The organism is Rahnella sp. NRRL B-41462 (genome assembly GCF_003263525.1).
Taxonomy (GTDB): domain Bacteria; phylum Pseudomonadota; class Gammaproteobacteria; order Enterobacterales; family Enterobacteriaceae; genus Rahnella; species Rahnella aceris.
This window is the reverse complement of sequence record NZ_JYDF01000016.1, coordinates 57672-98946: the sequence shown is the minus strand read 5'-3', so window position 1 is coordinate 98946 and position 41275 is coordinate 57672. Positions and strand designations below refer to the sequence as shown.

General features: G+C 51.9%; 38 protein-coding genes and 1 riboswitch (1 of these 39 running past the window's edge). Of the genes, 19 read left to right on the top strand and 19 right to left on the bottom strand.

Going from position 1 to position 41275, the window contains the following annotated elements:
• Positions 1 to 64: 64 nt before the first annotated feature.
• A complete protein-coding gene (gene plsY, locus UC14_RS05985; protein ID WP_013573948.1) occupies positions 65 to 694 on the bottom strand; it encodes a glycerol-3-phosphate 1-O-acyltransferase PlsY in 630 nt (209 codons plus the stop codon).
• 107 nt (positions 695 to 801) lie between these two features.
• On the opposite strand from plsY, the gene folB reads away from it, so the two are divergent.
• Both folB and bacA read left to right on the top strand, forming a co-directional pair.
• On the top strand, positions 802 to 1158 hold the full coding sequence (folB, locus tag UC14_RS05980) for a bifunctional dihydroneopterin aldolase/7,8-dihydroneopterin epimerase (protein ID WP_013573949.1): 357 nt from the start codon (positions 802 to 804) through the stop codon (positions 1156 to 1158).
• A gap of 186 nt (positions 1159 to 1344) precedes the next feature.
• Positions 1345 to 2169: an undecaprenyl-diphosphate phosphatase gene (gene bacA / locus UC14_RS05975; protein WP_037034331.1), complete on the top strand. Its 825-nt coding sequence runs from the start codon at positions 1345 to 1347 to the stop codon at positions 2167 to 2169.
• 78 nt (positions 2170 to 2247) lie between these two features.
• Here the strand turns inward: bacA and UC14_RS05970 are convergent, their stop codons facing one another.
• Entirely contained in the window at positions 2248 to 3483 is a 1236-nt protein-coding gene (locus UC14_RS05970; RefSeq protein ID WP_013573951.1) for a multifunctional CCA addition/repair protein, read from the bottom strand.
• Positions 3484 to 3613: 130 nt separating this feature from the next.
• Complete coding sequence (locus UC14_RS05965) at positions 3614 to 4234, bottom strand: TIGR04211 family SH3 domain-containing protein (RefSeq protein ID WP_013573952.1); 621 nt, start codon at positions 4232 to 4234, stop codon at positions 3614 to 3616.
• A gap of 280 nt (positions 4235 to 4514) precedes the next feature.
• On the opposite strand from UC14_RS05965, the gene UC14_RS05960 reads away from it, so the two are divergent.
• The 4 genes from UC14_RS05960 to yjeH all read left to right on the top strand — a co-directional run bounded on the left by UC14_RS05960 (position 4515) and on the right by yjeH (position 11586).
• Positions 4515 to 5822: an inorganic triphosphatase gene (locus tag UC14_RS05960; protein WP_013573953.1), complete on the top strand. Its 1308-nt coding sequence runs from the start codon at positions 4515 to 4517 to the stop codon at positions 5820 to 5822.
• Between the two features lie 57 nt (positions 5823 to 5879).
• Positions 5880 to 8717 (top strand): bifunctional [glutamate--ammonia ligase]-adenylyl-L-tyrosine phosphorylase/[glutamate--ammonia-ligase] adenylyltransferase, encoded by a 2838-nt coding sequence (gene glnE / locus UC14_RS05955; protein ID WP_112197377.1) that lies wholly within the window; start codon positions 5880 to 5882, stop codon positions 8715 to 8717.
• A gap of 87 nt (positions 8718 to 8804) precedes the next feature.
• A complete protein-coding gene (hldE, locus tag UC14_RS05950) occupies positions 8805 to 10232 on the top strand; it encodes a bifunctional D-glycero-beta-D-manno-heptose-7-phosphate kinase/D-glycero-beta-D-manno-heptose 1-phosphate adenylyltransferase HldE (RefSeq protein WP_013573955.1) in 1428 nt (475 codons plus the stop codon).
• Positions 10233 to 10335: 103 nt separating this feature from the next.
• Complete coding sequence (yjeH, locus tag UC14_RS05945) at positions 10336 to 11586, top strand: L-methionine/branched-chain amino acid transporter (RefSeq protein WP_112197376.1); 1251 nt, start codon at positions 10336 to 10338, stop codon at positions 11584 to 11586.
• Positions 11587 to 11651: 65 nt separating this feature from the next.
• Here the strand turns inward: yjeH and UC14_RS05940 are convergent, their stop codons facing one another.
• A complete protein-coding gene (locus tag UC14_RS05940) occupies positions 11652 to 11924 on the bottom strand; it encodes an accessory factor UbiK family protein (RefSeq protein ID WP_112197375.1) in 273 nt (90 codons plus the stop codon).
• Positions 11925 to 12056: 132 nt separating this feature from the next.
• A riboswitch (FMN riboswitch) is annotated at positions 12057 to 12232 on the top strand.
• Between the two features lie 133 nt (positions 12233 to 12365).
• Between UC14_RS05940 and ribB the strand changes: the two genes are divergently transcribed.
• Entirely contained in the window at positions 12366 to 13019 is a 654-nt protein-coding gene (gene ribB / locus UC14_RS05935; RefSeq protein WP_112152109.1) for a 3,4-dihydroxy-2-butanone-4-phosphate synthase, read from the top strand.
• Here the strand turns inward: ribB and UC14_RS05930 are convergent.
• Positions 13016 to 13267, bottom strand: coding sequence for an ABC transporter ATP-binding protein (locus UC14_RS05930; RefSeq protein ID WP_112152110.1), 252 nt, complete (start codon positions 13265 to 13267; stop codon positions 13016 to 13018). The genes ribB and UC14_RS05930 overlap by 4 nt on opposite strands.
• 1 nt (position 13268) lies before the next feature.
• Between UC14_RS05930 and ygiD the strand changes: the two genes are divergently transcribed.
• On the top strand, positions 13269 to 14057 hold the full coding sequence (gene ygiD, locus UC14_RS05925) for a 4,5-DOPA dioxygenase extradiol (RefSeq protein WP_112152111.1): 789 nt from the start codon (positions 13269 to 13271) through the stop codon (positions 14055 to 14057).
• A gap of 52 nt (positions 14058 to 14109) precedes the next feature.
• Here the strand turns inward: ygiD and UC14_RS05920 are convergent, their stop codons facing one another.
• The 3 genes from UC14_RS05920 to tolC all read right to left on the bottom strand — a co-directional run bounded on the left by UC14_RS05920 (position 14110) and on the right by tolC (position 17637).
• Positions 14110 to 15270, bottom strand: coding sequence for a glutathionylspermidine synthase family protein (locus UC14_RS05920; protein ID WP_013573961.1), 1161 nt, complete (start codon positions 15268 to 15270; stop codon positions 14110 to 14112).
• A 9-nt stretch (positions 15271 to 15279) separates the two neighbouring features.
• On the bottom strand, positions 15280 to 15951 hold the full coding sequence (locus tag UC14_RS05915; RefSeq protein WP_013573962.1) for a DUF1190 family protein: 672 nt from the start codon (positions 15949 to 15951) through the stop codon (positions 15280 to 15282).
• A 186-nt stretch (positions 15952 to 16137) separates the two neighbouring features.
• Positions 16138 to 17637 (bottom strand): outer membrane channel protein TolC, encoded by a 1500-nt coding sequence (gene tolC, locus UC14_RS05910; RefSeq protein WP_269147796.1) that lies wholly within the window; start codon positions 17635 to 17637, stop codon positions 16138 to 16140.
• 224 nt (positions 17638 to 17861) lie between these two features.
• Between tolC and nudF the strand changes: the two genes are divergently transcribed.
• The 5 genes from nudF to parE all read left to right on the top strand — a co-directional run bounded on the left by nudF (position 17862) and on the right by parE (position 22367).
• Positions 17862 to 18494 carry an ADP-ribose diphosphatase gene (gene nudF, locus UC14_RS05905; protein WP_112197374.1) on the top strand — a complete coding sequence of 211 codons (633 nt, stop codon included), beginning with the start codon at positions 17862 to 17864 and terminating at the stop codon, positions 18492 to 18494.
• Positions 18494 to 18919 (top strand): DUF1249 family protein, encoded by a 426-nt coding sequence (locus tag UC14_RS05900; RefSeq protein ID WP_112197373.1) that lies wholly within the window; start codon positions 18494 to 18496, stop codon positions 18917 to 18919. The genes nudF and UC14_RS05900 overlap by 1 nt, the downstream gene beginning before the upstream one ends.
• A gap of 27 nt (positions 18920 to 18946) precedes the next feature.
• Positions 18947 to 19777, top strand: a complete 831-nt coding sequence (cpdA, locus tag UC14_RS05895) for a 3',5'-cyclic-AMP phosphodiesterase (protein ID WP_013573966.1) — start codon at positions 18947 to 18949, stop codon at positions 19775 to 19777.
• Positions 19774 to 20355 (top strand): esterase YqiA, encoded by a 582-nt coding sequence (yqiA, locus tag UC14_RS05890; RefSeq protein WP_013573967.1) that lies wholly within the window; start codon positions 19774 to 19776, stop codon positions 20353 to 20355. The genes cpdA and yqiA overlap by 4 nt, the downstream gene beginning before the upstream one ends.
• 116 nt (positions 20356 to 20471) lie before the next feature.
• Positions 20472 to 22367, top strand: coding sequence for a DNA topoisomerase IV subunit B (gene parE / locus UC14_RS05885; protein ID WP_013573968.1), 1896 nt, complete (start codon positions 20472 to 20474; stop codon positions 22365 to 22367).
• An 83-nt stretch (positions 22368 to 22450) separates the two neighbouring features.
• Here parE and UC14_RS05880 read toward each other — a convergent pair whose 3' ends face one another.
• Complete coding sequence (locus UC14_RS05880; RefSeq protein WP_013573969.1) at positions 22451 to 22756, bottom strand: putative quinol monooxygenase; 306 nt, start codon at positions 22754 to 22756, stop codon at positions 22451 to 22453.
• Between the two features lie 30 nt (positions 22757 to 22786).
• Positions 22787 to 23374, bottom strand: a complete 588-nt coding sequence (locus UC14_RS05875) for an NAD(P)H-dependent oxidoreductase (protein WP_013573970.1) — start codon at positions 23372 to 23374, stop codon at positions 22787 to 22789.
• A gap of 332 nt (positions 23375 to 23706) precedes the next feature.
• Here UC14_RS05875 and parC point away from each other — a divergent pair, with 332 nt between their 5' ends.
• The 3 genes from parC to ftsP all read left to right on the top strand — a co-directional run bounded on the left by parC (position 23707) and on the right by ftsP (position 28485).
• Positions 23707 to 25980 (top strand): DNA topoisomerase IV subunit A, encoded by a 2274-nt coding sequence (gene parC, locus UC14_RS05870; protein ID WP_112197372.1) that lies wholly within the window; start codon positions 23707 to 23709, stop codon positions 25978 to 25980.
• Between the two features lie 217 nt (positions 25981 to 26197).
• Complete coding sequence (locus UC14_RS05865) at positions 26198 to 26935, top strand: 1-acylglycerol-3-phosphate O-acyltransferase (RefSeq protein WP_112197371.1); 738 nt, start codon at positions 26198 to 26200, stop codon at positions 26933 to 26935.
• Positions 26936 to 27069: 134 nt separating this feature from the next.
• Positions 27070 to 28485 (top strand): cell division protein FtsP, encoded by a 1416-nt coding sequence (gene ftsP / locus UC14_RS05860; RefSeq protein WP_013573973.1) that lies wholly within the window; start codon positions 27070 to 27072, stop codon positions 28483 to 28485.
• Between the two features lie 66 nt (positions 28486 to 28551).
• Here ftsP and dkgA read toward each other — a convergent pair whose 3' ends face one another.
• The gene (dkgA, locus tag UC14_RS05855) at positions 28552 to 29376 is read right to left on the bottom strand and encodes a 2,5-didehydrogluconate reductase DkgA (protein WP_013573974.1); all 825 of its coding nucleotides are present in this window, start codon (positions 29374 to 29376) and stop codon (positions 28552 to 28554) included.
• Between the two features lie 126 nt (positions 29377 to 29502).
• On the bottom strand, positions 29503 to 30543 hold the full coding sequence (locus UC14_RS05850) for an NAD(P)-dependent alcohol dehydrogenase (RefSeq protein WP_112197370.1): 1041 nt from the start codon (positions 30541 to 30543) through the stop codon (positions 29503 to 29505).
• Between the two features lie 305 nt (positions 30544 to 30848).
• On the opposite strand from UC14_RS05850, the gene UC14_RS05845 reads away from it, so the two are divergent.
• Positions 30849 to 31784, top strand: a complete 936-nt coding sequence (locus UC14_RS05845) for an AraC family transcriptional regulator (RefSeq protein ID WP_013573976.1) — start codon at positions 30849 to 30851, stop codon at positions 31782 to 31784.
• Positions 31785 to 31793: 9 nt separating this feature from the next.
• Here UC14_RS05845 and UC14_RS05840 read toward each other — a convergent pair whose 3' ends face one another.
• From UC14_RS05840 to UC14_RS05820, 5 genes are all read right to left on the bottom strand, one after another.
• Positions 31794 to 32453 carry a DedA family protein gene (locus UC14_RS05840; protein WP_013573977.1) on the bottom strand — a complete coding sequence of 220 codons (660 nt, stop codon included), beginning with the start codon at positions 32451 to 32453 and terminating at the stop codon, positions 31794 to 31796.
• A 216-nt stretch (positions 32454 to 32669) separates the two neighbouring features.
• A complete protein-coding gene (metC, locus tag UC14_RS05835; protein ID WP_112197369.1) occupies positions 32670 to 33863 on the bottom strand; it encodes a cystathionine beta-lyase in 1194 nt (397 codons plus the stop codon).
• 179 nt (positions 33864 to 34042) lie between these two features.
• Positions 34043 to 35335, bottom strand: a complete 1293-nt coding sequence (locus UC14_RS05830; RefSeq protein WP_013573979.1) for a TRAP transporter large permease — start codon at positions 35333 to 35335, stop codon at positions 34043 to 34045.
• Positions 35336 to 35347: 12 nt separating this feature from the next.
• Positions 35348 to 35860, bottom strand: a complete 513-nt coding sequence (locus UC14_RS05825) for a TRAP transporter small permease (protein WP_013573980.1) — start codon at positions 35858 to 35860, stop codon at positions 35348 to 35350.
• 56 nt (positions 35861 to 35916) lie between these two features.
• Complete coding sequence (locus tag UC14_RS05820; protein WP_013573981.1) at positions 35917 to 36894, bottom strand: TRAP transporter substrate-binding protein; 978 nt, start codon at positions 36892 to 36894, stop codon at positions 35917 to 35919.
• Between the two features lie 522 nt (positions 36895 to 37416).
• On the opposite strand from UC14_RS05820, the gene exbB reads away from it, so the two are divergent.
• Both exbB and exbD read left to right on the top strand, forming a co-directional pair.
• Positions 37417 to 38337: a tol-pal system-associated acyl-CoA thioesterase gene (gene exbB, locus UC14_RS05815; RefSeq protein WP_191996295.1), complete on the top strand. Its 921-nt coding sequence runs from the start codon at positions 37417 to 37419 to the stop codon at positions 38335 to 38337.
• 9 nt (positions 38338 to 38346) lie between these two features.
• Complete coding sequence (gene exbD / locus UC14_RS05810; RefSeq protein ID WP_013573983.1) at positions 38347 to 38781, top strand: TonB system transport protein ExbD; 435 nt, start codon at positions 38347 to 38349, stop codon at positions 38779 to 38781.
• 221 nt (positions 38782 to 39002) lie between these two features.
• Here the strand turns inward: exbD and UC14_RS05805 are convergent, their stop codons facing one another.
• Positions 39003 to 40829 carry a hypothetical protein gene (locus UC14_RS05805; RefSeq protein WP_112197368.1) on the bottom strand — a complete coding sequence of 609 codons (1827 nt, stop codon included), beginning with the start codon at positions 40827 to 40829 and terminating at the stop codon, positions 39003 to 39005.
• Positions 40826 to 41275, bottom strand: partial view of an AAA family ATPase gene (locus UC14_RS05800; protein ID WP_112197367.1) — the 3' portion only. 2067 nt of this gene lie beyond the right edge of the window; 450 of the gene's 2517 nt are visible here — the last part of the coding sequence; the start codon falls outside the window, past its right edge; its stop codon occupies positions 40826 to 40828. The genes UC14_RS05805 and UC14_RS05800 overlap by 4 nt, the downstream gene beginning before the upstream one ends.

The following is a 41275-nucleotide window of genomic DNA, read 5'->3' as shown; positions in this document are numbered from 1 at the left end:
CTTAAGTGACCGGCATTACCCGCCTGAGGTCGTTTTTTTATGTCTGCAATCTGCATTTTACTGACTATTCGGTCTTATCTTCTTTCGCCGCTTTACGTTTTTTCTTCAGCCTATCCCAGATTTTTCCTTCCTGACCACGCCACAGGCGCTGAATATTGTCGTGATGACGCAACAGGATCAGACAGGAAAGCATGGCGACCGGGAAGGTGAACTCCGGTTTGAACCACCAGACATAAAATGGCGCAATCAGTGCGCTGACGATCGCACCCAGTGACGAATAGCCGCTCAGCAGCACGGTCAGCAGCCATGTGCCGGTCATCAGGCCGGTCAGGTCCCAGCCGATGGGGGCGATAGCACCAAACGCCGTGGCAACACCTTTGCCGCCTTTAAAGCGGAAAAAGACCGGATAGATATGGCCAAGACATGCCGCGATGGCCGTCAGGCCAAGATACATAGGCGGAATGTTCAGACGGTATGCCAGCCAGACCGGCAGCATGCCTTTGAGGACATCGAAAATCAGAACAGCGGCAGCGGCCAGACGGCCACCCAGGCGTAAAACGTTGGTGGCGCCGGGATTGCCTGAGCCCGCTGTGCGCGGATCGGGTAAACGGGCTACCCGGCAGACCAGAATAGCACTGGAAATCGAGCCGCAGAGGTAGGCGAAAATAATCATTCCAAGCGCGGTAGCACTCATAAAGCCGTTCCGTCTAATAAGGGTCGTTTTAATCGCAACATCCATGGATAATACGCATTTTCTGCTGGAAGTGGTATCCGGCTGGGCCAAAAACAGAGAATCACGTGATGGATATCGTATTTATTGAGCAACTAAATGTAATCACTACCATTGGCGCTTACGAATGGGAACAGACCATTAAACAGAAACTGGTATTCGATATCGAAATGGCCTGGGATAACCAAAAGTCCGCCGCCACTGACGATGTGAATGACTGTTTAAGCTATGCTGATGTCAGTGATGCGGTGATCGGGCATGTTTCTTCACAAAATTTTGCGCTGGTTGAACGCGTAGCGGAAGAGGTGGCGACATTGCTGCTGAGCCGGTTTAATTCTCCGTGGGTTCGGATTAAGCTCAGCAAACCGGGCGCTGTTGCTCAGGCAGCGAATGTCGGCGTGATTATCGAGCGTGGAAAGCGTTTTTAAATCCTGTTATGGATACAATTTAGAAAACGCTTGTCTATTGAATGTCATAAAGAAGCGTTAAAAGGAAAGTCCGGGTTGCCGGGTTTTCTTTACTGAAGCGGCTCAGCATGATGCCGCTTTTTTATTGTGTGTATTGTAAGCATATTTCCCATCAGCGGATCTTTTAAAGGGTAGGGTGCGATAATGATCGTCGAAAGTCATTCTTTGCTTGTTGCGGCTATTTTGGGGGTGGTTGAAGGACTCACCGAGTTTTTGCCTGTTTCTTCTACCGGTCATTTGATTATTGTCGGCAATCTTCTTGGCTTTACCGGAGATACCTCAAAATCATTTGAAGTGGTTATCCAGTTAGGTTCAATTCTGGCCGTGGTCGTGATGTTCTGGCGTCGTTTGTTCAACATGATAGGTTTGCATTTTGGTAAACCGCCGGTTCATGAAGGCTCGGGTTCTCGTCGTTTAAATTTATTGCATATTATTTTGGGGATGATTCCGGCAACGGTACTGGGGCTGCTTCTGCACTCTCAAATCAAAGCGTTGTTCGAGCCAAAATATGTCATGTATGCACTGGTGGTCGGCGGTATTTTGCTGATTGCTGCCGAGTTGCTGAAACCTAAAAAACCGCGTGCCGAGGGGCTGGATGACATCACCTACGTGCAGGCGTTTATGATTGGTGTTTTTCAGTGTCTGGCGCTCTGGCCCGGGTTCTCCCGCTCAGGGGCAACCATCAGTGGGGGGATGTTAATGGGGATCAGCCGTTTTGCGGCATCTGAGTTCTCTTTCCTGCTGGCGGTGCCGATGATGATGGGCGCGACGGCCCTGGATTTGTACAAGAGCTACAGCTTCCTGAATATGGCGGATTTACCGATGTTTGCCACAGGGTTTGTCTCTGCGTTCATTGTTGCGTTGATCGCAATTAAAACCTTCCTGGCGGTGATTAAACGTATTTCGTTTATCCCGTTTGCGATTTACCGTTTCTTCGTGGCAATTGCCGTGTATTTTGTGTTTATCGCCTGATTTTTGCTTCCCTGAGGCAATAAAAAGCCCCGCACGGTGAATCACCGGCGGGGCTTTTCTTATGAATAAAGCCAGCGTTTAAATCGCCACGTCCTGAGTTTGTTTCCAGTCGGCGAGCGCCTGAGTACGGCGTTTCTTCAGTTCATCACGGATAGCCATACCCTGGAAACCCGCATCCAGCACCTCTTTATTTGAAACGCTGCTGGCGACTGCAAAGGCTTCACGCAGGTAATCGCCTTGCGGATAGGGATTATTTTCAAATGTCGTACGCCCGCGCGCATCGGCTTCACTGGTCATGATCATCTGCTCAAGACGCTGCGGTTTACGCCAGACATCAATGGTATCGAACAGTTTTAACAAGGTTTCCGGACGCAGTTTATTGACGGTGTGGATCAGGTCATGGAACTCCGCGACCAGTTTCGCTAAATCACGAATGTGCGTCGGCACTTTCAGCCGCTGGCAGAGTTCCTCCACCAGTTTCACGCCCGCCGGGCCATGACCGTGATGGGCAGGCCAGAATTGCGGCGGCGTCAGAGCCTTACCCAAATCATGGCAAAGCGCCGAAAAACGCACATCGACGTCAGGCGTCAGGGTGCTGGCGATTTTCAGCGTCATCAGCGTATGTATGCCGGTATCAATTTCCGGATGCCATTTCGCCGGTGCAGGCACGCCAAATAATGCATCGATTTCAGGAAACAGCACTTTCAGGGCGCCACAATCGCGCAGCACCTGGAAATAGACCTGCGGATCCTGCGTTTGTAACGCTTTCTCGGTTTCTTTCCATACACGTTCAGGTGTGAGGGCTTCCAGCTCACCGCTTTCCGCCATCTGTTGCATCAGCGCCTGCGTTTCCGGGGCGACCGTGAAATCTAAATGCGCGAAGCGTGCAGCAAAGCGGGCAACGCGCAGAACCCGCAGCGGATCTTCGCCGAAAGCATCGGAAACGTGGCGCAAAAGGCGTTGTTCGATATCACGCTGACCGTGATAGGGATCGAAAAGTTCGCCATCGTTGCTTTTGGCGATGGCATTAATGGTCAGATCCCGACGCATCAGATCTTGTTCCAGCGTGACATCCGGTGCGGCATAACAGGTAAAGCCGTTATAACCGGAGCCAGATTTCCGCTCAGTACGGGCCAGCGCATATTCATCGTGAGTGACCGGATGCAGGAAGACCGGAAAATCTTTACCGACCTGCTGATAGCCATTTTCGAGCATATATTCAGGCGTCGCGCCCACTACCACCCAATCGTGTTCAGACACAGGCAGGTTTAATAAACTGTCTCGGACTGCGCCGCCGACCAGGTAAATCTCCACGCGATAACTCCTGAAATTAGCCAAAGGACTCTGTCTTCATCATAGCAAAGTTGCGCTGAAGATTTCCTGACTGATGGAAACACGAAAAGGCACCGAAGTGCCTTAGGGAAACGATCAGGATGCTGAGCTGTCAGCTCATCCAGCGATCTTTTTTCCTGCGACGTGGGATGAGATGTGGCAACAGCAGACCCAGCACCAGACCGACACCCGCGACACCGCCGCCATACATAAACCATTGTAAGATAATGGTTCTTTGTTTGTCGTCGAGCTGCACATTGACCGCGTCAACCTTCTTCTTCGCCACGATCAGCTGATTTTTCAAATCCTGATTTTCTTTCTTCAGGCCGTTGATGATGCCGTCACTGGAAGAGACTTTGGCCTGCATTTCTGCCGTGCGCTGGTTCCAGCTGGAATCAATATTGGTCAGCTTGTCGGTCAGCGTTTTCACCTGTTGTTCCAGATCCGGAACGCGGGTACGCAAGCTCGGCACATTGCTTAACTGATCAAGCGGGATCCAGGCGGTTTTACCTTTTGAATCAACAATCTCACCGTATTTCGTACTGTCGTTGACACTGCGCAGGGTGACTTCTTCACCGGCATTCAGGGTGCCAACGATGCGATACTGATTACCTGGACCACTGTGGATATAGGTAATCAAATCGTCGGAGATATAGCGCTTCTCATCAGCGTGAGCGCCCCATGTCATGCTTAAACCAAGCAAAGCGAAACCAATTAGGCGTAATTTCTGCATTATTTCATCGTTTCTTTGTGAATTTAGGGAACGTGAAGTGTGGATCCGTTTTATCAGGATACGTCTTCTGGCAACCGCCACTGTCCGGCCATTGCACTCATATAAGTACTAAAAGTTGGAGACCGATAGTAAGGGCAACAGTGTGACGACGCAATGTATAAACCGGAATGAGAACTATCTTACAATCCCGCAACATGCGGCTTGCGCGCTGTGCTTATGATAGAATTGGCAGCGACGCGTTAATCCCTTTTGGCAGCAAAGAATCGGTGTGAAGACTCATATGACCGTAGAAATAGAATTAAAATTTATCGCCACCCCGGCCGCAATCGCCGAATTACCTTCGCAACTCGCTGGTTTTAACAGCGAGCACACCGCGCCTTCGAAACTGACCAACATCTATTTTGAGACTGCGGAAAACTATTTACGTTCGCATGACATGGGTCTGCGGATCCGTGGTTTTGACGATCAGTATGAAATGACCATCAAAACCGGTGGCAAAGTGGTGGGGGGGTTACATCAGCGCCCTGAATACAACGTTGAGCTGAAAAAGCCGGTGTTGAAACTCAGCGCGTTCCCGAAAGATATCTGGCCGGAAGGGTGCAAACCCGCTGCATTGCAGAAAGAACTCGCTCCGCTCTTCCGCACGGATTTCACCCGCGAGAAGTGGGTGATCACTTACGGCGAAAGCGAGATCGAACTTGGGTTAGATCAGGGCGAAGTGGTGGCTGGCGAATTAAACGAACCACTGGCTGAAATTGAACTTGAGCTGAAAAAAGGTAACACCGCCGATTTACTGGCGCTGGCGGCTGAAATTGGCGCGCACGGCGGCTTGCGGCAGGGTGGTTTCAGCAAGGCGGCTCGTGGTTATCATCTTGCAAAGGGCAATCCTGCCCGTGACATCAAACCGCTGCCGGTGTTTAAAGCGAAACCGAAAGCTACGGTTGAGCAGGCTATGTCTGCGATGTTCGAACTGGCGCTGGATCACTGGCAATATCATGAAGAATTGTGGGTTCGCGGCGACAAAACTGCGCGCCTGACTGTGTTGCAGGCCGTGGAAACTGTGCGCCAGGTTCTGGTGCTGTTCGGCGGACTTGTGCCGCGTAAAGCCTCTTCTGAGCTGCGTACCTTACTTACTGATCTGGTGCCGGTTCTGGAACAGAAATCGGCGGATGCACAGGAAATCTGTTACAGCGCGACATATCTGAAATGCAAGTTAGTGCTTACTTCCTGGCTGGCAACATCAGGCTGGGCGCCGTTTATTGATGATAAATCCGCGAAAAAAATGGACGGTTCCTTCAAGCGCTTTGCTGACATCATGCTCGGCCGCACTGCCGCCGATCTGAAAGAAGCCTTTGCACAGCCGCTGACGGAAGAAGGCTATCGTGACCAACTGGCGCGCCTTAAACGCCAGATCATTACCTTCCATTTGCTGGCCGGTGCTTACCCTGAAAAAGACGTTGCCGCGTATATTGCCGGCTGGGCCGATCTGCAACAGGCCATCGTTCAGCAGCAACACGCCTGGGAGGATTCGGCCCGTTCTCACGCGGTGATGATGGATGCTTTCTGGTTAAACGGACAACCTCGTTAATTGACTGATAAGCCTGGGCAAATTGCCCGGGCTTTTTTTTGCAAGGAATCTGACTTCATGTTGCCACTTTCTTCTGTTTTGCAAAGCCATGCGCAGAGTTTGCTTGAACGCTGGCGTGAACATCCTGAAAACCTGCCCCTTCCCGATGATGCGCAACTGGCCGTGCTGAGCAGCAGTGAATTCGTAACGGACAGTTTGCTGGCTTTTCCGCAGTGGTGGCATGAAATTGACCAAAATCCCCCTCAGGCGCAGGAGTGGCAACTTTACCGCCAGTGGCTGGAGGAATCGCTGACACAGGTGGCTGACGAAGCCGGGCTGATGAAAGCGTTACGTCTGTTTCGTCGTCGCATTCTGACCCGCATTGCGTGGTCGCAGTCCGCGCAAACCAGTGAAACGAAAGACACGCTTCACCAGTTGAGTGAACTGGCGGAATTATTGATTGTCAGCGCCCGCGACTGGCTTTACGACGCTTGCTGTCGCGAGTTTGGTACGCCGGTCAATGCTGCTGGCGAACCGCAAAGAATGCTGATCCTCGGGATGGGTAAACTGGGCGGCGGCGAGCTGAATTTCTCCTCGGATATCGATCTGATTTTTGCCTATCCGGAAAATGGTCAGACCCGCGGCGGGCGGCGTGAACTGGATAATGCACAGTTTTTCACCCGTCTCGGCCAGCGGCTGATCAAAGTGCTGGATCAGCCCACTATCGACGGTTTTGTATATCGCGTGGACATGCGTTTGCGCCCGTTCGGCGACAGCGGCCCGCTGGTGATGAGCTTCCCGGCACTGGAGGATTATTATCAGGAACAGGGGCGTGACTGGGAGCGTTACGCGATGGTGAAAGCGCGTCTGATGGGCGGCGCGGAGGACATCAGCAGTCAGGAATTGCGCAAAATGCTGATGCCATTTGTCTTCCGCCGTTATATCGATTTCAGTGTGATCCAGTCCCTGCGTAACATGAAAGGCATGATCGCTCGTGAAGTTCGCCGCCGGGGTCTGAAAGACAACATCAAACTCGGCGCAGGCGGTATCCGTGAGATTGAATTTATCGTGCAGGTATTCCAGCTGATCCGTGGCGGGCGCGAACCGGCATTGCAGCAGCGTGCGTTGCTGCCAACGCTTCAGGCGCTGGAAAATCTGGGGCTGTTGCCGGTAGAACAGGTGTTGCAGTTGCGTAACAGCTATCTGTTCCTGCGCCGTCTGGAAAATCTGTTGCAGGCAATAGCGGACGAGCAAACACAAACCTTACCGTCAGATGAACTGAATCAGGCACGTCTGGCGTGGGGGATGAATTATGCTGGCTGGCCGCAGCTTCTGGATGCAGTGAATGCTCACATGCAGGCCGTGCGCTCGGTGTTTAACGAGCTGATTGGTGATGACACGCCAGATGCTGAAGATGATGTGCAACTCTCCCAGTTCAGCAGTTTATGGATTGATGCGCTTGAGCCTGCCGAACTGGCGCCACTGGTGCCGCAACTTGACGAAAACGCGCAACGGCATGTTTTATATCAGATTGCCGATTTCCGCCGTGATGTAGATAAACGCACGATCGGGCCGCGTGGCCGCGACCAGCTGGATTTGCTGATGCCGCGTTTGCTGGCGCAGGTCTGCACCTATAAAAATGCCGATGTGACATTGCAGCGCCTGATGCAGTTGCTGCTCAATATCGTCACACGTACGACGTATATCGAGCTGCTGGTGGAATACCCCGGTGCGCTCAAACAGTTAATCCGCCTGTGCGCCGCTTCACCGATGGTCGCGAGCCAACTCGCCCGCCATCCTTTATTGCTCGATGAACTGCTCGACACACGCACGCTTTACCAGCCGGTGGAGCCGGGCGCGTACCGCGACGAACTGCGCCAGTATCTGATGCGGGTGCCGACGGAAGACGAAGAACAACAGCTTGAAGCGGTACGTCAGTTCAAGCAGGCGCAGCATCTGCGTATCGCCGCCGGGGATATTTCCGGGGCGCTGCCGGTGATGAAAGTCAGCGACCATTTAACCTATCTTGCCGAAGCTATCCTCGACGTGGTGGTGCAGCAGGCGTGGGAACAGATGGTCGCGAAATACGGTCAGCCAGCGCATCTTCAGCACCGTGAAGGGCGCGGTTTTGCCGTGGTCGGTTACGGAAAACTCGGTGGCTGGGAGCTGGGTTACAGCTCGGATCTGGATCTGGTCTTCCTGCTCGACTGTGCGCCGGAGGTGATGACCGATGGCGAACGCAGCATCGACGGGCGTCAGTTTTATCTGCGGCTGGCGCAGCGCATCATGCATTTATTCAGCACCCGTACGTCGTCAGGCATTCTTTATGAGGTTGACCCGCGTCTGCGACCTTCCGGTGCCTCCGGCATGCTGGTCAGCACCATCGAAGCTTTTGCCGATTATCAGGCCAATGAAGCCTGGACATGGGAGCATCAGGCGCTGGTTCGCGCGCGCGTGGTTTACGGTGATCCGCAACTGACGCAGCAATTTAATGCCACGCGTCGCGACATTCTTTGCCGCCAGCGCGATGGTGAAGGACTGCGTAAGGAGGTCCGTGAAATGCGCGAGAAAATGTATGCCCATCTGGGCAGTAAAAAAGCCGACGAGTTCGATCTGAAAGCCGATCCGGGTGGCATTACGGATATTGAATTCATTGCACAATATCTGGTTCTGCGTTTCGCGCATGATGAGCCGAAGCTGACGCGCTGGTCCGATAATGTGAGGATTTTTGAGCTGATGGCGCAACACGACATCATGCCGGAAGAAGAGGCTCGAAATCTGACGCAGGCTTATGTCACGCTGCGCGATGAAATTCATCACCTCGCTTTGCAGGAGCACAGCGGGAAAGTGGCCGCAGACAGTTTTGCGGCGGAGCGCGCGCAAATCCGCGCCAGCTGGGCGAACTGGCTGGGCTGAGGGTTTTTATTCGGGTAACAGGCGCTTGTGATATTATCCGGCGCATTGTGTTTACCCGATTTGATTTATCTGTTTTGGAGTCTTGGGATGAAAGTGACTTTGCCTGATTTTCACCGCGCGGGTGTGCTGGTTGTCGGTGACGTAATGTTAGACCGCTACTGGTATGGCCCGACCAATCGTATTTCACCGGAAGCGCCGGTGCCGGTGGTGAAGGTCAATACCATCGAGGAACGTCCTGGCGGCGCGGCAAACGTGGCGATGAACATTTCGTCTCTCGGTGCTTCTTCGCGTCTGATCGGTCTGACCGGCGTTGACGATGCCGCCCGTGCCCTGAGTGAGCGTCTGGCGGAAGTGAAAGTAAACTGCGATTTCGTGGCGTTATCCACGCATCCGACCATCACTAAGCTGCGTATATTGTCCCGTAACCAGCAACTGATCCGCCTCGACTTTGAAGAAGGTTTTGAAGGTGTTGATCTCCAGCCGATGCTGACCAAAATCGAACAAGCTTTACCACAAAGTGGCGCACTGGTGCTGTCAGACTACGCCAAAGGTGCACTGACTGAAGTGCAGAAAATGATCCAGCTGGCGAGAAAAGCTGGCGTACCGGTGCTGGTTGATCCTAAAGGATCTGATTTCGAACGTTACCGTGGTGCGACTTTACTGACACCAAATCTGTCCGAATTCGAAGCCGTTGTCGGTCGTTGCAAAAACGAAGATGAAATTGTCGCCCGTGGTATGCAACTGATCGCTGATTTCGAACTTTCCGCGCTTCTGGTCACCCGTTCTGAACACGGCATGACCTTGTTACAGCCAGGCAAAGCGCCATTCCATATGCCAACGCAGGCGCAGGAAGTGTATGACGTGACCGGTGCCGGTGACACGGTGATCGGTACGCTGGCCGCGGCTCTTGCCGCCGGTAATACGCTGGAAGAATCCTGCTTCCTGGCGAACGCCGCCGCCGGTGTGGTGGTGGGTAAACTCGGCACCTCAACCGTTTCGCCGGTTGAACTGGAAAATGCGATCGGCGGGCGTTCAGACGTTGGTTTTGGCGTGATGAACGAAGAACAGCTAAAAGCCGCCGTGGCGATGGCGCGTCAGCGCGGCGAAAAAGTCGTGATGACCAACGGCATCTTTGACATTCTGCATGCCGGACATGTTTCTTACCTGGCAAACGCCCGCAAACTGGGCGACCGTCTGATTGTCGCCGTTAACAGCGATGCTTCGACCAAACGCCTGAAAGGCGAAACCCGTCCCGTAAACACGCTGCAAAACCGCATGATCGTGCTGGGTGCACTGGGTGCCGTGGACTGGGTGGTTTCTTTTGATGAAGACACGCCGCAGCGTTTGATCGCCGGGATCTTGCCTGATCTGCTGGTGAAAGGCGGCGACTATAAGCCTGAGCAAATCGCCGGTTGTCAGGAAGTCTGGGCGAATGGCGGCGAAGTCCGTGTGCTGAATTTTGAAGATGGTTTGTCCACTACCAAAATCATCAATCAGATCAAAGCGCAGGACTGATTTCCTCCGGGAAGACCATGTTACCTGCACTGAAGGGCTTATCTGATAAGCCCTTTTCTTTTTGATTTTTCAATCAATAACGCAAAACGGAAGTGGCTCTGTTGTGAGCGGATTAAAACAGGAACTGAGTCTGGCGCAGGGCGTCGGGCTGCTTTCAACCTCATTACTGGGGACTGGTGTCTTTGCGGTGCCTGCACTGGCGGCTCAGCTGGCACAAAATGACAGCCTGTGGGCGTGGCCGGTGCTGATCCTGCTGGTGTTTCCGATAGCCATCGGGTTTGCTGCGCTTGGGCGGCATTTCCCCAGCGCGGGCGGTGCAGCGCATTTTGTCGGCAAAGCTTTCGGACCGCATATGGCGCGGGTCACCGGTTGGTTATTCCTGTCAGTTATTCCGGTCGGATTGCCCGCCGCATTGCATATTGCTGCCGGTTTCTGGCAGGCCGCCTTTGGCTGGAGCAGCATAAACCTGCTGCTGGTGCAGTTGGGTACGCTGTTTGTTATCTGGTTCCTCGGCACACGCAGTGCCGGGTCCAGTGCCAATATTCAAACGCTAATCGCTTGTCTGGTGATCGCGCTGGTGGTGGCAATCTGGTGGAAAGGGGATATTTCTCTGCCTGAAATTCCGCTGCCTTCGGTGCGTGACGTCTCACCATCGAACCTGTTTGACGCGCTGGCGGTGATGTTTTGGTGTTTTGTCGGGCTTGAGGCTTTCGCGCATCTGGCGACCGAATTCCGTCATCCGGAACGGGATTTCCCGCGCGCGTTGTTGATCGGCATGCTGGTGGCTGGCGCAGTTTACTGGGGATGTACGGTAGCGGTGCTGAAATTCCATGCCTGGGGAGAAGGGCGGGAAGCAGGCGCATCATTGCCGGGTATCGTCGTACAGCTCTTCGGACAAAAAGCGTTGTGGATCGCCTGCATTATTGGCTATCTGGCGTGTTTTGCCAGCGTGAATATTTATACCCAGAGTTTCGCCCGGCTGGTGTGGTCACAGGCTCAGCTCAAGCCGCAAAGTAAACTCGCACAGCTTTCCGCTCAGCAAGTGCCGGTGCCCGCGCTGAATTTAGTGGTGGGCTGCTGCGCGTTGTTTACGCTACTGATTTACTGGCTGCACCTGCCGCTTGGCGCGCTGATCACTTACGCTAATGGGATTTTCATCCTGATTTATCTGTTATGTATGCTGGCGGGGATCCGGATCCTGGCAGGACGCTCGAAATGGATGGCGATGCTGGGCGCTGTATTGTGCTGCGGATTGCTGGCGATGGTCGGCTGGAAAGCGCTGTATGCAGTCGTGGTGTTTGCAGGATTGTGGCTGTTATTGCCACGCGCCACAACGGTACTTCATGTACGGTAACGCCGATTTCGCACAGCAAAAAGGCCTGCTGAGCAGGCCTTTTCTGATGATATCATTCGCAATAATCAGGCCGGATCTTGCGGCTTTTCCGTTTTAGTCAGCTTGCCTTCCAGCGCAGCAAGACGTTGTTCCAGTACAGCCAGTTTTTCACGGGTACGCAGTAAAACCTGGGTCTGAACGTCAAACTCTTCGCGATTGACTAAATCCATGCGGCTGAACTGCGCCTGCAATACCTGACGGATTTTCTTTTCGGCATCTTCACCAAACTCACGGATCCCTTTAGGCATAGATTCGTGAACCTGGCGGGCAATTTGTTCAATTTTTTTCGGGTCAATCATGTTATTTCCTTTTCTCGAAGGAGGTGCTTTTCCTTAGTGTAATCGCTGATGCTGTTTCTATAAACCTTCAGGGGCACTAATTGGACAAACCACAGGATTGCTCTGCTCATTTATTGGCGCTATAGTTGTTTTGCTTATTCTCAGGGCGGGGTGAAAGTCCCCACCGGCGGTAAACCACGGAATATCGGAAGGATCATAATCCCTTCCATGTGGAAGCCCGCGAGCGCTCAATCCTTCGGGGTTAGAGGTCAGCAGATCCGGTGTAATTCCGGGGCCGACGGTTAAAGTCCGGATGGGAGAGAGTAACGATTCAAGCCGGGCAAATATTGCCCGCTGCGTTATTTTTTATAACTGTAGCACGCCATCTGGCGGCTGCAGCTAGCCTCCTCAAGACGCCCTGATTCTGGTAATCCACATACAGAACATGAGGTTATTTTTACCATGAATCAGACCCTACTTTCCGAATTCGGTACATCAGCTGAACGCGTTGAGCGTGCTATTGACGCCATGCGTAACGGCGTGGGTGTGTTGGTGCTGGATGACGAAGATCGTGAAAACGAAGGCGATTTAATCTTTGCCGCTGAAAACATGACCGTTGAGCAAATGGCACTGACCATTCGCCACGGCAGCGGTATTGTTTGCCTGACCATGAACGAAGACAGCCGTAAAAAGCTGGATTTACCAATGATGGTTGAGAACAACTCCAGCCCGTTCCAGACGCCATTTACCGTGACTATTGAAGCGGTTGAAGGTGTGACTACCGGTGTTTCTGCTGCCGACCGTATCACCACTATTCGTGCAGCCATCAAAGATGGCGCGAAACCTTCTGACCTGAATCGTCCGGGGCATATCTTCCCGCTGCGCGCGCAGGCCGGTGGTGTGCTGTCCCGTGGCGGTCACACTGAAGCGTCGGTTGATCTGGCGACGCTGGCAGGCCTGAAGCCTTACGGCGTGCTGTGTGAACTGACTAATGACGACGGCAGTATGGCGCATGCGCCTGAAGTTATTGTCTTTGCCCGTCGGCATAATATGCCGGTAGTGACCATCGCCGATCTGGTGGCCTATCGTCAGGCGCAGACCCGTCAGGCAAGCTAAGTAAGGGGTTGTGCGTAACAGAAAAGGCCGCTTATGCGGCCTTTTTGCTTTTTATTGCTGCTTATTGCCAAAATGGGTCTTTGCAAAATAGACTCCTCCTGCCTTCTTTGATTTTTTTCATCAAATTTATTGAATATCTCCTTCATGGTTATCCGGCTGTCAGCGGTAATCAAAAAGAGTACCGTATGGTCATCACGCGGCAGGTGACTCACTGGCTGCTCTCTTTTATCTTGCGGTAAGGAATTCATGATGACGACTCAACGTATGCCCGCACTTTTCTTAGGCCACGGCAGCCCGATGAACGTGCTGGAGGACAATATGTATACCCGTGCCTGGCATGCGCTGGGCGAAACATTACCGCGTCCAAAAGCGATTCTGGCCGTGTCAGCGCACTGGTTCACGCGCGGCACTGCAGTAACGGCAATGGAGAATCCGCGCACCATTCATGACTTTGGAGGGTTCCCGCAGGCGCTGTTTGATAAGCGCTATCCGGCACCCGGTTCACCGGCGCTGGCAAAACGTGTTCAGGAATTACTCAGCCCGGTGAATGTGATTTCCGATACCCACGAGTGGGGCTTCGACCACGGTACCTGGGGTGTGCTGATCAAGATGTATCCTGACGCGGATATTCCGGTGATCCAGCTGAGTATTGATGGCACGCAACCCCCTGAATTCCATTATGAATTAGGCAAGAAGCTCGCGGCTTTACGTGACGAAGGGGTAATGATTGTCGCCAGCGGTAACGTAGTCCACAACCTGCGGATGGTAAAATGGGACGGTAACGCCGAAGCTTATCCGTGGGCGACATCTTTCGAGACATATGTGAAAGATAATCTGAACTGGAAAGGTGAGGCGAAAGATCATCCTCTGGTGAAATTTATGGAGCACGAAGGCGGCGCGTTATCCAATCCGTCTCCGGATCACTATCTGCCATTACTGTACGTTTTAGGGGCGTGGGATGGTGCTGAGCCAATCACGCAGCCAACGGACGGGATCGTAATGGGATCGCTTTCGATGCTTTCCGTTCAGGTAGGTTAATTTGGCGAATAAAAAGGATAATGAATTTATTCATTATCCTTTTTTAGTTTTTTTATCCGACAATAGTATGCGGATAGAAACGTGACAGATCCTGGGTGATCAGTGCTTTATCTTCGCGGATGCCGATCCCGCAAGGTTGATCGTTGACCAGCCAGCTGCCGATCAGCGTGTAACTGCCTTCAAACACCGGCAGCGGATGGAACTGCTGCACGATCATGCCTTCCGCGCCATACGGGCCATCAACGCGGGCCACTTCCTGGCCTTTCTCGATGACTTTAATGTTCGCGCCTTCGCGGGAAAACAGCGGCTTCACCACGTAGTGATCCAGTTCCGGATGCGGGTCTTCGGCAAAATAAGCCGGTAACAGGTTCGGGTGATCCGGGAACATTTCCCACAACAGCGGTAACAAGGCTTTATTCGACAGAATGGCTTTCCAGGCCGGTTCCAGCCAGCGAACACCGGCATCTTCCAGTTTGGTCGCGAAGACTTCGCGGAACATGAATTCCCACGGATACAGCTTGAACAGATTCGAAATCACCTGATCCTGCGTATCGGTGAATTGTCCGCGTTCTCCCAGCCCGATTTCCTCGATAAACAGGAATTCGCTGGCCAGTTCTGCTTCCAGCGCGCAGTCCTGCAAATATTGCACCGTACCGCGATCTTCTTCAGTGTCCTGACAGCAGGCGATGTGCAGCAACGAGAAACCATGCTGATTTTTCAGCTCGGCAAAACGCTCAATCAGCTTTTCCTGCAGACTGTTGTACTGATCAGCGTCTTGCGACAAATTGCCTGCCGCTATCTGATCTTCAAGCCATAGCCACTGGAAGAAAGCGGCTTCATACAAAGACGTCGGCGTATCGGCGTTATTTTCCAGCAGCTTCGGCGGATTGACGCCGTCATAGGCCAGATCCAGACGTGAATACAGCGAAGGCTGTTGCGTGCGCCATGAACTGCGGACAAATTCCCAGACATGTTTTGGGATCTGGAATTTCGCCATCAGTTTGTCGTCATTCACCACGCGCTCAACGACCTTCAGGCACATCTGATGAATCTCCGCCGTCGCGTCTTCGATCTCTTCGATCTGCGCCAGCGTGAACTGGTAATAAGCATCTTCACACCAGTAGGGTTCGCCATACATGGTGTGGAAGTTGAAGCCAAACTCCGTGGCTTTTTCGCGCCAGTCCGGGCGCTCGTTAATGGCTAAACGTTTCATCAGAGTCTCTTAGCCACCCATGCTGCGGCCAGGGCTGCGTGACGTGGCAGAAGAGCTGCGTTGCATTGACGTTTGTTTTGCCACGCTGTCGCCAAAACCGCCACGGGTGATGGTGTTGGTCACGGCAGGTTTAGGGGCCATCGCCGTTCTCGGAACGTTCATGGTCCGGCCGCCCGCAGTTGCCGGGCCGTAGTTTTTACCGGTCGCATCGACGAATTTACCGTTCGCCGGGCTGGCCGGGTTTTTTGAGCTGAATAATGGCTGTTGCGCGTAACCGCCACCGCTCATCATGCGGCCCATCATGTAACCTGCCATCAGCGGCATCCACATGCTGCCACCGCTGCTCTGGTTTTCAGCCGTCGCGACGCCAGACTGTGCCGGAGCCTGAGTACACTGGCCTTCGCCGAATTCAGCGATACAGTCTTCGCGGCTGGCATATTTTGGTGCGGTTTTAGCCGCTTCCTGTTTCGCTGCATCATACGCTGCGACACATTGCGCGCTGCCGGAAGGATTGGCTTTCGAGCAGTCATCAGCGTTCTGATACAGAGAAACGGTTTCGTCGGTTTTCTCGCAGCCGGCCAGCATAAAGACTGCGCTGACTGCCAGAGCGACAGGAGTGATTCGAGAGCTACGCCATGATTTACGGAAGGTAGCCAGGTTAACGCGTTGTGTCCGTTTCATCGTTCTTATCCCATGTGTAGGGCTTTTTTGCCCTTTCCCAGTAGGGCCTAAGAATAGGGGAAAGCGGCTGATTGTTAAAGCAGCGACAGGCAATTGTTACGAGACTTTACAGAGCGGCGTGACACAGGCAAAAAAAAGCAGCCTTTTCAGGCTGCCTTAGTCGAAACGCAGGGAAACTTTTCCGTATCAGTTCTGGAAAGGATTGCCGCTTTTCTTCGGTGTGGTCGTTGCTGTGGATGCGCTGGCTTGTTGAACGCGTGGTGCAGGTGCAGCCGCGGTTTTGTTGCCGTAACCGTCTGCAGCGGCATCCTGATCTGGCGTTTCTGGCGCAACCTGATCGGGTGCTGTCGGAACAGGTTTACCCAAAGCACCGTTCAGTGCCAGCAGGTCGCTTTCGTTCAGCGTACCCAGCGCTGATTTAATGTTCAGCTGGTTAATCAGGTACGTGTAACGTGCGCTGGAAAGCTGTTGTTTGGCGTTGTACAGCGTGGTGGTAGCATCCAGCACATCAACGATGGTACGGGTACCGACCTGGTAACCGGCTTCCATCGCATCTAAAGAACTCTGTGCAGAAACAACGGCTTGTTTATAGGCGTTGATGCTGCTGATCGAGGCAGAGATGTTGTTGAAGGAAGAACGAACGGTTTGCACGACGCTGCGGTGTGCGCTTTCAAGCTGCTCGCTGGCACCCACGAAATTATACTGCGCCTGTTTCACCTGAGAGGTGACAGAACCGCCGCTGTACAATGGCAGGGAGAAGCTCAGACCAATTTTGTTCTGGCCTGCATCAGCATCCTGATAGCTTGAAGAACCGCCGGTTTTGTCGCCGTGGTATTTGGTATTGCTGATGCCGGTAGAGGCCGTCAGATCAACCGTTGGCATGTGGCCGGTTTCCGCATAGCGGATTTGCTCACGTGCCAGATCCTGTGACAGACGCGCAGACAGCAAGCTCAGGTTACGGCTTTCTGCTTCTTTCAACAGCGTGGCGACCGGTTGCGGACGCGTGGTGTTGAAGTTGTCGACATTCAGGGAAGACAGTTGCGGATAATACATACCGGTAACCTGACGCAGGGATTCCAGCGCGTTATCCAGGTTATTACGGGCAGTCACTTCGTTTGCCAATACGGTGTCGTATTGTGAACGGGCGTTCTGCACGTCGGTAATAGCCACCAGGCCCACGTTAAAACGTTGAGTGGTTTGATCCAGCTGACGGTAAATAGCCTGTTTCTGCGCTTCGGTATACGAGAGTGAATCGATCGCACTCAGGACGTTGAAATAAGCCGTTGCGGAATTCAGGATCAGTGATTGTTGATCAGTCTGATAAGACACATCCTGAATACCGGCAGTTTTTTCCTGCAGCGTCAGGGCGCGCCATTTTGACATATCAAAGATGGTCTGCGTTAATTGCAGGCTGGCGCTGCCAACATCGCTGTTAACGCCATTCGCATCACGGTAGCCATTGGTATAATTGTAATCCGCACCTAATCCGAGTTGCGGTAATAAAGGACTGCGGCTTTCGTTAATTTTTTCGAATGCAGCATCCCGGTCAGCAGCAGATTTGCGCAGGTCCGGGTTACTTGTCCTGGCTTGCTGATAGACCTGCATCAGGTTTTCGGCCTGGCTTATCGTACTAAAGCCGCCCAGGCTGAGTCCGATGAGAAGGGGGAGCAGTTTCTTCATTTGCATTCCTTGTTGTGCAGCAATGTTGTTATGTATGGTGGCGCAGTCAAATTAACCAATAGACGCGGATTCTAGCAGAGTCAGGCTAGCGGGGCGGTTGGCTTAACGTGCCTTCCCGAGTGAATGAGCCTAAATCTATCACAAACAACCTTGATTATTATTAACGCATTTTCATCAAATTGACCTCAAAGGGCGATAAATTACCTTTATGAGGGATAAGGAAACATTCCATGTCTTCATTTAAACGGTCACCGGTTACTTTCGGCAAAGATGATGTAGAAATTATTGCACGTGAGACGCGATATAAAGGTTTTTTTTCTATTATTGCATATCGGTTTCGCCATCGGCTGTTTAATGGGGAAATGAGCGGCGAAGTCGTCCGTGAAGTCTTTGAGCGCGGTCATGCCGCCGTATTATTACCTTATGATCCGAAAAGGGATGAAGTCGTGCTGATCGAACAGATCCGCATCCCGGCTTTGGATTCCAGTGATACTCCTTGGCTTCTGGAGATGGTCGCCGGTATCATTGAAGAAGGCGAGACAGTTGAAGATGTTGCCCGCCGCGAAGCACTCGAGGAAGCGAACATTGTGGTGAAACGCTACAAACCGGCTGTGAATTACCTGGCAAGTCCGGGCGGAACCAGCGAGCGTCTTTCCATTATGGTCGGTGAAGTCGATGCCACGACGGCAGAAGGAATTCACGGTCTGGAAGCAGAGAATGAAGACATCCGGGTACATGTGGTCAGCCGTGAACAGGCTTACCGCTGGGTGGAAGAAGGAGCGATAGACAATGCGGCGTCAGTGATTGCCCTGCAATGGCTGCAGCTGCACCATGAATCCCTGAGAAAAGAGTGGGCCAACTAATGATTAAGCGCTATACCCCTGATTTCCCTGAAATGATGAGATTGTGCGAAACCAATTTTGCACAATTGCGCCGTTTGATGCCACGTGCCGATGAACCTGGTGAAACTGTGGCATATCAGGTGAGTAGCGCAACGTATTGCCTGACGATCCTCGAATCAACGCGTTACACATCCCTGATAGAAATCAAACAGACCGCACCGGCGGTGAGTTACTGGAGCCTGCCTTCGCTCACCGTTCGCCTGTACCATGATGCGATGGTGGCCGAAGTGTGTGCGAGTCAGCAGATCTTTCGCTTTAAAGCACGCTATGATTATCCGAATAAAAAGTTGCATCAGCGTGATGAAAAGCATCAAATTAACCAGTTCCTTGCGGATTGGCTGCGTTATTGCCTTGCGCACGGAGCGATGGCAGTTCCGGTTTGTTAGACAGACTTCAACAACAAAGGAAACGATTTGGAAAGCCTGTTTACACTGCCTTTGGTGAATGGGGCCAAAGTCAGGATTCTACAGATTACTGATACCCATCTTTTTGCCGGTGAAGATGAAACGTTGTTAGGCGTGAATACGTTTAACAGCTATCGCGCGGTGCTGGACGCCATCAAAGCGCAGCAGCGTGAAGTCGATATTATCGCGGCAACAGGTGACCTGGCACAGGATCAGTCGGTGGAAGCCTACCATCAGTTTGCCCGCGGCATCAGCGAGCTGACAGCGCCCTGCGTCTGGCTGCCGGGCAATCATGATTTCCAGCCTGCCATGGTCAATGCCTTGCAGGATGCGGGGATCAGTCCTTCTAAACACGTTCTGCTCGGCGAGCACTGGCAAATTATCCTGCTTGATACGCAGGTGTTCGGTGTGCCACACGGCGAGCTGAGTGAATATCAGTTGGAATGGATGGAACGTTGTCTGAATGCGTACCCCGATCGTTTCACTCTGCTGATGTTACATCATCATCCGCTGCCTTCTGGCTGCACATGGCTCGATCAGCACAGCCTGCGCAATGCGCATATGCTGGCGAACACCCTGGTAAATTACCCGAAAGTGAATACGCTTTTGTGCGGACATATTCATCAGGAGCTGGATCTCGACTGGTATGGCCGCCGTCTTTACGCCACGCCGTCAACCTGCGTACAGTTCAAACCGCATTGCACCAATTTCACGATTGATACCGTTGCGCCGGGCTGGCGCTACCTTGATTTGTATCCGGATGGCCGTGTGGAGACTGAAGTCTTCCGTCTGGAAACCAATGAGTTTCATCCTGACACGGAGTCGGACGGCTACGAATGAACACCTTACTTTACCTGCACGGATTCAACAGTTCTCCCAACTCGGCAAAAGCCACGGCGTTAAAAAACTGGCTGGCGGTTAATCATCCCCATATCGATATGGTTATCCCGCAATTACCGCCTTATCCGGCCGAGGCTGCCGAAGAACTCGAGAGTCTGGTGATCAGCAATGCAGGTAAAAAACTGGGGATTGTCGGCTCCTCGCTGGGCGGCTATTACGCTACCTGGTTGTCGCAATGTTTTGCCGTGCCGGCTGTGGTGGTGAACCCCGCCGTGAAGCCGTATGAGCTGCTGATCGACTTCCTGGGACAAAACGAGAACCCCTACACCGGCCAGCAATATGTGTTAGAGTCACGCCACGTTTACGATCTGAAAGTCATGCAGGTCGAACCGCTGGAGTCGCCGGATTTACTCTGGTTACTGCAACAAACGGGCGATGAAATTCTCGATTACCGTCAGGCTGTGGCGTACTACACCACCTGTCGCCAGACGGTCGAACCCGAGGGGAATCATGCATTTGTCGGCTTTGAACGCTATTTTTCGCCGATTGTAGATTTCCTGGAACTGGCCGCAGACTAACATCGTCAGGGTGACTTTTTCCCCCGGATTTATAGCGTCTGCTTGCTGCCAGAGCTTCCACCCGCCCACATACTGTATCGTTAGCCCACAAACCTATGAGCCACGAATAATCAACGATGAGCCAATCAACTTATAACGCGGATTCCATAGAGGTCCTTAGCGGACTCGAACCGGTGCGCCGCCGTCCGGGCATGTACACCGATACAACCCGGCCAAACCATCTCGGCCAGGAAGTTATTGATAACAGCGTGGATGAAGCATTAGCTGGCCACGCCAAACGCATCGAAGTGATCCTTCACGAAGACCAGTCTCTCGAAGTCATTGATGACGGTCGCGGCATGCCGGTGGATATCCACGCGGAAGAAGGCGTTCCGGCGGTCGAACTGATCTTCTGCCGTCTGCACGCGGGCGGTAAATTCTCCAACAAAAATTACCAGTTCTCCGGCGGCCTGCATGGCGTGGGGATTTCGGTGGTTAACGCCTTATCAAAACGCGTCGAAGTGGCGGTAAAACGCGGTGGCGAAGTATATGAAATGGCGTTTGAAAATGGCGATAAAGTGCAGGATCTGCACGTCACCGGTACCTGCGGCAAACGCAACACCGGAACCAGCGTTCATTTCTGGCCTGATGGCAGCTTTTTCGACAGTCCGCGTTTTTCGGTCAGCCGCCTCAGCCATTTGCTGAAAGCGAAAGCCGTACTGTGTCCTGGCGTAGAAATCCTGTTCAAAGACAAAGTGAATAACACCGAGCAACGCTGGTGTTATGACGATGGTCTGACTGATTACCTGATGGAAGCGGTCAACGGCCTGATTACTCTGCCTGAAAAAGCGTTCGTCGGTAATTTTGCCGGTGATACTGAAGCTGTCGACTGGGCGCTGTTATGGCTGCCGGAAGGCGGTGAATTGCTGACCGAAAGCTACGTCAACCTGATCCCAACCATGCAGGGCGGTACACATGTTAACGGTCTGCGCCAGGGTCTGCTCGATGCCATGCGTGAGTTCTGCGAATACCGCAATATTCTGCCACGCGGCGTCAAGCTTTCTGCAGAAGATATCTGGGAACGTTGTGCGTATGTGCTGTCAGTAAAAATGCAGGATCCGCAATTTGCCGGCCAGACCAAAGAACGTCTGTCTTCGCGTCAGTGCGCGGCCTTCGTTTCCGGTGTGGTGAAAGATGCCTTCAGCCTGTGGCTGAACCAGAACGTTCAGGCGGCAGAACAGTTGGCGGAACTGTGCATTTCCAGTGCCCAGCGCCGTCTGCGTGCCGCAAAAAAAGTTGTGCGTAAGAAACTGACCAGCGGCCCTGCGCTGCCGGGCAAACTGGCTGACTGCACGTCACAAGATCTGAACATGACAGAATTGTTCCTGGTGGAAGGGGATTCCGCAGGCGGTTCTGCCAAACAGGCGCGCGATCGTGAATATCAGGCGATCATGCCGCTTAAAGGTAAGATCCTTAACACGTGGGAAGTCTCTTCTGATGAAGTGCTGGCCTCGCAGGAAGTGCACGATATTTCTGTGGCGATCGGTATCGATCCGGACAGTGAAGATCTGACGCAACTGCGTTACGGCAAAATCTGTATCCTGGCGGATGCGGACTCCGACGGCTTACACATCGCCACCTTGTTGTGCGCGCTGTTTGTCCGTCACTTCCGCTCCCTGGTGCGTGGCGGTCATGTGTATGTGGCAATGCCGCCTTTATACCGTATCGATCTGGGCAAAGAAGTGTTCTATGCGCTGGATGAGCAGGAAAAAGAAGGCGTGCTGGAGCAACTGAAACGTAAGAAAGGCAAGCCGAACGTGCAGCGTTTTAAAGGTCTGGGTGAAATGAACCCGCTGCAGCTGCGCGAAACCACGCTCGATCCGAACACCCGGCGTCTGGTGCAACTGACCATCGATGAGGACGATATCGACCAGACGCTGCGCATGATGGATATGCTGCTGGCGAAGAAACGGTCTGAAGATCGCCGTAACTGGTTGCAGGAAAAAGGCGATACCGCCGAACTTGACGTCTGATCCTTTCGCCGTCGCCATAAAAAAATGCCGGACGCTTTGCAGCGCCGGCATTTTTGTTTCCGAATTTAGTGATGTTCAGAAAATCAGACTTTCTCAATAATGTGGATCACCACATCCAGCACGTCGGCTTTGATGTTTTCACGGTGCTTATCCATGTGCTCAGCCTGCTGATGCGCTTCGAGGTGCGCCAGGCTTTCCCAGTCTTCCAGCATGAAAATGGAATCAGGTACTGTTTTACGCCAGGGGATCTGGCCGTTGAAATCAACATATGGCTCATAACGATGACAGCCTTTCTCTGCCAGAACGCTGGGCAGCAGTGCTGTGATTTTTTCTATAACCGAATCGCGACGGCCTGGTTTTACTTTGATTTCAGCAATAACAGTGATCATAAAAACCTCTTTCCCGGGTGACCTTCAACCTTAGGCCTGACCGAATACATTTTCAAGGTGAGCACGATAGCGTGCGAAATCGCCTTCCACATCAGGTTGTTTGATCACGTCGTTACACATAAAGGTTGGCAATGTATCAAGGCCGATAAACTGGTTGGCTTTGTGCTGTGCCATGTATACGCCGTCAACGCCCACGCCGTGGAAGAACTGTTCTTTATCTTCGAACGCTTCCAGCGGCGCGTTCCAGGTCACAGACAGCATGTAGCATTTGCCGTGCAACAGGCCGCCGGAACCGTATTTTTTCGATTCATCAGAACGGGTACGGCCATCGCTGGCGTACAGTTTACCGTGGCCTTCTGTGAACACTTCATCGATGTATTTTTTCAGTGTCCATGGCATCCCCATCCACCAGCCCGGCTGCTGATAAATGATGGCGTCCGCCCACAGATAGCTTTCAATTTCGGTCTGCACGTCGTAACCGTCTTCCAGAACAGTCACGCGCACGTCGTGGCCTTTGTCACGCAGAAAGCCGGTGGCGACGTCGGTCAGGCTGTTGTTCAGCGCGCCTTTGGAATGGGCAAAGGTCTTACCGGCGTTGATTATCAGGATGTTGCTCATGGTTTTTTCCTTATCGGGAATACTTAAATTCTGGTGGTCAGGCTGTTACCACGTAGTGTACTGAACTCTGCATGACAGAAAAATGTGATATTGCGCACAAGACTATTGACTCAGATGCAATAATTGAAGAAAGAGCGCGGCAATTTAACCAGTTTGTTGTGCAAAAACTGTTTAAAAATAAGGCATGAACACAGCAACTGTGACAGTCATACGGCAGATGATGTACTATCGCGAACATCATTGCCTCGCGGCAGCGGACATCGCGCGCCTGCGGGTGCAAGCTTCCTTAATTTCCAAAACGATAACGCCACGGGTCTGAGGATTAAACATCAATGAGCGAAATGACTCATGACGGAACAGAACGTTTAGCTCTGCACACGTTTACTGAGAACGCCTATCTCAACTATTCCATGTACGTCATCATGGACCGCGCGCTGCCGTTTATCGGTGACGGGCTCAAGCCAGTGCAGCGTCGTATTATTTACGCGATGTCCGAGCTGGGCCTGAGTAATAACGCCAAATTCAAAAAATCCGCGCGTACCGTCGGTGACGTGCTGGGTAAATATCATCCGCATGGCGACAGCGCCTGCTACGAAGCCATGGTGCTGATGGCGCAGCCATTCTCTTACCGCTATCCGCTGGTTGACGGGCAGGGAAACTGGGGCGCGCCGGATGACCCGAAATCCTTCGCCGCGATGCGTTATACCGAATCGCGCCTGTCAAAATATGCCGAAGTTCTGTTACGTGAATTAGGTCAGGGCACGGTTGATTATGTGCCGAACTTTGACGGCACCATGCAGGAGCCGAAAATGCTGCCTGCGCGTCTGCCGAATATTCTGCTTAACGGTACGACCGGCATCGCGGTCGGGATGGCGACCGATATTCCGCCGCACAACATCCGTGAAGTGGCTGCCGCTGCGGTGGCATTACTTGAGAAACCGAACTGCTCGCTCGAAGATCTGCTGGAATTCGTACAGGGGCCTGATTTCCCGACAGAAGCTGAAATCATTACGCCGCGCAATGAAATTCGCAAAATGTACGAGTCGGGTAAAGGCTCGGTGCGCATGCGTGCGGTCTGGCACAAAGAAGACGGCAGTGCGGTGATCACTGCGCTACCGCATCAGGTTTCCGGCGCGAAAGTGCTGGAGCAAATTGCCAGCCAGATGCGTGCCAAAAAGCTGCCAATGGTTGAAGACCTGCGTGATGAATCAGATCATGAGAACCCGACCCGCCTGGTCGTCGTGCCGCGCTCCAACCGTATCGATCTGGATCAGGTGATGAATCACCTGTTTGCGACTACCGATCTGGAACGCAGCTACCGCATTAACATGAACATGATCGGTCTTGATCATCGTCCGCAGGTCAAAGGGCTGCTTGAGATCCTGACGGAGTGGCTGGCTTACCGCCGCGATACCGTACGCCGTCGTCTGAACTTCCGCCTTGATAAAGTGCTGAAACGCCTGCATATCCTCGAAGGTTTGCTGACCGCGTTCCTTAATATCGATGAAGTGATCCACATCATCCGTACGGAAGATGAGCCGAAACCGGTACTGATGCAGCGTTTCGAACTGTCAGATACGCAAGCTGAAGCTATCCTTGAGTTGAAATTGCGCCATTTGGCGAAACTCGAAGAAACTAAAATCCGTGGTGAGCAGGATGAACTGGCGAAAGAGCGCGATCAGTTGCAGGCGTTGCTGGCGTCAGAACGTAAACTCAGCACGCTGATCCGCAAAGAGATTCAGGCGGATGCCGAAGCCTTTGGTGACGAGCGACGTTCGCCGATCACTGAGCGTGAAGAAGCCAGGGCGATGAGCGAGCACGATTTTATTCCGTCCGAGCCGGTGACCATCGTGTTGTCAGAATCAGGCTGGGTGCGCAGCGCCAAAGGCCACGACATCGATGCTTCCGGCCTGAGTTACAAAGCCGGTGACAGTTTCCGCGCTGCGGCCAAAGGCAAGAGCAATCAGCCCGTGGTGTTTATGGACTCCACCGGCCGCAGTTATGCGCTTGATCCGACCACGCTGCCTTCTGCGCGCGGCCAGGGTGAACCGCTGACCGGTAAACTGACACCACCGCCGGGCGCAACCATCGAGCACGTACTGATGGCGGCGGACGACCAGAAACTGCTGATGGCATCGGATGCCGGTTATGGCTTCGTTTGTACTTTCAACGATTTAGTGGCCCGTAACCGTGCCGGTAAAGCGATGATTACCTTGCCGGATAACGCCAAAGCCTTCACGCCAATGGAACTTCATGGCAGTGACGATATGCTGTTGTCGATTACTGCAGCGGGACGTATGTTGCTGTTCCCGGTGGCGGATCTGCCACAGTTGTCGAAAGGCAAGGGTAACAAAATTGTTTCAATTCCGGCAGCGCAGGCGGCCAGTGGCGAAGATAAACTGGCGTGGTTGCTGGTTCTGCCACCGCAAACGTCGATCACGCTGCATGTCGGTAAACGTAAGCTGGTTCTCCGTCCGGAAGACCTGCAGAAATTCCGTGCCGAACGTGGCCGCAAAGGAACGCTTCTGCCGCGCGGGCTGCAACGTATCGATCGTGTTGAAGTCGATTCACCTGTTCGCATCAGCGGCGGTGACAGCGAAGAATAAGACCGCTGTTAATCGGCAAAAGTCAGGGCACATTTGTGCCCTGAAATCTTTCGATGGAATTCAGTGGTCTGAGACTGTCGCGCAGTGCAAAGATTTTACATTTGTATTAATAAAACCGTTGTGCCGTGTTGAATGAGGCTTGAGAATAGTTCACCGCACAGGGAGCGAAACTGCACAGGTTTCTTACCGGCTTCGGCTGTAGTTTTAAGAGGATGTTATGTTATTTATTTTGCGTCTGATTATCGTGGTGATTTACTCGATTCTGGTCAGTGTCTTTGGTTGCATCTACTGTCTTTTCAGTCCGCGGAACCCGAAACATGTGTCGACTTTCGGTAAGCTGTTTGGTCGTCTGGCACCGGTATTTGGTCTTCGTGTTGAAAAACGTATTCCTGTAGAAGCAGTGAATAACGGCAACTGTATTTATATTGCCAACCATCAAAACAATTACGACATGGTGACGGCTTCGTCCGTCGTCATGCCAGGAACGGTGACCGTTGGCAAGAAAAGCCTGGCCTGGATCCCGTTCTTTGGTCAGCTTTACTGGCTGACGGGCAACCTGCTGATTGACCGTGATAATCGCGCCAAAGCGCACGGTACTATTTCTCAGGTGGTGGCCCAGATTAAGAAAAAGAATCTGTCGATCTGGATGTTCCCCGAAGGGACGCGCAGCCGTGGTCGTGGTCTGATGCCATTCAAAACCGGCGCTTTCCATGCGGCGATTGCTGCCGGCGTGCCGATTGTGCCGATTTGTGTATCGAACACCAGCAACAAGGTGAAATTAAACCGCTGGTCTAACGGGCTGGTGATTGTCGAAATTTTGCCACCGATCGACACCAGTGGTTACACCAAAGAACGCCTGCGTGAATTGTCCGAGCATTGCCGTCAGATCATGGCGGACAAAATCGCCGAACTGGATGCCGAAGTGGCACAGCGCGAAGCCGCCGCAAAAAAATAATACTATTTATAAATCCACTAAATAATTCGAGTTGCCAACGCACCTGCAGCCGGAAGTATGACGGGGATTCTTCCCGCTGCCATTGATGGCGGCGGCGTTCAATACAGTTTATGGTTCGTTTTCATGGAGAAGATATGTCACTCAGTCGTCGCTCGTTCCTGCAAGCCTCCGGCGTGGCTCTTGCCGCAGGTGCTCTGCCTTTAAAAGCAGAAGCGAGTGGTTCGCAACCGGCATTACCTGTTCCCCCGTTGCTTGAATCGCGCCGCGGGCAACCGCTGTTTCTGACGTTGCAGGCCGCGCACTGGTCATTCCTGGGGGGCGCAAAGGCACCGGTCTGGGGCATTAATGGCATGTACCTCGGCCCGACCGTCAAAGTGCACAGCGGCGATGACGTCAAACTTATTTACAGCAACCGTCTGGCTGAACCGGTTTCTATGACCGTCAGCGGCCTGCTTGAACCAGGAACGTTAACCGGTGGCGCAGCGCGTCTGATGCAGCCAGGCGTGGACTGGTCTCCGGTATTGCCTATTCGTCAGGCGGCGGCCACCTGCTGGTATCACGCCAATACCCCCAACCGCATGGCGCCACACGTTTATAACGGGCTGGCGGGGATGTGGATTGTTGAGGATGAAGTCAGCAAGAATCTGCCGTTACCGAATCACTACGGCGTGGATGATTTCCCGATTATCATTCAGGACAAGCGTCTGGATGGGTTCGGTGTGCCGCAATATGACACGCCAGCGTCAGGCGGGTTCTTCGGTGACACCATGCTGGTAAACGGTGTGCAAAGCCCTTATGTCGAGGTTTCGCGAGGCTGGGTGCGTCTGCGCCTGCTGAATGCATCGAATGCCCGCCGTTACGAACTGAGCATGACTGATAACCGCGCGTTCCACGTCGTGGCTTCCGATCTTGGTTTTCTGCCTGCGCCAATGACTGTTAAACGTCTGTCGCTCGGACCGGGAGAACGCCGCGAAGTGCTGGTGGATATGTCGCAGGGCGAAGAAGTGTCGATTACTGCCGGTGAAGCCGCAGGCGTGATGGACAGACTGCGTGGCCTGTTTGAACCCTCGAGCATTCTGGTGTCGACGATCGTGTTGACGCTGAAACCGACCGGCTTGTTGCCGCTGGTGACGGATAATCTGCCGATGCGTTTGCTGGCCGATCAGATCCTCTCCGGTAACGTTGTCCGCACCCGTGATTTGCGTCTCGGTGACAGTGAGCCGGGAATCAACGGCGCGATGTGGGATATCAACCGTATCGACCTGACTGCGCAACAGGGCACATGGGAACGCTGGACCGTTCATGCGGACATGCCGCAGACATTCCATGCAGAAGGCGTGTCCTTCCTGGTGAAAAGCGTCAACGGTGCGGCACCGCTGGTGGAAGATGCCGGATTCAAAGACACGGTCTGGGTGGATGGCGATGTCGAATTACTGGTGTATTTCAATCAGCCTTCCTATGAGCATTTCCCGTTTGTCTACCGCAGCGGAGCGCTGGAACTGGCTGACCGTGGCTCAGCGGGAAATATGCTGGTTCAGCCGTCGATGTAACGTTGTTCTGCTACATAAAAAAACCCGCCATGGCGGGTTTTTGCGTTATGACATTGACTGAATGGCTTACAGGCCTTTTTCCGGATCCGGCCCCAGACGGTGCTCTTTATCCAGCTTGGTGACTTCCGCCAGTTCTTCCTTCTCCAGTTTAAAGTCAAACACGTCGAAGTTTTCACGGATACGTTTAGGTGTCACCGATTTCGGGATAACAATCAGTCCGTTATCCAGATGCCAGCGGATGACAATCTGCGCAGGTGTTTTGTCATATTTTTCTGCCAGTTTCTGGATCAGCGGCTGATCAAATACCCCTTCGCCGCCCTGCGCCAGCGGGCTCCAGGATTCAGTGGCGATGGTGTGGGTGGCATTCCAGGTGTGCAACTGGCGTTGTTGCATCAGCGGGTGTAACTCAATCTGATTCACAGCAGGGAAAATACCGGTTTCGTCTTTCAGCTTCTGTAAGTGTTGCAGCGGGAAATTACATACGCCGACACTTTTCGCCAACCCTTGCTCTTTGAGTTTCAGCAGGGCTTTCCAGGCATCGACGTAATGCCCCTGGGCCGGTTGTGGCCAGTGGATCAGGTACAAGTCGACATAATCAGTTTTCAGCTTTTTAAGGCTGGTTTCCAGCGCCTGTGGCGCGTTTAGCTGATCGTCATTCCACAGCTTAGTGGTAATAAACAGCTCTTCACGCGGAACCAGGTTAGCAGCAATTGCTTCGCCGACGCCTTCCTCATTTTTGTAGATGGCGGCGGTATCGATGTGGCGATAGCCGGTTTCAATCGCCGTTTTCACCGCACTGGTGGCTTCCTGATTACTGGCTTTCCATACGCCAAGTCCTAACTGAGGCATCAGATTGCCATCGTGAAGTTTGATGATGGGTTGCGTTGCCATGAGTTTCTCCTTTCAGGGCAGAGTGCCCGCCGGAATGCACGGGCACCGTGTAGGGATTGACGTTAAGTCTAGTTAACGAAACGGCATCTTGCTGAGCAGGCTACTTATTTTAAGTGTAAAAAATACCTAAGCATGCATATCCAGTACCACGCGGTAGCGCGCTTTCCCTTCATGCAGATGTTCCACCGCGTCATTGATTTTACTCAGCGGGAAGTGCTCAACCTGCGGGGTAATGCCATGACGGGCGCAGAACGCCAGCATGTCGGCAAGACGGGAAGGGGCACCGGTCGGTGAACCGGAAATTTCTGCCTGTTTGCTGATAAGCGCCATCACATGCAGCGGTACGGCTTCGGGCACCACACCCACAAAGTGCAGACGGCCTTTGGGTGCCAGCGCGCCGAGAATGGCGTCCCAGTCCAGCGAGGCATTGGCTGTCACCATAATAAAGTCCAGCTGACCGGCGATTTTCTTCAGTTCTTCGCTGTCTCGGGTGGCGATAACGCGGTGCGCGCCAAGTGAAATCGCTTCGTCACGTTTAGCCAGTGATGACGTAAAGGCGGTGACTTCGCAGCCCCATGCATTCAGGAAGCGCAGCGCCATATGACCTAAACCGCCGATACCAATCACACCGACGCGGTGAGTTGGCAGTACGCTAAACTGCAGCAGCGGGTTGAAGACGGTGATACCGCCACAGAACAGCGGACCGGCGCTGGTGATATCCACGCCTTCCGGCAGCGGGATCGCCCACGCCCAGTGGCTGCGGATGCGGTCAGCGAAGCCGCCGTGATGGCCGATGATGGTGGCTTCCACGTCATGACAAAGGTGCTGATCGCCGGACATACAAGGATGGCAATGCATGCAACTGCCACGGTTCCAGCCCACGCCGACAATCTGGCCGACTTTCAGTCCTTTGTTCTGCGCATGATTACCTATTTTGACGATTTTACCGACCACTTCATGGCCTGGTACGAACGGATACTGCGTGATACCCCAGTCGTTATTGAGCATAGACAGATCTGAATGACAGACGCCGCAGTAATCAATCGCGACTTCAATTTCTTCATCGCCAATCGGACCTGCGTCGAAAGCAAATGCTTCCAGTGGCTGGTTCGGGCCGGCAGCGGCCCAGGCGTTAAAGGTGTTTTCAGCAGCAACAGGTGCAGACATACAATCCTCCGAACTTTCGGGTTAGACAAATAATGAATTGAAATAAGAAGTTATCAGAAAAATGAATCGGCGAACGAAGGTCGCTCACGATCAGCGAATGAAAAGTGCGTTCATACAGACTAGCAGTTCATCGCGTTTATGCAGGTGTGTCCCCCTGCGGAAGGCGACATTAACTGTAAGAGAAAATGCGCAACAGGATGATGCCCATTTCTGCGAGAGTCTTGCCTGATTCTGCTTCTCTCTGTAGGAACGTAGGGTGTTATGGCAAAATCAATGTCAGTTTAATGAATGTGTGGAGCGGAATGATGGAAAACGTGAACAGCCTGTGCACCCGCATGGCAGCCAGAGTCGCCCGGCTCAGCGGAGATAAAAACCTGACGCCGTCGGCGGTACCGCAGGTGACGCTGATGTACACCACGCGTTACCATCCGCGCCAGCCGGTTTTGTACAATCCCGGCATCGTGATCCTTTTTCAGGGACGCAAAGTCGGTTATCTGGGCAAGAAAACCTTTTCCTACGATCCGCACAATTATCTGATGCTGACCGTGCCGTTGCCTTTCGAATGTGAAACGTTCAGCAGCCCCGAAGAGCCGCTGGCCGGTATCCAGATCAGTATTGATAACCTGATGTTGCAGGATTTACTGATGGATATGGGCGACGAAAGCGTGGTGCGTCAGAAAGAACCTTCAACCGGTATCAACTCCGGCGTGCTGGATGGCGATATTCTGTGTGCCACAGAGCGTCTGCTGGATGTGATGGATAAACCGCTGCATGCCCGCATTCTTGGGCCGAAGATTATCCGCGAAATCCTGTTCTTTGTTCTGACCAGCGAAAATGGCGGGGCGTTACAGGCGCTGGTCAACCGTCATACCCATTTCAGCCAGATTGCTAAATCCCTGCGCCGGATTGAAGCGCAGTACGCCGACAATCTTAGTGTGGAAGCGCTGGCCAGCGAAGTGAACATGAGTATTTCTGCGTTTCACCATAACTTCAAAGCCGTGACCAGCACGTCGCCGCTGCAGTATCTGAAAACCTATCGTCTGCATCGTGCGCGTACGCTGATGATTTTTGATGGTGTGAAAGCCAGTGTGGCGGCACTGCAGGTCGGGTATGAAAGCGCGTCACAATTCAGTCGTGAATTTAAGCGCTATTTTGGCGTCACGCCGAGTGATGAGATGGCACGTCTGCGCGAAGGGAGTTCCGGTGTGCTGGCGTTAGCCGATGTGGCATTTAAAGCCTGAACCGCGTGTTCAGGCCCGGCATTTGCGTTTCTTCCACACCACCACCAGTCCGCCAGCCAGCCCCATCACCAGCAACAGAACCGGTAAAATCATCAGCCCCGCCATAACCTGATCTTCATGGCGTTTAACCACCGGAATGTGGCTCAGCGCAAAACCGATGGTGATTACTCCGCCGACCCACAAAATGGCGCTCAGCCAGTTGAAGAACTGGAAGCGGGCGTTGTTCAGACCGGAGATGCCCGCCATCGTCGGCAGCAGGGTGCGGATAAACGCCAGAAAACGGCCCACCAGTAAAGCCATCAGCCCGTGTTGGGTAAACATCTGATGTGCGCGCTGATGATAATGCGCCGGAAGCTGTAACAGCCAGCCTTTTACCAAGCGGGTATGTCCGAGCCAGCGCCCCTGAATATAGCTCAGCCAGCAGCCCAGGCTGGCAGCGGTCACCAGGATAATCAGGGTCGGGAAGAAGCTCATGACGCCTTTGGCGATAAGCGCGCCGGTCAGCAGCAATAAGCTGTCGCCGGGCAGGAAAGCGGCGGGAAGCAGCCCGTTTTCGAGAAAAAGCGTGGCGAACAGAACAGCGTAAATAACCCAGAGAAGTTTCGGGTCGGCGAGCATAATAAAATCATGTCGCCAGAGCGCATGAAAAATGTCGCAAATAACTGCCATATTCTGTCCTGTTTCTGTTCATTAAAAACTGTCACTTGCCAGTGTACCGCGATTTGCGCCGGAAGACGTTGATCTGAGGACACTGTGAAAAAGACAGAATGCTCCGGCGTAAATTTACCGGAGCTAAAAGTAGAGCTTACAGATTATTCTCATTTTGCGAACGAAAATACGTCACACACCTTACCGATCTGCGCGGTGTGTCGCAATCTGTGCGGTTCAGGATGTCGCAATCCGTTCAAAGGCTGTTGAAAGATCGGCGATCAGGTCGTCACAATTTTCCAGCCCGATATGCAACCGCACCAGAGTACCGCTGAAATCCACGGTTTCTGCCGGACGTATCGCCTGAATTTCTTCCGGCTGATTGGCTAAAACCAGTGATTCAAAACCGCCCCAGGAATAGGCCATGCTGAAATGTGCGAAGTGATCGAGATAGTCGGAAAGTTGCTGTTTGCTCAGGCGCTGTTTCAGCACGAAAGAGAACAGGCCGCAACTGCCGGTGAAATCACGTTTCCAGAATTCATGGCCTTTGCTGCCGGGTAATGCCGGGTGGTTGACCACCGCCACTTCCGGCCGCTCTGCCAGCCACCGCGCAATGCGGAGACTACTTTCTGCATGCTGTTTCAGCCGCACGCCCATAGTGCGTAAACCGCGGCTGGCGACATACGCGGTATCAGCATCGACCATCTGGCCCATCAGATATGAGTGTTCCCGCAGTTGCTCCCAGCAACGTTCATTAGAAACGGCGGTGCCAATCATCGCATCAGAATGACCGACGATATATTTGGTGCCTGCCTGAATCGAAATATCGATATCGAATTCCAGCGCTTTAAACAGAATGCCCGCCGCCCATGTGTTGTCGATCATGATGACGACGTCCGGATTCACGGCCCGCACGGCTTTCACCATCGCCGGAATGTCCGGGACTTCCAGGGTGATCGAACCCGGCGATTCCAGGAACACCACTCTGGTGTTGGGTTGCATCAGCGAGCCTAACCCCGCGCCGATATTGGCCGGAAAATAGGTGGTGGATACGCCGAGTTTTTTCAGCACTTTTTCGCAGAAATCCTGCGTCGGTTCGTAGGCTGAACCGGCCACCAGAATGTGGTCGCCGCTGCTGACAAATGAGAGTACGGCGTTACTGACTGCCGCCGCGCCACAAGGATACAGCGCGCAACCTGCGCCGCCTTCCAGCTCCACCATCGCTTCCTGGAATGAGAAATGCGTCAGGGTGCCACGACGACCGTAAAATAGTTCGCCGTTGGCGCGGTTAGCGGTGGCGTGTTTTTTATCTGCCACGGTTTCAAACACCAGCGATGAGGCGCGCTGGATCACGGCATTCACTGAACCCTGCGTGAATTTCTTGTCCCGTCCGGCGCTGACCAGCGCGGTTTCAATTTTCTTAGACGACATAATCCGTATTTCACCCTGTTTTATAGCGCGGTGCTCTCTGCATCCGCCGATATGTCATTAACTTAACATGATGAATTTCAGGGATCAGGCTTTTGGCGGGTGGATGAGAAAATTTCAGCAGCACGGCCAAAAAAAAAGCCCGTCGTCACGACGGGCAAGGGAGAAACGAGTTTTGGGCATCAGCCGGTATAAACGCCAAACAGTTTGGGCAGGAACAGCGAAATGGTCGGAATATAGGTCACCAGCATCAGCACCACGAACAGCACGCAGTAGAACGGCAGCATGGCTTTCACCACTTTTTCGATGCTCTGTTTACTCACCGCGCTGGCCACAAACAGCACCGAGCCGACCGGCGGGGTGATCAGGCCAATCCCCAGATTCACCAGCATGATCATGCCGAAATGCACCGGGTCGATGCCGAGCGATAACACCACCGGCAACAGCACCGGCGTCAGGATCAGGATGATCGGCGCCATGTCCATCAGTGTGCCGATCACCAGCAGCATGATGTTGATCCACATAAGGATCACGTACTTGTTGTCAGAGATCGAGGTGAAGAATTCGGTGATGCGCATCGGCAACTGCATGTAAGTCATGACTGCGCCAAAACTGGCGGCAAACCCTATCAGGATCATCACGATGCTGACGGTTTTCACCGTGCGATACATCAGTTTCGGTAGTTCGCTCCACTTGTAATCGCGGTAGATAAACATGGTGACGAAGAATGACCACAAACACGCGATCGCTGCGGATTCCGTCGCGGTAAATATTCCGCTGAGAATGCCGCCCATGATGATCACGATGGTCATCAGCCCCCACAGCGTGTCGATAAAAATCTTCAGCGCCTGGCGGAACGGCACGCGCTCACCTTTCGGGTAACCGCGTTTGTGAGCAAACACCACGCACATCACCATCAGCGTCAGGCTGAGCAGTAAACCGGGCAAAATACCGGCGATGAACAGCGCGGCAATCGACACCGTACCGCCGGTCGCCAGCGAGTAAATCACCGAGTTGTGGCTGGGTGGCGTCAGGATCGCCTGTACCGAGCCGCTGGCGGTGACCGCCGCCGCAAAGTCACGCGGATAACCTTTCTTCTCCATTTCCGGGATCATCACCGACCCGATCGATGCGGTATCCGCCACGGAAGAACCGGAGATCGCGCCAAAAAAGGTTGAGGCCACAATGTTCACCAGCGACAGCCCGCCGCGGATAAACCCGACAAAGATGTAGGCAAAACTGACCAGCCGGCGGGCGATCCCTCCTTCGGCCATGATCGCGCCTGCCAGAATAAAGAACGGGATCGCCAGCAGTGAAAATTTGTTCACGCCGTTGGTCAGTTGGATCATCAGCGCTTCAAACGGCAGGTCAATCCACCAGGCTCCTGCCAGCGCGCTCAGCCCGACGGCGTAAGCGACCGGCACGCCAATCGCCAGCATCACTGCCAGCGTTAACAACAAGATTAATGCATCCATAACAGGCTCCGGTCAGGCGTCAGAATTGCCCAGCATCACCACAGGCCGCTGATGTTGCGGGCCGGCAATGATCTGCTCAATGATGAATAACAACGTCAGTGCAGAACCTATAGGTAGCGGCAGATAGGTCTGTCCGGCGGTCAGCAGCGGGAATTCCGCCACCGGCTGTTGCCAGAGTTCACTGCACAATTGCAGGCTGTACCAGAAAATAAACACGCTGATGGCCAGCATCATCAGGTCAGCCAACAGGGCAGAGAATTTTTTCAGCGCAGGTGGCAGGCGGTCAGTGACCATCGCAACGACGATGTGTGAACCAGCGCGGTAACTGACAGCGGCTCCGATAAAGGTGAACGTCACCATGCACATAATCGCGATCGGCTCCGGCCACGACAGGGCGCTGTTCATCACGTAACGGGCAAAGATCCCAACCGGGATCACCGCCACCATCAGCAGCAACGCGATGCCCGCGATCCACATCGCGCAGCGGTAAAGAATGTCCATCAGGGTGTGATAACTCGAAACCATAAATCCCCCGGCGAAAGATCAGAAAGAAGCAGCCCGCAGGCTGCCGGTGTCAGGGTTTACTTCACGTCAGCGATTTGCTGCATCAGATCCTGATGGTCTTTGCCGAATTCATCGCGCACGGATTGCGTGGCTTTGACATACGTCGCGGGGTCAATCTCATAGAATTTCACGCCGCCCGCTTTCATCGTGGCGAGGGCTTTCTCGTTATAGGCTTTCCACAGTTCGCGCTGTTCGTCCTGTGCTTCTTTCGCCAGTTTGAGGATTAACTGCTGGTCTTCCGGTTTCAGTTTGTCCCATTTCACTTTTGAATACAGGAACAGCTCCGGGATGATGAAATGGCGGCTGTAGGTGTAGTTTTTCACTACCGGCAGGTAGTTATGGGCGACAAAGGTTGGCGGGTTGTTTTCGGTGCCGTCAATGACGCCGGTCTGCATGCCGCTGAACACTTCACTGACGCCCATCGCCACCGGATTGGCACCCATCGCTTTCAGCGTTGCCAGCGCAATCGGACTGCCCTGTACGCGGATTTTCATGCCGTGCAAATCTTCCGGTTTCACCACCGGTTTTTTGGTGATCAGGTTACGCGTCCCGCCATCCATCCAGCCGAGAAAAACCAGTCGCGAATTCGGATTGTTGGTGATTTTATCGCCGATTTCTTTACCGATCTGACCGTCGAGCACTTTGTGCATATGGTCTTCGTCGCGGAAAATATAGGGCAGGGTGAAGACATTAATTTCTGGCAAAATCGAAGCAACCGGCGTCATCGACACACGGATGATATCCAGCGCACCGAGCTGCGCCTGTTCAATTTCCTGCTTTTCATCTCCCAGCACGCCGCCCGGAAACGTTTTAATTTCGAGGCGTCCGTCTGTTTGCTTTTGCAGTTTTTCGCCCATGTGCTGGACGGCGACCACGTTGGGATAGCCTTGCGGATGCACGTCGGCGGCTTTCAGCGTTTGTGCTGACACGCCATGCGTAAATAAGAGGGTCGCGGAACTCAGGCAAAGGCTGAGAAGTGCTTTTTGCATTTTCATCAGTTTGTCTCCAGGGTACTCGGTAAGGGAAAGATAAATGTGAACAAGTATCGAACAGGACGGGCGCAGAGGCGTTGCCGGTTCATTTTGAAAAATGTCTGAATAAGCTTTTAAATGATAGGGATGCATGACGTGCCGGTGTGAGGTCTTCGCCAGTGAATGCACTTTATCCTATTTTTTGTTGTGCGGTATTTGAGCGTTATCACAAACTCGTAACAAATGTAAAAAGCTGTTGCTTAATATTTAAAACGTTGTTTTAACTTGAGTAATGAAGCTCAGATGATTGATTTACTGTGTGATTTTTTTTGAAAGTGTGACGGAGGTTAAATTGTTCAACCTTTGTACAAACAGGAAAAACCTTGTCATCTGTCAATGACACGTCGGGCGGCAGGCGGGACAATGTAAATAATAATGAGAACGACTATCAATTAGGCCTTTTTCTTTGATATCATTCGGCGTTATTCATTCCTTCTACACACTGATTCTGGCTGGAGGCGACGCGTGAAAACGGCTCGCAATAAGATGAAAGAGGCGACCTCATTACTGATGTCGTTAATGTTGGTTGCTGGTCTGAGCGGCAACGCGATGGCTGCACCTGCGACGCCGGCGGGACAAGCCGTCAATTCTGCAGCAACTCAACCTGCAACGGCTGACGCACCGGCGACCGGTGACGCAACGCCAGCTCCGGTGATGCAACCCGCGCCAGCAGAGACGGCACCCGTGATCCCAACCGATTTGTCTGTTATGGGCATGTACCATCACGCTGATGTGGTGGTGAAGACCGTCATGATCGGTCTGCTGCTGGCTTCTGTGGTCACCTGGGCATTGTTATTTAGCAAGGGTGCGGAAGTCTTCACGGGCAAACGCCGTATGCGCCGTGAATTTGATGCGTTGTCCTCCGTTCGTACGCTGGACGAAGCCGCCGAGCAGGCTGAAAGTTTCGCTGCCAGCAGCATCAGCGCGCAGATGATACGCGATGCGCAGAACGAGCTGGAACTGTCTGCCGGATCGACTGACAACAACGGCATTAAAGAGCGTACCGGTTTTCGCCTTGAGCGCCGCGTCAGCGCCGCGGGTCGTTACATGGGCCGTGGCAACGGTATTCTGGCGACCATCGGAGCAATCTCTCCCTTCGTCGGCCTGTTCGGTACCGTATGGGGCATCATGAACAGCTTCATCGGTATCGCACAGACGCAGACTACCAATCTGGCGGTCGTCGCACCGGGTATCGCCGAAGCCTTACTGGCCACGGCTGTGGGTCTGGTTGCAGCCATCCCTGCGGTGGTCATCTACAATATTTTCGCCCGTACCATCACCTCTTACCGTCATCAGGTAGGCGATGTGGCGGCGCAGATTATCCTGTTACAGGGCCGTGATTTGGATCTGGCTGCCAGCGAAGGCAATGCGCCACGCGGTCAGACAGGTCAGTTACGCGTAGGGTAAGAACAGATTATGGCTATTCGGTTAAACGACGATATCGACGAAAGTGGTGAAATGCATGACATCAACGTCACGCCTTTTATCGACGTCATGCTGGTATTGCTGATCATCTTCATGGTGGCGGCACCGCTGGCCACCGTTGATGTGCGGGTGGATTTACCGGCTTCGACGGCAAAACAGCAGCCGCGTCCGGAGAAACCGATTTTCCTGTCGGTGAAAGCTGACAAGCAACTGTTCCTCGGCGACACGCCCGTGAACAGCGATAATATGACCGCGATGCTGGATCAGCGTACTCAGGGTAACAAGCAGAGTACGATTTTCTTCCGCGCGGACAAAAGTGTCGATTACGAAACGCTGATGAGCGTGATGGATAACTTGCGTAAAGCCGGTTACCTGAAAGTCGGGCTGGTGGGTGCAGAACAAACCGGTGCCGCTGCGGCGCAGTAAGTTGTGAATCAAATCAGACGCACAAAAAAGGCCAGCATTGCTGGCCTTTCGTTTATCTGATTTGATGTTATTTAATACATATAAATATATTCTAAGGTTTTATGCATATATTTTAAATGTTTTGAATAGCTTCTGAAGCAGATAATAGATTGAACTATGCATTTTCTCTATTAAACTAAATTAATCAATTCTTCCTTATATAAATAATAGGGAGTATAGGACTATATTATATAGTTTGAGAAACTGTTCATGGTGTTTTTCAGTCCGATAAGGTGGTTCTTGAGTAGTTCTGTTTCTCTCGTATGAAATACTAGCGCTGTTGATTGCGGTAACACGGGGTACTTTCCCGTGATGCAATGTCTAGGTGATACTGTTCTCAGCAAGTTTCCATTTTTTTCATGAGCAAAAAGAATGATAAGCATATCTACAGGTGACATTAAAAGACGTCCATCATTACCAACACAATGAATGTTCAGTAGGTATTTATTAGTTAGTGAGTTTATATCATATTCTTTGATAGTATTAAGGTCTTTAAATTTAGAGTCAAGGATTAATGTAAATGGTCGACCCCATTTTTTTGAGTAAATTTTAACAATGAAGTCTGGGCAGTAATGATGTTTCCCATATCTACTTGAACCATAGGTATTACTTGTATCAATGAAATCACCAGGTTGACTACTAGAACTATATGGATATATTTTGGCCTCGTATAACAACTCAATCTGATATTCATTACTAGAAAATAAAAAATGGTTATTGATAACCCCAGAAGGTCTTTCTTTATCTACACCACCGAAAGGTAAGTCTTCCGCATGATAGCGGTAGTTTTGCATGCTAACATTTACTTCAAAAACTTCCTGAATTATTTTATGTAATATCAGAAGGGAAGTTAGTTCATATATAATGGAAAGGTTCTTAAGGCCTAGAAGCATTTTGTTATTGTTGAATTTTGGTGCGTGAGATTTGTAATATTTTTCAATATGCTGGAATGCATTTCTATAGTGTGTTTTTTTTGCAACATACGATGTGATTTTAGGAAGGAATACACCTCTTACTTTGGAAGGGATAATCTTTAAATATATTTTTCTAAGACCTCTAACTCTATTTATTAGCTTCTCAATTTCTTTTATCTTAACATCGAGTGCTATTCTTGAAAATTTAGACATAGTATGGTCAAAGCGGACATATTCGGTATCAAAAATGCTGGCTTCAATAAAATTATTGATTTTATATTCATTTATTAGATCAAATAAAAATAATTCTGACTGCATTAAAAACGTATTGATCACTCTATTTTCAAAAACATCTGTATCTTTAGTGATAATCTCTTTAGGCTGTTTTTCAAAGTAATATCCTCTGTTATTGAAGTAAATGTTTACATCATTATGAGAGGCAGGGGAAAGTTTATCTAAATTTGTTAATGCCCAATAAATGGAATCAGGTCCAGTAGGTTGACCTTGCTCTGATAGAGTCATATCTGAATTTAGAATATACTTGTTATCTCTAGAAAAATTAATAATAGAATCACTAAAAAAATCAGCTGCATTACTAATTGCATCTAATTTGTTAAATTTATAACCTTCAGTCCCTGAAAGATCAGCGCCATTTTTGCTACGAGAGAAGCAAATAGCAACTGCATCTACTAAATTATCGGTCAAAAAGCCTAACATTTCATTAGCCATATTAGCATTTTCTTTTCTTGCTAGTATATCAAATGTTGCAGTTACAGCTGAATCATATTCATTATCAAAAAATAATGTCACCTCACTTTCACCAAAAAAATTATAAAAGTATTTCGATTTATGCGAAGTTATAGGTTCGCTAGATGTAAAGGTGAATTCATTATTAGTTATGTTTTCGGCAATCATTAATAATGGTATATCACCCACAACAATCGTTGGTGCCCCTTTCGTAGAAAATTCTTCAGAGCTCAGCCGAACCGTAAAAAGCAATCGGTCAACCTCTCTAATTTGAATTCTATCACCCTGATTAATATCAAAGCAGACCGAATTATCTAATTCGTTTATATAAACTTGCCACTGAATCATAAGTTATTCCCGTAGCTATGCATATTTTGATTACCATGACTCAAAATTCTTTTTAGCATCTTTTGAGACTTATCCATTTCATCTGGTAATGTGAGTAACAGTGCCTCAAGTCTCTTACCGAAATTTTGTCCATAGCCATTTAATAGTGGGATTATATGTTGGCTCACCGCGTAATCTAGAGCCAAATGGCGACTTTCCATTGACATCAATGGCCCTGCGACATTGTAATATGCTCTTATTGCTTTAATTTTCCTATAGGAAATAATTACGGGCATGCCATACTCAGAGCGGTCATCTCGTAAGATTAAAATTATTGATTGAAGGGTTTTCTCAATGTCTGGTGGAACTTCCAAACTGCTTGGACTGAAAATTTCAATAAACTTTCTACCACTCATAGCTTCAGGATTGAATTCAGAAATAATTTCAGAACCAAGAATGCTCAAATC

Bases quoted from the DNA above. Each gene is read 5' to 3' on its own strand.
- plsY (WP_013573948.1), bottom strand. From the start codon at position 694: ATGAGTGCTACCGCGCTTGGAATGATTATTTTCGCCTACCTCTGCGGC.
- folB (WP_013573949.1), top strand. From the start codon at position 802: ATGGATATCGTATTTATTGAGCAACTAAATGTAATCACTACCATTGGC.
- UC14_RS05965 (WP_013573952.1), bottom strand. From the start codon at position 4,234: ATGCAGAAATTACGCCTAATTGGTTTCGCTTTGCTTGGTTTAAGCATG.
- UC14_RS05960 (WP_013573953.1), top strand. From the start codon at position 4,515: ATGACCGTAGAAATAGAATTAAAATTTATCGCCACCCCGGCCGCAATC.
- glnE (WP_112197377.1), top strand. From the start codon at position 5,880: ATGTTGCCACTTTCTTCTGTTTTGCAAAGCCATGCGCAGAGTTTGCTT.
- hldE (WP_013573955.1), top strand. From the start codon at position 8,805: ATGAAAGTGACTTTGCCTGATTTTCACCGCGCGGGTGTGCTGGTTGTC.
- UC14_RS05940 (WP_112197375.1), bottom strand. From the start codon at position 11,924: ATGATTGACCCGAAAAAAATTGAACAAATTGCCCGCCAGGTTCACGAA.
- ribB (WP_112152109.1), top strand. From the start codon at position 12,366: ATGAATCAGACCCTACTTTCCGAATTCGGTACATCAGCTGAACGCGTT.
- UC14_RS05930 (WP_112152110.1), bottom strand. From the start codon at position 13,267: ATGAATTCCTTACCGCAAGATAAAAGAGAGCAGCCAGTGAGTCACCTG.
- ygiD (WP_112152111.1), top strand. From the start codon at position 13,269: ATGACGACTCAACGTATGCCCGCACTTTTCTTAGGCCACGGCAGCCCG.
- UC14_RS05920 (WP_013573961.1), bottom strand. From the start codon at position 15,270: ATGAAACGTTTAGCCATTAACGAGCGCCCGGACTGGCGCGAAAAAGCC.
- UC14_RS05915 (WP_013573962.1), bottom strand. From the start codon at position 15,951: ATGAAACGGACACAACGCGTTAACCTGGCTACCTTCCGTAAATCATGG.
- tolC (WP_269147796.1), bottom strand. From the start codon at position 17,637: ATGCAAATGAAGAAACTGCTCCCCCTTCTCATCGGACTCAGCCTGGGC.
- nudF (WP_112197374.1), top strand. From the start codon at position 17,862: ATGTCTTCATTTAAACGGTCACCGGTTACTTTCGGCAAAGATGATGTA.
- UC14_RS05900 (WP_112197373.1), top strand. From the start codon at position 18,494: ATGATTAAGCGCTATACCCCTGATTTCCCTGAAATGATGAGATTGTGC.
- yqiA (WP_013573967.1), top strand. From the start codon at position 19,774: ATGAACACCTTACTTTACCTGCACGGATTCAACAGTTCTCCCAACTCG.
- parE (WP_013573968.1), top strand. From the start codon at position 20,472: ATGAGCCAATCAACTTATAACGCGGATTCCATAGAGGTCCTTAGCGGA.
- UC14_RS05880 (WP_013573969.1), bottom strand. From the start codon at position 22,756: ATGATCACTGTTATTGCTGAAATCAAAGTAAAACCAGGCCGTCGCGAT.
- UC14_RS05875 (WP_013573970.1), bottom strand. From the start codon at position 23,374: ATGAGCAACATCCTGATAATCAACGCCGGTAAGACCTTTGCCCATTCC.
- parC (WP_112197372.1), top strand. From the start codon at position 23,707: ATGAGCGAAATGACTCATGACGGAACAGAACGTTTAGCTCTGCACACG.
- UC14_RS05865 (WP_112197371.1), top strand. From the start codon at position 26,198: ATGTTATTTATTTTGCGTCTGATTATCGTGGTGATTTACTCGATTCTG.
- ftsP (WP_013573973.1), top strand. From the start codon at position 27,070: ATGTCACTCAGTCGTCGCTCGTTCCTGCAAGCCTCCGGCGTGGCTCTT.
- dkgA (WP_013573974.1), bottom strand. From the start codon at position 29,376: ATGGCAACGCAACCCATCATCAAACTTCACGATGGCAATCTGATGCCT.
- UC14_RS05850 (WP_112197370.1), bottom strand. From the start codon at position 30,543: ATGTCTGCACCTGTTGCTGCTGAAAACACCTTTAACGCCTGGGCCGCT.
- UC14_RS05845 (WP_013573976.1), top strand. From the start codon at position 30,849: ATGGAAAACGTGAACAGCCTGTGCACCCGCATGGCAGCCAGAGTCGCC.
- UC14_RS05840 (WP_013573977.1), bottom strand. From the start codon at position 32,453: ATGGCAGTTATTTGCGACATTTTTCATGCGCTCTGGCGACATGATTTT.
- metC (WP_112197369.1), bottom strand. From the start codon at position 33,863: ATGTCGTCTAAGAAAATTGAAACCGCGCTGGTCAGCGCCGGACGGGAC.
- UC14_RS05830 (WP_013573979.1), bottom strand. From the start codon at position 35,335: ATGGATGCATTAATCTTGTTGTTAACGCTGGCAGTGATGCTGGCGATT.
- UC14_RS05825 (WP_013573980.1), bottom strand. From the start codon at position 35,860: ATGGTTTCGAGTTATCACACCCTGATGGACATTCTTTACCGCTGCGCG.
- UC14_RS05820 (WP_013573981.1), bottom strand. From the start codon at position 36,894: ATGAAAATGCAAAAAGCACTTCTCAGCCTTTGCCTGAGTTCCGCGACC.
- exbB (WP_191996295.1), top strand. From the start codon at position 37,417: ATGAAAGAGGCGACCTCATTACTGATGTCGTTAATGTTGGTTGCTGGT.
- exbD (WP_013573983.1), top strand. From the start codon at position 38,347: ATGGCTATTCGGTTAAACGACGATATCGACGAAAGTGGTGAAATGCAT.
- UC14_RS05805 (WP_112197368.1), bottom strand. From the start codon at position 40,829: ATGATTCAGTGGCAAGTTTATATAAACGAATTAGATAATTCGGTCTGC.